We start from the raw sequence: 55,571 nt of genomic DNA on the forward strand, positions 1-55,571 counted from the left end.
GGGGGGCGGAGCCTCGGACCGGCGGGTGGTGCGTTGGGGCGTCTTCTCGTGCGCCCGGGGGGCAACCGGGCCCGGGGGGGGCCCCCGGGGGGGGGGGGGGCGGCCGCCCCCCCCGCCGCACCGCCCCACCGCCGCACCGCCCCACAGCTGCACTGCCGCACCGCCCCACCGCCGCACCGCCGCACCGCCCCACAGCTGCACTGCCGCACCGCCCCACCGCCGCGAACGGCTGCCCGGCATCCATGCCCCATGCCCACCCGTGCCCTCTCGGGCCCCGTCCTCCGAGAGGGCACGTCCGTGCGTCCGGGCCCGGGCCCGGGACCGGGACGGGACGGGACCGGGGCCGGGACGGGACGGGACCGAGGCCGGGACGGGGACGACCGGGACCGGGACGGGGACGACCGGGCCCGGGACGGGGACGACCGGAACCGGGACGGGGACGACCGGGCCCGGGACGGCCGGGCAGCATGTCCGGAGTACCGCTGTCGCACGGTGTGAAACATTTCCCGGCAGCCACCGCATCTAAAGGGTGTAGGCGAGAGGGAGTGACGGTTGAGGCAGTCCAGGGAAGGTGCCTTCCGCGAGTTCGCGGAAGCCCGTATGGGCCATCTGTTCCGTTCGGCGTGCCTGCTGACCGGCGGGGACACGCATCTCGCCGAGGATCTCGTACAGGAGACGCTCGGCCGGATGTACGTGGTCTGGGGCCGTACGTCGCGGCTCGGGAACCCTGCGGCGTACGCGCAGACCGTGCTGGTGCGCTGCTATCTCGGACACCGGCGGCGCAGGTCGGCGGGGGAACGGCCGAGCGGCGAACTTCCGGACCGGCCGGGCGAGTCGGCGGGCGACGCGTCGTTGCGGATGACGCTTCTCGACGCACTGCGCGAGCTGCCGCCCAAGGACCGGGCGGTGATCGTGCTGCGTTACTGGGAGGACCGGTCGGTATCGGAGACCGCGGACGCGCTGCACGTCAGCTCGGCTGCGGTACGCACCCGGAGCACCCGGGCGCTCGCCCGCCTCCGAGCACAACTCGGCGACAGCATCGGCGAGCTGGCCGTGCACTGAGGTCTCTTTTTCTTCTTTCTTGTTCCTCTTTTCCACAGGTGTGGGGACGGTGGTGATCGGCATGCTCGAAAACAGCGCGCGGAAGGACCAGGGCTCCTTCGAGGACGGGCTCGGCGCGGCGATGAAGCAAGCGGGCGAGGAGTTCTCCGTCGCGGGACGGCCGCTCCTGGACGGCGGGGTCGCACGCGGCCGGCGCCGGACGGTACTGCGCCGTGGCGCCGCGGTGACCGGGAGCGTGGCGGCGCTCGCGGTGATCGGGCTCGGCGGATCGCTCGTCACGGGGAACACGGGCTCCTCGCGGAACGCCGGCGAGGTCGGGGCGCCGGCCGCGGGGCTCTCCCCGGTGGCCGGAGTGCTCGCGGCTCTGCTGCCGGAAGGAAGGCTCAGGGAGCAGCCGGGCAGCGCGGCCGGTGGCACGAAGGACAAGAAGCGCCCCCACCCGTCGGCCGCCTCCGTCGTGTACGACGACGGCCACGGCAAGGCCGCGCTGTCGGTGTCCCTGAGCCGGGAGAACCCCGACCGGCTGAACGAGGACGAGTTCTCCTGCCCGGACAGCAACGTGAACACGTTCGAGGACTGCACCGCCACCACACTCGAGAACGGCTCGCGCCTCGTGCTGTTCAAGGGCTGGGAGTACCCGGACCGGCGCGAGGAGACCAAGTGGTGGTACGCCAACCTGCTGACGCCCGAGGGCTACCGGATCGTGGTGTCCGAATGGAACGCGCCCGCGGAGAAGGGCGCCCCGGTCAGCCGTTCCACCCCGCCGCTGTCCCTGGACCGGATGAAGGAACTGGTCCACGCCGAGGAGTGGCGTCCTCTCGTCGCGTCCCTCCCCGAGCCTGAGAAGCAGGCGCCCGCGCAACCGGCCCCCAAGGGTCTGAGCGGTGCCGTGATCCTGGACCGGCTGACCGCGCAACTGCCCGACGGCCTGACGGTGAAGGCCTCCGGGAAGCAGGAGGCGGAGTACGCGTACGTGGTGGTGGACGACGGCCGGGGCAGGAGCTTCGTGCAGATCAACGTGCAGCCGGACATGTCCGACGTCGAGGGCGACCTCTTCGGCGCCGGCACGGAGGTCCTGCCGGACGGCACGAAGGTCGTCACCCGTGAGGGACCCGGCGAGAAGGGTGGTGCCGGCGTCAAGATGCGGCAGGCCGACACGATGCGGCCCGACGGATTCCGTGTGGTGATCTCCGCGTTCAACACGGGGAACCAGAACGAGGCCGCGACCCGTGAGGAGCCCGCTCTGACCCTCGCCCAGCTGCGGAAGATCGCCACGAGCACGGTGTGGCGCAAGTAGGTCCGCTCTCCGACGTACGGCCCACCGGCACAAGGCCGGTGGGCCGTACGGACATTCGGCGGCGAGCCGTGCGGGTCAGTGCATGAACCGGTCGCAGCTGTCGACCCACTTGTGGGAGCGGATGTTGTTGTTCATGTTGATGCCGTTGCTGAAGGTGTTCCTGGACAGGTTGTCGACGAAGAACTCGCTCGCGTCCAGGCAGTTGTAGCCGCTGCTGTAGTTCGCGAGGTAGTAGAACTTCACGATGTCGTAGCTTCCGGTGATGCCCGCGTTGAGGACGGACGACGCCTTGTCGCCGTCGTTCTCGAAGCCGCCCCCGGCGGCGTCCCAGTTGGAGTCGTTGCCCGCGGTGCTGCCCAGGTACCCGTTGCAGTACGTGGAGTCGTAGGCGTACACCTTGCCGGTGCGGCCCGGCCAGATGTCGTTGCAGTGGTTGGAGGCGGCGGCCGATGTGGCCGCCTGGGCGGCGGTGGCGGGAACGGCCAGCCCGGCGGCGGCCAGACCGAGTGCGGCGATGGACATACCCAGCTTGCGCATGGTTTCTCCTGTGTGTCGGCCTCGTCGGAGGCAGGGTGAACTGCGTGGTGAATCCACGGCATCGCGCCGCGGACGTGTGTGGGGCGGGCGGAATCGGACCCCAGGGGCCGGTGAACAGGCCGCCCGGGGGGCGGTGATCAGACCCCCGGGCCGGTGACCGGACCCCCGGACCCGTGATCAGACCCCCGGGCCGGTGATCAAGCCCGCGGGCCGGTGATCCGGGCCGCGCGCGTGTACGCGTCGCGTTCCAGTCGCCGGCGGGTGTCGATCAGCTCGCCGTACCGGTCGGGCAGGGTGCCCCGGTAGTACGTCTCGCGCTCCCGGGCGACGGCGGCCAGCGCGCTCGCGCGGGCACAGCGGGCCTCGGCCACCGCGACGCGCTTCTCGGCCTCGAAGGCCGCGGAGGTCGCGGAGGTCGGGGAGGTCGCGGAGGCCGCGGAAGCATCGGCCGCCTCGGACGCCTCGGACGCCTCAGACGCATCCGGCGGTGCCTCGTCCGCGCCGAGGCCGGCGGTCCGCCGCGCCACCGCGTCCTGCGCTGCGGGCGGATCGGCGTACCGGTAGCCGGCCGCGGCCATGCAGCGGGCCCAGTCCGCGAGGGCGTCGGTGAACTTCTTGTCCCGGGTGATCCGGGGCACGTACAGCGGCTGGAGGTTGGTGACGGCCTTCTCGGCACGGAACCAGGCCTTCGGGTCCCCGTACAGCTCCTTCTCGGCCTGCGCCGAGCAGCCGCCGAGCCGTTTGCTGATGCGCCCGGTGCCGGCCGGGGTCGGGATCTCGGCGGTGAGGACGGTGGCGTCGCGGCCGCCGTCGAGGGCCTTGTCGTAGGCCTGACGGCGCTGCGGGGTGAGGCCCGCGCGGTACGTCCCGTTCGGGTTCGCCTGCCGGGCCCGGCCCGCCTTCTCCTGGATGCGGCTGCCGTAACCGTGCTCGGCGGCCCAGTCGACGTCGTCGTTGACGTAGCCGGGTGACCGGCTCTCCTCCAGGCTCAGCCGGGTACCGGTCCAGTACGCGAAGCCCGCACGGTTCATGCACCGCTCGGTCAGCACCTCCGCGGCATCGGAGATCCGCAGCTCTTCCGCCCGGGTCAGGTCCCGTACCTGCCCGGTACGGGCGGGGACGGGCGCGGTCGTCGGCCCGGCCCCTGCCCCGGTGGTGTTCGGTACGCACCCGGTCGCGGCGGCCGACACGGCCGCCGCGATCGCGCACGCGGCGATGAACCTGCGTTTCATGCCCCTGCCCCCCGTTGCCGCGCCACCCCCCGGTGGCGCGTCACCACCATCCCGCCGGAGCCGGGCGGGCGGTACCTCGTACGTCAGAGGGAGCAGGTCCTGGCCCAGGTGTGGGACTGCACGAGCGACGGCAGGGCGAGGTCGTGGCGCTGTCCCCGCCCGACGCAGCCGAGCCGTCTCTCCAGTCCGGTCGCCGCGAAGTACGCGACGTCGACGAAGCCCTTGGGATCGGCCATGCCGTTGTTGTAGATCGAGCCCGGGCGGCCGGTGTCCGCCCAGCCGCAGTCGTTCTCGCCGTCGGACCAGTCAGGGTCGTCGCCCTCCCAGGCGCACATCTCACCCTGGCCGCCCGCCTTGGAGAAGAAGCAGACGGAACCCGGTGTGCAGCGGTCGTAGCCCGTGGCCGTACGCGTCGGCCCGGGGCTCACGCCGGTACCCGCAGCCGCGGCGGCCGTGGCGTTCTTCCGGGCCTCCGGCTTCCCGGACGGGCTCTCGTCGTCCAGGAGCGCCCGCGCCCCGAGGCCGGCCAGCGCCAGCGCCAGCACCCCGGCCGCCGCAGCGAGCAGGGGGCGGCGGCGCACCCGTCCGCGGCGCGGCGGCCGGCCCGCTGCCGCGTCCGAGACCCGTGGCAGCAGCGACGCGGCGTCGTGCGGGGCCCGTTCCTCGTGCGTGCGCGCGAGGCAGTCACGCACGATCTCCCGCCAGGAGGAAGGGAGTTCGGTGGACAGCCGTAGTTCCTCCTCCCCGCGGGCGTAGCGCACCACCGCGTCGCGCCGGGCCGTCGGGGTACCGCCGGGCAGCGGGAACGAGCCGGTCAGGACCAGGTGCGCCAGCACGCCGAACGCCCAGATGTCCGCGGTCTGGCGGATCCGCGTGCCCCGCTCGCCGATCTCGGACCACAGCAGTTCGGGCGGCGTGTAGTCGGCCGTCGCGAACGCGGGCGAGTAGGCGTGCGTTCCCTCCAGTTCGGCCGCCATGTTGAAGTCGCCGAGCCGTGCCGTGCCGTCCTCCATCAGCAGCACGTTGCCCGGCTTGAGGTCGCCGTGCACCCAGCCCGCGTCGTGCAGCTGGTGCAGGCCCTCGCAGATCTGCGTGAGCAGCCCCGGGCCTTCCCGCGGCGAACGGCCCCCGGACAGGGCCGCTTCGAGGGAGCTCCGCGCCTCCTCCAGGACCAGGACGGTGGAGCCGTCGAGCTCCGGATGTTCCGGGGCGTCCACCGTCAGCGCGTCGTACATCCGGATCAGCCGGGGCGAGCGGAGGCGGCTCAGTAAGGCCACTTCGCGCTCGGCCAGTTCCCGCAGATGGCGCAGCTGGCGCGGCGTACGCGTGCCGGTCGGCAGGAACTTCAGGGCGGCGCGGGCCGGCTCCGCCCCGCCGTCCTCGTGGCGGGCCGCGTACACGTTGCCGAAGGCGCCCGCGCCGAGCGGCTCCTCGACGATCCACGTTCCGACGCGGTAGCCGGGCGGCACGGAAGCGACGGCGTACGACTGCTGCCCCGTCACCGGCCCGACCCGCTCGCCGAGAAGGCCTGTGACGCGAGGTCGTCCTCCCGGACGAGGTCGAACCGGAGCGCGAGGGCGACGAGCATCTCCTTCTTGCCGTTGAGGCGGGGGCCGGGCTCGCAGGACTCGGGGCCGGGCTTGAGCCGCAGCTTCACCGCCAGATAGTCGATGTTCCACTGCACGGAGGCCCTGTTGACCGCCGGCCACCACGGGCGCAGCCTTTCGACGACCTGTTCCACGGTCGGCAGCGGTGCGTACGGCTCGCCGCGCAGCCGCGGCTCGCACAGGGCCGCCAGGACGGTGAAGTACCGCTTGGACCGGTCGAGCGGAAAGGCGAGCGCGGTCCGCTCCCCGCCGCGGGTCCCGGCAGTCGCGTTCCGGTCCGGACCGTCCGCGGGGTCGGCGTAGTCGTGCCGCGGGGCCCATACGTCGAAGCTGAGCAGTTCGCTGCCCGCGGGCAGGACCACCCGGGAGAACTCGAACGCCACGGGGGCGCCCAGTCGCCTCGGCGCCACCTTGATGTGTTCCCCGGCGCCCTCCGGGTTCTCGACGGCGTAGGTCGCCGTACGGCTGAAGTTGCTGAGCGACCAGTAGGTGTCCGTCGCGGTGATCTCGCCGGCTGAGCGCGAGACACCGTCGTGCGCGATGGTCAGCAGGGGTGGCGTGCCGGCTTCGCGGCCGAAGCGGAGGGTCTCTCCCGGTGCCAGCCGGAGCTGCTCGCAGGGGGCCATACCGGGCCCTGGAACCACGACAATGGTGTACATGGACTGATCCCTTCCCCCAAGGTGTGCCGCGAGGGTAGGGAGCGCCGATAAACGTCCGCATGACGTGCAGGCCAGCCCGGCATCCGGTGTGATCACGAGGCGCGATGCGCCCAACTGACCACTTTCGAAAGGTAGTTCGCTTTCCCGCCCCGCTACGCGGACCGAACTCCGGCACCGACGGGACCGGCCTCAGCGGACGGGGAAGATCAGCGGACGGGGAAGCCGAAGGCGTACCCCTGCTCCCTCAGCCAGGGCAGGACCTGGCGCAGAGCGGCCAGCGTCTGGGAGCGGTCTCCTCCCGCGTCGTGGAAGAGGACGGTCGGGCCGTCGGAGATCTCGCGCTTGACGGTGGCGACCATGGTGTCCACGCCGGGCCGCTCGAAGTCCTTGGTGTCCACGTTCCAGCCCAGCGGCCGCATCCCCCGGGACGCGGCGAGCTTCCGGCTGTACGGGGTGAACGCGCCGCCCGGGGCGCGGTAGTACTGCGGCCGGACGCCTCCGGACGCCTTGGTGATCATGCGTTCGGCGTCCAGGATCTGCTGGGACTGGTAGGCCTCGGACTTCTTGTCCATCGCGGTGTCGTGCGAGACGGTGTGGTTGCACAGCCGGTGCCCGTCCGCCACGACCTCCTTGACCAGGTCCGGATACGCCTGGGCCTGCGTGCCGACCATGCAGAAGGTGGCCTTCACGCCGCTGTCCTTGAGCAGTTGCAGCACCTGCGGCGTCCAGTTCGGGTCCGGTCCGTCGTCGATGGTGATGTTGACGCCCCGGGCGCCGCGGTCCGAGGCGTGCGCGATGTCCACCGCCACCGCGCTCACCCGCTCCTGCGGCTTGGCCTCCGGCGAGGAGACGCTCGCCCGGTGACCGGCGGCGGCGGTGCCGGCCTGCGCGGTCCACACGGAGGCGCCGGCGGCCATCGCGGTCACCCCGAGCGCCGCCGCGAGAAGCCGGACATGCCATGCCCTGCCCTTGTGCTTCGCCATGTCCGCCCGCCCCTTTGTCCGCTCCGCCGATGCCGTGCACCCATCTAGACACAGGAACGTCCCCGCAGGCTGCCTCGGTTACCGTTCGCGGACATATCTGCAGGCGGGCGGCGACAAAGGCAGGGATTCCGCGACAGGTACGGTTCGGGGCGGACACGTCCGAGGCCCGGCACCGGGAGGGGTGCCGGGCCTCGGACTGCCTGCGGGGGGGTGCGCAGTTCGGGCGTACGTCAGACGTGGGCGCCGGCCCTGCGGCGGCGTACGGCGAACATCGCGCCCGCACCGACCGCCACGGCCGCACCGCTCGCGAGGGCGAGCCGAGACGTCGCGGAGGACGCGCCGGTGGCGGCGAGGGTGCCGCTCACGGGACTGACCGACGTACCGGTCTGCGTGTTGATGTCCGAGGTGTTCGGACGGGTCTTGCCCGGCTTGGCGTCGTCGGTCCTGCCCGGCTTGCTGCCCGCCGCTGCGATCATGAACTCGTAACCCTCCAGGTCCGGGTTCCCGCCGCAGGTGCCGTCGTCGTTGACGTAGTCACCGGCGACGAAGGTGACGCCGTTGCCCGCGGGGGCCGAGGCGTCGACCGTAAGGCGCATCTTGACGTCGGCGTGCGCACCGGCCTTCAGCGGGCTGATGGCGTCCATGTAGTGCTTGTTGTCAACGGTCTTCCACGTCGAGGACGAGCCGGACGAGCCGGAAGACCACTGCACACTGACCAGGTCGTCGATGCTGTCGAGACCGCTCCCGTCGGTCGCGTGGACGTAGGCGAACGGCAGCACCTCGTCCATCGTCCGGTCGGTGCCGTTCGTCACCCGGAGGTTGAAGTCGACCTTCGTACCGGCGACGACGGTGGTCGGCAGACCCGTGATGACCGTGGTGAGCCGGGCCTCGGGGACGGATTCGCACTCCTCGTCCTCCTTGTCCTCCTCGGCCTCCTTCTTCGCCCTGGCCAGCGCCTCGTCGGCCGCGGTCAGGTCCGCGAGCGCCTGCCTGGTGACCTCCTGGGCCTCGCCGATCAACCGGGCCGCGGCGATGCGGGCGTCGCTCCACGCGTCCCCGGCCTCCGCGTACGTGACGTCGGCGGCGGACTTGGCCTCGCCGGCCGTGACGGCGGCGCCCTCCGCCTCGGTGAGCGCCGTCTCGGCGGCGGTCCGCTCCGCCTCGGTGGCCGTCTCCGGGAGGCCGTCGAGCAGCGCATGGGCGTCGACGACCGCCTGGTCGGCAGCGGCCTTCGCGGTGGCGGCGTCGGCCGCCGCGGCCTTGGCGGCCTTGTGGGCGACGACGAGGGGGTGGGTGTCCGCGCCGAGTGCCTTCAGCGCATCGAGGGCGGCGTCCTCGGCCGCCACGGCGTCGTCGTACGCCACCTTCGCCGCTGCGGCGGCCAGCTCCAGCTCAGCGATGGACGGCTTCTGCTGCGTCTGCGCAGGAGGCTTCGCGTCGGCGAACGCGGGGGCGGCCGACAGCAGAAGGACAGGCGTCGTCACCGCTGCGGCAACAGCGGTGGCAAGAGTCCGGCGAATCGTCACAAGGGCCCTTCGGGGTACGGAAGACGGAAGAAGGGTCGCGGCGGAATGGGGCACGCACAGGCGACTTGAGGCGATCGTATGACCAGGTCAGCGGCCAGTCATCACCCTTTCTTCACGCGCGTCGACCGGGCCGGACACACGAGACGAATGGTGCAGTTGCCTTCACCGGCCCGGCTTTCCTCGTGAGGAAGGCCACATGATCGCGCAACGGGGCACGTGCCCGCGGCGCGCTACGGGGCGGGCGGGTTCCGGTCCGCGGTGGGCGGCCTGCGGAACAGTTGACCCGCAGCCGGCTCAGCGCCTGCCGGTCACCGGACACGGAGAAGGCGCCCGTCCCGATGGCGTCGGCGAGGCCGGACCAGCCCTCCGCCCTTGCGGCGAAGGCCACTTCGTCCGCCTCGACCACCGCGTCCGGCTGCCGGGCCGGCCCGTGCAGCGCTTCGCTGATGCCGTCGTCGACGCGTACGTGGCGCACCTCGCGGTGGCGGAGGCGACGCCCCGGCGGCTCCGACGGCTCCGGCGAGGACGGTCGTGCCGGCGCCGTGGCCGTCGGCGCCGTGGCCGTCGGGGCCGTCGGGGCGGACGCCCGGCTCGTTCACCCCCGCGCGTCCAGCCACGGCCTGCGTCCGGGGCCGGTCGGGTGGGTTCCCGTCACGCCCATGACCACGGAGTAGAGGCTGGTCTCGGCGGCGATGAAGAGCCGGTTGCGTTTGGCCCCGCCCCAGGAGATGTTGGCCACCGCCTCCGGGACGGCGAGCCGGCCGATCAGCGTGCCGTCCGGGTCGTAGCAGTGCACCCCGTCGTCCATGGCGGCGGCCCACAGCCGCCCGCCGTCATCGAAGCGCAGGTTGTCGAACCGGGCCGCCGCGCGAGCCGCGGCGGCCGCGAAGACCTCGCCGTCCGACAGGGTGCCGTCGTCCCGTACGTCGAAGACACGGATGAAGCCGGCCCGGGTGTCGGAGACGAACAGCTGCCGTTCGTCCGCGGAGAACACCAGCCCGTTCGGCGCGCCGAAACAGTCGGCGACCAGCCGGACTTCGCCCGTGGCCGGGTCGATGCGGTAGACGTTGTTGGCGCCGATCTCGCTGTCCGCGCGGTAGCCCTCGTAATCGCTGGTGATACCGAAGTCCGGGTCGGAGAACCAGATCGAGCCGTCGGACTTCACCGTCGCGTCGTTGGGGCTGTTCAGCCGCTTGCCCCGCCAGTGGGCGGCCAGCACCGTCACCGTGCCGTCGTGCTCGGTCCGTGTCACCCGCCGGTTGCCCTGCTCACAACTGATGAGCCGGCCCTCGCGGTCGAGCGTGTTGCCGTTCGGGTGCCCGGCGGAACGCCGGAAGACGCTCACCGCCCCGGTCTCCTCGTCCCAGCGGAGCAGCCGGTCGTTGGGGATGTCGCTCCACACCAACTGCCGCCAGGCCGGCACGTAGACGGGCCCTTCGGCCCAACGGCAGCCGGTGTACAGGACTTCGAGACCGTCATCGCCGTTCATGCACCGCCCGGCCCGGAACCGGTCGTCGAAGCTCTCGTACAGCTCGGGGCGCTCGATGGTCATGGACGTCCATCCTTCCGACGAGAGGCCGAACAGATTTCGGCATCACTCGAAGATTGTCGGATGAGATATGGTCGCCACAAGCAGATGCCGAATGGAGAGTCGTGGATCACATAGACCGGGCCCTGCTGGAACAGCTCCAGCAGGACGCGACGCAGTCCTACGCCGCGCTGGGCCGGACAGTGGGCCTCTCCACCGGCGCGGCCCACGAACGGGTCCGCAAGCTCCGGGAGCACGGCGCGATCAGGCGGACCACGGCCGACGTCGACCCGTCGGCGCTGGGGTACGGCGTGCTGGCGTACGTGACCGTCGACTCCACGCGCTGGATGGGCGATACGGCCCAGGAGTTCGCGGCGCTCCCCGAGATCGTCGAGGCCCACATCATCGCCGGGAACGCCTCCGTGCTGGTGAAGGTCAGGACCCGGAGCACCGAGCAGCTCCAGGACGTCCTGCGCCGCATCCACGCGATCGACGGAGTCAACGGAACCCGGGCCACGGTCGTCCTGGAGTCACTCTTCGAACGCCCCGCCTCGCCGCACGGGGCCGGGGCGGCATAGCTCCATGGCCCTGCCCCGGCCCCGCATCCGGCGGATCACCCCGCCCCGGCAGGGAGTCCGTCCTCACCCGCCCGGTCCTCGAAGCTCGTGAAGAAGTGGCGGTCGAAGTGCCTCGCCGTGGAGCCGGGCTGTCGCGGGTCCGTGAGGAGTCGGTGGATGAACTCCGCGGTCGAGCCGTCGAAGCGGTGCCAGTGCGCGTAGTCCTCGCCCGTGACCAGGACCGGCCACCGGTCGGGGTCGTCGGCCTCCGTGAGCCAGTGGAACGAGGTCCGCTGCTCCGTACTCGCCCACTGCAACAGGCCGCCCGGTGCCGGGTGGAGGCCGTACGGCTCCCACCACCGGCCGCCGTCCTCCGCGGCGGTACGGGCCCAGAACGCGTGGAACGAGACGAGGTCGAGGCTGCCGGGCGGGCCGTCGGGGAGCAGGAGGCCGAGGTGGTCGTCGAACTCGCCGTACCCGAAGCGATCGGCGAGTTCCTTGTAGTCGCCGGGCAGCGCCGTACCGAGCCGGGCCTCGACCGCCGCCCGGTCGACCGCGGCGGCGCTCCGGTCGTCCGGCCAGTGGGTGACGGCGACGACCCGGTCCACCCAGGACGGCTCCGCCGCCGGACCGGGCCGCGGTGCGGCCCGGCTTGATGCGCCCGACTCCCGTTCTTCCATGGGCGGGAGTCAAGCACGGGGATACGACATCGCCGGCTGCGGCGTGACTACGAGCGGCGGCGGTTCCGCCACAGCCAGCCGGTGCCCGCCAGCGTCAGGAGGAACACCACGGTGATGAGCGTCCAGCGCGCCACGGGTTCCGCCGAACTGCCGTGGTGGGGAACCGGGGAGAAGTACCAGATGATGTGTGCGAGGACCGGGACGATGACGGTCAGGGTCAGTCCGGTCCACTTCTGGGCCACCGTCCAGTAGCGGGCCCGGCACACGATCACGACCGCGGCGATCCTGGCGGCGAGGCCGATCAGGGCGAGGGCGGCGCCTCCGAGGTAGGGCAGCACATCGCCCGCCACCAGAAGGGCCAGCGGCAGCCATACCGGGGAGCGGCGGCGGCCCGGGTCCGTGGCCGGTGCGGCCGGGGTGGCGCCGAGTTCCTGGAAGGCGGTCGCGGCTATCGCGCGCGGGTCGCCCATCTCGCTCAGGATCTCGTGCACGCTGCCGGGGCGTTCGGCGAGCGCGACCGCGATGTGTTCGGAGAGGTCGGCGATGAGCTCCTGACGGTCGGCGGGCGGCAGCATCGACGTCTCGCGTTCGACTGCCGCCAGGTACTCGCGCGTCAGCGTTTCATCGGTCTTGGTCTTCAAGGTGGCGCCCTTCCTTATGCACACCGGGCCCCTTGCCCGGTATGACGAGGCCGTCGACGGCGTTCCTGAACCCCGGCCAGACGGCGGCGAACCGGGCGAGGGCGGCATGACCCGCCTCGGACAGTTCGTAGTAGCGCCGCGGCGGCCCGGACGCCGACTCGCGCCAGGTGGTGACGACGAGCTCCTCCCGCCGCAGCCGTGACAGCAGCGGATAGACCGTGCCCTGGCCCGTCGCCAGCGCGCCCGTCTCCTCCAGTTCGTGCAGCAGCTGGACCCCGTACTTCGCCTCGTCCCGCATGAGCGCGAGCACGCAGTACTCCAGCACGCCCTTGAGCAACTGGCTCTCGATCCTGCCCGGGGTCCGGTCACTCGGCTTTTTACTTGCCTTGCCGGGTTCCATGCAATGCAAGATACCAGGATCCGGGTCGCTTCCACAGACGTCCGCGGCTGTGAGATCCCGGCAACTCCCGCGCAATGAAATGCGGCGGAAACATCCGGGTCGCTCCGACGAAACGCACACCGGTCACGCTCGCAGTCGCCCGCACCGCACGCGCCCCGAGGAGGACTCCCCCGTGACCCCCGTGACCGTGACCGCGGCCGGCATCGACACAGGTGACACCGCCTGGCTGCTCGCCGCCACCGCACTGGTTCTGCTGATGACGCCCGGGCTCGCGCTCTTCTACGGCGGCATGGTCCGTACGAAGAACGTACTCAACATGCTGATGATGAGCTTCGTGTCGATCGCTCTCGTCACCGTCGTCTGGCTGCTCGCCGGATACTCCCTGGCCTTCGGCGACGACGCGTTCGGCGGGCTCGTCGGCGATCTGCGGCACGCCGGCATGGCCGGCATCGGACCCGACAGCGTGACCGGCAGCGTGCCGACGCTGCTGTTCACCACGTTCCAGCTGACCTTCGCGATCATCACCGCCGCACTCATCAGCGGCGCGATCGCGGACCGTACGAGGTTCGCCGCCTGGCTGGTCCTCGTGCCGGTGTGGACGCTGCTCGTCTACGCCCCCGTCGCCCACTGGGTGTGGGGCCCCGGCGGCTGGATCAAGGACGCGCTGGGCGCGCTCGACTTCGCCGGCGGGCTGGTCGTGGAGATCGCCTCCGGGGCGTCCGGGCTGGCGCTCGCGCTCGTCGTGGGGCCGCGCATCGGGTTCAGGAAGGACGCGATGCGTCCGCACAACCTGCCCATGGTGATGCTCGGCGCCGGGCTGCTCTGGTTCGGCTGGCTCGGCTTCAACGGAGGTTCCGCCCTCGGCGCCAACGGACTGGCTGCCGCCTCGGTGCTCAACACCCTGGTCGCCGGATGCACCGGGCTGCTCGGCTGGCTCTTCGTCGAGCAGAAGCGCGACGGCCACCCCACCACCTTCGGCGCCGCCTCCGGCGCGGTCGCCGGGCTGGTCGCGATCACCCCCGCCTGCGGCACCGTGGGCATCCTCGGCGGCGCCGCGGTCGGACTGACGGCGGGCGTCGTCTGCTCGTACGCGGTCGCCTGGAAGTTCCGCTTCGGCTACGACGACTCGCTGGACGTGGTCGGCGTGCACTTCGTCGGCGGCATCGTCGGCACCCTGCTCATCGGCCTGTTCGCGACGGCCGCGATGACCGGCGGCCCGGAAGGCCTGTTGTACGGAGGCGGGTTCGGCCAGCTCGCCCGGCAGGCCGTCGCCGTCCTGGCCGTGGCCGCGTACACCTTCCTCATGACGTACGGGATCGGCAGGGCCGTCGACCGGTTCATGGGTCTGCGGGCCTCCGCGGACGAGGAACTCACCGGCCTGGACCAGACGCTGCACGCGGAGAGCGCCTACGATCACGGCGCCCTGGGTCACGGCGCTCCGCAGGCCGTGCCCGCCCGGCCCACTCCGCTCCCCAAGGACAGGAACTCCGCCTCATGAAGCTCATCACCGCCGTCGTCAGACCGCACCGCCTCGACGAGGTGAAGACCGCGCTGCGGGAACTGGGCGTGCAGGGCCTCACGGTCACGGAGGCCAGCGGCTATGGGCGTCAGCACGGCCACACCGAGGTGTACCGGGGCGCCGAGTACCGGGTCGACCTGGTGCCCAAGATACGCATCGAGGTCGTCGTCGCCGACGAGGAGGCCGAACCGGTCGTCGACGCGATCGTGCGCGCCGCCCGCACCGACCGGATCGGCGACGGCAAGGTGTGGACGCAGCCGGTCGAGACGGTGGTGCGGGTCCGGACGGGCGAGCGGGGACCGGACGCGCTGTAGGCGGCGCCCTCCGGCCACCCGCTCCGCCGGCTCCGTCAGCGCAGGAGCTTCAGCGGGACCGCCTTCGCCATCGCTTCCGCGCCCGCGTCGTTCGGGTGGAGGTGGTCGCCGCTGTCGTAGCGGGCCAGGAGGCGCTGCGGGTCGGCCGGGTCGCGCAGGGCCCGGTCGAAGTCGATGACCCCGTCGTACGCACCGCTCGTCCTCAGCCAGTGGTTGAAGGCCGCGCGGGCGGCCTCGTTGGCCGGGGAGTAGAAGCCGAGCGTGTCGCCCTTGAACGGCAGGATCGTGCCGCCGTACGCCTTCAGCCCGCGTTCATGGGCCCGGGCGATCAGCCGGCGGTGGGCGTCGATCAGATCGGCTGCCGAGACCCGCTCGGACTCCGGGGCCACCGTGCCGGGATGACCGAGGTCGTTCACACCGAGGAGCACGATGAGGTGGCCCGCTCCCGGCTGGGCGGCGACGTCGCGGTCGAAGCGGCGCAGCGCGGCCTGGCCGAAGTACGCCGCGAAGTTCTCCGCGTCCGATCCGGCGGGCGGATTCGGGTCGTGCAGCAGGCGGTTGCCGCTGATTCCCTCGTTGAGCACGCCCCGTGCGTACGGCCCGTAGGCGGTGCGCAGGCGCTGGGCCAGGAAGTCCGGCCAGCGGTGGTCGGCGCCCGGCTCGGTGTTCGCGCCGTCCGTGATGGAGTCGCCGAGGGTCACGACCGCCGACGGCTCCTGCGCCCGGCCCGTGCTCACGCTGACACCGGTCAGGAAGTACCAGCGGTCGTTCGTGGACGCCGCGTCGAGGTCGGTGCTCCGGGTGACGTTGCCGGACGCGACGTAGTTCTGCCGGAGGGCGAACGCGTGGAGCGTCGCGCCCGCCGTGCGTTCGGGCAGATGGATGCTCACCACGAGGTCGGATCCCGCGGGCACCCGCAGGGCGACCGGGTCGCTGAGGAGAGGTGCGCCCGCCGGGATCGTCACCGAGGCACGGCCGCCGAAGGTGAGCGGGCGGTCGGTGCGCGGGTCGATGCGCGAGGCCGGTCCGCCGGCGGCGGCGCGGGCGATCCGGGCCTCGCCGATGACCAGCGGCTCCTGGCCGAACTCGTTCGACAGCCGGATGCGTACCCGGTCGCCGCCGATGCTGACCCGCACGGTCTGGCGCAGGGTCTCGTTCTCGAACGCGGTGGTGTCCGAGGCCGGGGTCCCGGTGGGCGCCGTCGCCCAGGTTCCCGTCCAGGACGGGACGGTGGGCGAGGGCCGGTGGCCGGCGGCTTCGGGCGCCGGGCGGCTGGCGGCGGCGGTCGGCTGGACCGTGGCCAGCAGCAGGGCTCCGGCCAGCAGGGCCACGAACCGGCCGCCGGCCCGGGGCATCCGCAGCCGTACGAGGTGCTTTCTCATGCGGGTCTCCTGAGGAGGGAAGGCGGGAGGGGACTTATGCGCGCCGGGCCGGGCGCTCGAAGCGCCAGCCCTGCGACCTGAGGTCCGGCACGATGCGGTCGACGGCCGCCACTGTCTGGCCGCGGTCGCCTCCGCCGTCGTGCAGCAGGACCACCGCGCCGGGTGTGATTCCCTGCGTGATGCGGCGGACCAGTTCGTCGGTGCCCGGCGGCTCCCAGTCACCGACCGCCAGCCGCCAGCCCAGCGGCTGCATCCCCAGGCCGTGCGCCACGTCCGGACTCTTGCCCCAACTTCCGTACGGCGCGCGGAAGTAAGGAATCCGTACGCCGGGCACGGCCCGGCGGATCTCGGCGTTGGTCCGCTCCAGGTCGGCCCGGATCCGCTCCGGAGTCCAGGAGGCCAGGTCCTCGTGGCGCATGGTGTGGTTGCACAGCGTGTGGCCGCCCGCCACGATCGCGCGCACCAGCTCCGGGTGCTCCTTGACGTGGTCGCCCCAGAGGCAGAACACCGCCTTGATGTGCTGCTTGCGCAGCACCTTCAGCAGCTGCGGGGTGTCGGTGGGGTTCGGCCCGTCGTCGAAGGTCAGGGCGAGCGTCCTGCCTCCGTGCCGGGTGGAGTCGACGATGCCGGTGCCGGTCCGGCCGGCCTGATCGGCCCGGGCGACGCCCGTTGCCGTCAGCACGCTCAGGCACAGCCCGCCGGACAGCAGCAGGGGCGCCGTACGGCGGGCCGGGCTCCGACGCCGACGGACGCGCCGCCCGTCGGCAGCCGTGGTGGTGCTGTCGCTGGTAGTCAATGCCGGCCCCAATTCCGTGTCCCGACGGCCCGGTCGGCCCGGGCCCGCGGGCCCGGGCGCTCCGTCCGTCGTGGCGAATGTTTCGGATGCGTGCACGATCGAGCGGGGAGAACGTAGAGAGCGGTCCGGGCCCCCGTCAAGAGGGCCACCACACTCATCCGTCATCGCGTCCTTGCAGCTCAGACACCCGTTCCGCGCGCTCTCCGACCGCGACAGCGGCCGAAAAGACGACGGAAAACGCCACCGTGTCGGGTGCAGGCCCCACTTCTCCCGACGTACGTCTGATGACCTGCGGCAACACACTGTGAGAGCGTCGCCTCACCACCCCCACGGGACTCGTCCGGGACCGGAGGAGAGACATGCGTTCGCCGCACACTTTCGATCCCGAACTGGCCGCCGCGCTCGTGATGATGCCCGAGGTCGACATCAGCGATCTGGCGTCCGCCCGGGCCGCCCAGGCCCGCCAACTGGCTTCCGCAACCGGCGCGTCGGACACCGCCGGGGTCGAGGTGGGTGAGCTCCGCGTCCCCGGTCCGCCCGGCGCCCCGCACGTGCGGCTGCGCGTCTACCGGCCGCGGCGCCGGACCCGGGCGGCGGCGGATCCGCTGCCGGTCGTCTACGGCATCCACGGCGGCGGCTTCGTCCTGGGATCACCGGACGTCGACCACGACTGGAACCTGCTGCTCTGCCGGGAGTTGGAGGTGCTCGTCGCCTCCGTCGACTACCGCCTCGCACCCGAGCACCCCTTCCCCGCCGCCCTGGAGGACTGCTACGCGGGGCTGTGCGCGCTGGCGGACGGGGCCGGCGCCCTGGGCATCAGGGCCGACCGCATCGCCCTGTGGGGAGACAGCGCCGGAGCGGGTCTCGCCGCCGGGCTGACCCTGCTCTGCCGGGACCGCGGCGGCCCCGAGGCCTGCTTCCAGCACCTGTGCAGCCCGGCACTCGACGACCGGCTGGAGACCCCGAGCGCCCGGCTGTTCACCGACACACCCGTGTGGAACCGGCGCAACGCACGCCTCAGCTGGGAGGCCTATCTGGGGAAGGACGTACGGGCCACGGCCGCCGTCCCCGCATACGCCGCACCCGCACGCGCCACGGCCCGCGCCCTGACCGGGCTGCCGCCCGCGTACATCTCGGTGATGGAGTTCGATCCGCTGCGGGACGAGGGCATGGCCTACGCCCATGCCCTGACGGGCGCCCGGGTACCCACCAGGATCCGCATGCTCCCGGGGACCTTCCACGGAGCGTGGGCCGTGGAGCACGCCGCCGTCATCCGGGACGCCACCCGCGAGGCGGTCGACGTGCTGGGTACGGCACTCGGGCGCCGGTGACGTGATGAGGACGGGCCGCCGCCGTCAGTCCCCGGCATCCTCCGCCTCACCCGCGTCATCGGCCAGCCGCAATGCGTACAGCGCGAGTTGGGCACGGAACCGGTCCTGCGGATCGCGCAGGCTCCAGCCGAACTCCTTCTCCACGCGTGCCAGCCGCGCCGCCACCGAGCTGTGGTGCAGGTGGAGTTCGGCCGCCGCCTGCCGCAGCGTGCCCGTGCGGCAGAACGCGGCCAGCGCCGCCAGGAGACCGCCGCCCTGCCCCGCCGCCCCTTCGCCCCGCTCACCGCGGGCCAGCCGGCCCAGCCGCCGCACGTCCTCCTGGGCCCGCAGCCGCCCCGCCGGGATGTCCGCCAGGAGGGCGACGGGACCGAGCTCGCCGTGGTCGGCCACCGCGTCCTGCGGGGTGTCCGCCACCGCGAAGCGCAGGGCCGCCCGCGCCTGCGCCCAGGAGGTCCGGGCATCCAGCGGATCCGTGGCACCGCCGACGCCCACCCGGACCCCGGACCCGGGCCGCCTCGCCGCACCCCGCTCCCGGTCACGCGCCCTCAGCGCCTCCCGCAACTCCGCCGCCACCCCGGCCTCCGCCTCCGCCCCGCCCGCGCGCTGCACCAGCACCGCGCCCAGCGCACCGACCCGGGCCACCCGGGCCGTGCCCCGCAACGCCCCGCGCCCCAGCAGCGCCACCGCCTCCATCCCGGCGTCCGCGCCAGGCCGCCCGGCCACCGCGGCCACCCGCAGCTCCGCCTCCGGTTCCAGTCCCAGCAGCCGCAGCGCGCGGACCCGGTCCGGGGCGTCCTCCCGGCCGGACAGCACCAGTTCGACCAGGGCGGGATCGGCCGCGCGGAGCACCTGGGGCTGCCGGGGCCGGCCGGTCAGCACCCTCGCGGTGATGGCCATCCACTCCAGGACGAGCTCGTCGAACGGGCCCTGGGCGCCCGCCCGTTCGAGCCACACGCTTCCCGCCGGCTCCAGAGCCGTCCGCCCCGAGACATGGACCGGCGCTCCCGTCAGGGCGGCTCCGTCGGGGCCGGACCGTGCCGTGCGGCCGTCGGGAAGTTCGAGCCCCGCCGGGCACCCGGCCAGACCCGCCGTCGAACGCGTCAGGGCCACCGGGTCCGGGGCGCCGCCGAGCAGCGCCTCGAAGTGGGCGATCACGCGTACGGCGGTGGCGGCGTCCGCGTCCAGCGCCGACAGCCGCAGCAGCAGTCCCTTCACAGCAGGCAGTCTAGAAAGGGCAGGGACATGACCAATAGATCCATGACCGGAAGATCCGGCACCGCGCGGTCCGCGCACGCGCCGGTGTCCGGGAGGCGATCGGTGAGAGCACTGCTCACCGCGCTCCTCGCGGGCATCCTTCCCCTCTTGTCCGCGCTTCTCCTCGCCGTCGCGCCTCCCGCGTCCGCGGCCACGCTGACGGAGGTGACGGGCTTCGGCAGCAACCCCAGCAACCTGCGCATGCACCTGTACGTACCGGACGGTGTCCGGGAGCGGCCGGCCGTTCTCGTGGCGGTCCACTACTGCACGGGGTCGGGTCCGGCCTTCTACTCCGGTACGGAGTTCGCCTCGCTCGCCGACCGGTACGGATTCATCGTGGTCTACCCGTCGGCGACCCGGAGCGGCAACTGCTTCGACGTCTCCTCGCCGCAGGCGCTCAGGCGTGACGGCGGCAGCGACCCGGTCGGCATCAGGTCCATGGTGGGCTACGTCCAGCAGCGCTACGGCTCCGATCCCGGCCGGGTCTTCGTCACCGGCGCCTCCTCGGGCGCCATGATGACCAACGTCCTGCTGGGCGACTACCCGGACGTGTTCAAGGCGGGCGCCGCCTTCATGGGCGTACCGCACTCGTGCTTCGCCACGACCGACGGATCGGAGTGGAACAGCGCCTGTGCCAACGGGACCGTCGACCGGACCCCGCAGCAGTGGGGCGACCTGGTCCGGGCCGCTTACCCCGGTTACAGCGGTGCCCGGCCCCGGATGCAGGTCTGGCACGGCACGGAGGACAGCACGCTGCGGTACCCGAACCTCAACGAAGAGATCGACCAGTGGACCGATGTCCTGGGCGTGAGCCGGACACCCGCGTCGACCGACAGCCCGCAGTCCGGCTGGACCCGCACGCGCTACGGCAGCACCGGAGACCAGGCCCCGGTGGAGGCGATCAGCGTCCAGGGCGTCGGCCACAGCCTGCCGACCGCCGGCATGGCGGCCCGGGCGGTCACCTTCTTCGGCCTCGACGCCACCACGCCGACGGACCCGGACCCCGGCACCGACCCCACACCGGGCAGCTGCCGCGTGGGATACACCGTCAGCGCCTGGAACACCGGACTGACGGCGACGATCACCCTCACCAACACCGGCACCACGGCCCTCACCGGCTGGTCGCTCGCCTTCACCCTTCCGGCGGGCCAGACCATCACGTCCGGCTGGGGCGCGAACTACAGCCCGTCCGCCGGTGCGGTGACCGCCACGGGTCTCACGTACAACGCGACGCTCGCTCCCGGGGCCTCCGCGCAGACCGGCTTCCAGGCGAGCCACTCGGGCGACACCGGGAAGCCGTCCGCGTTCACCGTCGGCGGGGCGGCCTGCGGCACGGGCTGACCGGGCGCACCCGTACCGGGGGGCCGTCCGCTGCGGCGCGGGCCCCCGGTACGGATCCTCAGCTCCTGGCGAGGGCCCGGCCGAGCAGAGGCAGCAGGCGGTCCCAGTGATGCCGCAGGGCGCCCGCGTCGAAGGCATCGGTGTCGGACATGGTGAAACCGTGGACGGAGCCGGGGTAGATCTCCGAGGTGGAGACCACGCCCGCCTCGTCCAGCGCCCGGTTGAGCCCGACGAGTTCGTCGGGCGTCACGTCGCTCGCGGCGTGGCCGAAATGGACCTCGGCGGTCAGCTTCGCCATGCTGTCCGTCCCGTCGGCACTCACGGGCGCGTGGAATGCGGCGAGCGCGGCCACCCGGCCGGGGTGGGCCACGGCGGTGCGCGTCGCCACGAGACCCCCGATGCAGTAACCGGTCACCGCGACCGGCCCCGCGTCGGCCTCGGGCCGGCCGGCGAGAAAGCCGAGGTAGGCGTCGGCGTCGCTCAGGGTGCGTTCCGCGGTGTGCGCCTCGATCAGGGGCATCAGCTGGGCGAAGACCGCGGGCCGCTCCTCCGCTCCGATGTGCTCGGGCAGTTCGATCACCGGTGTCGGGCCGTTCCGGTAGAAGATGTTGGGGACGAGGACGTAGTAGCCGTGTCCGGCCAGTTCGCAGGCCATGTCCCGCAGTACCGGCCGGATGCCGAAGCCGTCTGGGTACATCAGCACCCCCGGGTGCCGTTCCCCGTCGTCGGGGAACGCCGCGAAGGCGTCGGCCAGGCCGTCGGCGGTGGGAATGTGGAGCGTCTCGGTGCGCATGGTCTTCTCCTGTGGTGGTTGACGAGTCGATGCCGGTCAGCACGACAGGAGGCGGAGCACGCGCGGCGGCACGGGGCCCGCGGCCGGACGACGGGCCGCGACCGGCCCGCACGGGCCTCAGGGGCCGGCCGGGTCGCCGATCCGTGTGTGGCGCGAGGCCGTCCCGGTAGTCATCGCCGCACAACGTAACGGTTGTCGCCCTCCCCGGTCCACCGTGCTGTCCGGCGCTGTTCCGTCGCGCGGGCAGGGCGCGGACCGCACGTACCCCGCATCCGCCTCGCAGCGGTCAACGCCCCTGCAGCAGACCCTCCTTCATCGCCACGACCACCGCCCGCGTGCGGTCGTTGACGTCGAGCTTGGCGAAGATCCGCAGCAGATGGGTCTTCACCGTGGCCTCGCCGATGAACAGCCTGCGGCCGATCTCCACGTTCGACAGCCCGTCCGCGACCGCCCGGAGCACCTCGGACTCGCGGGCGGTCAGGGTCACGGGTACGGGCCGGCGCATCCTGGCCACCAGGCGCTGCGCCACCCGCGGGGCCAGGACCGTCTCGCCCCGGGACGCCGAGTGGATCGCTTCGACCAGCTGCTCACGGGTGGCGTCCTTGAGCAGGTAGCCGGTGGCACCCGCCTCGACGCCCCGCTCGATGTCCGCGTCGGTGTCGTACGTGGTCAGGATCAGTACCCGGGTCGGGGCCTCGCCCGCGACGATCTCCAGGGTGGCGCCCACTCCGTCCAGGACCGGCATCCGCAGATCCAGCAGCGCCACATCCGGGCGGAGCCGCTCGACGATGCGGACCGCCTCGCGGCCGTCGCCCGCCTCGCCGACGATCTCGACGGTGGGTTCCGAGGAGAGCAGCGCGACGAGTCCGGCGCGCATCACCGTGTGGTCGTCGGCCAGGATGATCCGCAGCGGGGGCGGGGAGTCCGTGTCGGCTTTCATGTCACTCCTGACCGTCGGGGGCGAGCGGGATGCTGGCGAGGATGCGGGTGCCGTCGCCGAGCGAGCTGGTGACGTTGAGGCCGCCGCCGAACTCGGCGAGCCGTCTGCGCATGCCGTCCAGGCCGAAGCCGTGGGAGTCCTCGACGACGAACCCGCGGCCGTCGTCGGTGATCTCCAGCTCGACGGCGTCGCCTCCGCGGGACAGGACCACGCCGACCGTGGTCGCCGCGGCGTGCTTGCGGACGTTGGCCAGGGACTCCTGGGTGCAGCGCAGCAGGGCGATCCGGGTCGGCTGGTCGCAGTCGATGTCGGCGAGGTCCGCCGTCACGTCGAGTCCGGTGTCCTCGGTGAAGCGGTCCAGCGTGCGGCGGAGCGTGGCGGCGACCGACCCGGGGGCCACGCCGCTGCTGGGGGCGGCGCCGACCAGGACCCGGGCCTCGGCGAGGTTCTCCCGGGCCGTCTGCTCGATGGACTGGAGCTGCTGGGCGCTGCGGTCCACGTCCACGGCCAGCTGCGACCTGGCCGCCTCCGCGAGCACGATGATGGAGGCGAAGCCCTGGGCGAGGGTGTCGTGGATCTCCCGGGCGAGCCGTTCACGTTCCTCCGCCGCGCCCTGGCGCTGGTAGACCTCCGCCAGCTCCAGCTGTGTGCTCTTCAACTCGGCGCGCAGTGCGGCGCGTTCGTCGCGTTGTGCCAGCGCCCGGGGCGTCAGCAGTGTCATCACGACGGCCGCCGCCCAGACGCCGAGGGAGGAGATGGTGTTGCCGAGGAACGCGTCCGGCTGCCCGCCCTCGCGGAGGCTGCCGCCGAGGGTGATCGCGAGTGCGCCGAGGCCGCTGAACAGGATCGCGCCCCGGGGGCTGTCGGCGAAGACGATGAACTGTGTGAGCGTCACGGCGTAGAAGACCCCGAAGCCGTCTCCGAGGTACGAGAGCAGCCCCAGCACGACGACGAGGACACAGAGGTAGCCGTATCCGGCCGCCGGCCGCCCGGCCGGGCGGATACGCACCAGGCCGTAGCAGAGGGCGAGCACGGCCGTCAGCGCGAGGATCCCGAGTTTGCGGTCCGCCGGGGTGCCGCCCAGCATCGTGATCAGGGTGACCAGGGCGATCAGCCCCCAGGAGAGGACCTCCCACCCGTGAAGCACCCAGATCCAGACGGGATCGCCGCGCCGAGGCCGTTGAAGCATGCGCGTCAGCCTACGTGGGGGGCGACGGGCCGGTCGGCGGAGACCGGCGGAACGCAGGCGGGCTTGCGGCGTGACGGGCGAAGTGGGCGCCAGGCGCGCTCGCCGAGGAGCAGCAGGGCGGACGGCAGGATCATCATCCGGATGACCACGGCGTCCAGCAGGACCGCGACCGCCAGGCAGAAGCCCATCTGCTTCATCTCGGTGAGGTGCAGGAAGACGAAGGCCGCGAAGATCGTGACCATGACCAGCGCCGCGCTCGTCACCACCTTGGCCGAGCGGCCGATGCCGTCGAGCACCGCCTCGCGGGCCGTCATCCCGTGGTCCATGGCCTCCTTGATCCGGCTGACGACGAAGACCTGGTAGTCCATCGACAGGCCGAACAGGAGCACGAAGAGGAAGAGCGGGACCCTGGACGCGATCGCGCCGAGCGAGTCGAAGTCGAGCAGGCCCTCGGCCCAGGTGCCCTGGAAGACCAGGACGAGCGCGCCGAGCGCGGCGGCCGCGGAGAGCAGGTTCAGTACGACTCCGAGCAGGCCGACGATCACTGAGCGGAACACCACCGCGGTCGTGGCGAAGGTGAGCAGCAGAAGGAATCCGATCACGAGCGGCAGCTTGCTCCGCTCGTGGTGCACATAGTCCTGACCGCGGGCCACGTCACCGCTGACCGCCGTGTCCGCCTCCGCCAACTCGCCCACGGTCGACGGGATGTAGCGGTCGCGCAGGTGGCCGAGCGAGGCGATCGCCTCGTCGGAGGGCGCCGGGTGCGGCACCGCCAGTTCCAGCACGCTGGTCCGGCCGTCGGCGGACGTGCGCACCACGGGCTCGCCGGTGCGGGCGAAGAGCGGGTCCGCCTGGGCGGTCCGGCCGAGTTCGGTCAGGGCCTTCCTGACCTCGGGGGCCCGGTCCGGGGTGCTGCGGGTCACCACCTCGTGCTTGACCAGGAGTTCGGGGAACGCGGTGGTCAGCCGGTCGTAGACCTGCATGGCCGGGATGTCGCGGGAGAAGGTGTCCCGGCCGGGATCCACGAGCTTGAGGCCCAGCGCCGGCGCCGCCACGGCGAGCATGACCAGGACCGAGGCGCACAGGGTGATCGCGGGGTGGCGCCGCGCGGGGCGCATGAGGGCGCCGAAGATCCGGCCGTTCTCGGGCTTCGCCGTCTTCGTCACGACCGGCGCACCCCGCTTCGCCCGCCGGGCGGCCTTCTTCGCGGCGCGGCGCTCGGCGCGGTGGCCGAGCTTCACGAGCAGGGCGGGCAGCACGGTGAGCGAGCTGAGGACGGCCACGGCGACGACGAGGATGGTGCCGGTGGCCAGCGAGGAGAAGATGACGTCGGTGGCCAGGTAGAGGGTGGCGGTGCAGACGATCACGGCGAGGCCGGAGACAACGACGGCGCGGCCCGCGGTCGCCGCGGCGAGTTCCACGAGCGCCTCGGGGCTGAGCCGGCCGGCTGCACGGGACCGTTCCTCGCGTTCGCGCTTGAGGTAGAAGAGCGTGTAGTCGACGCCGACCGCGAGGCCCATGAGCAGGATCATGTTGGTCCCGACGCCGGGGTCGGGCATCAGGTGCGAGGCCAGCATGGCCAGGCCCATCGTCGCGGCGATCGAGGAGAGCGCCAGGAGCAGCGGCACACCGGCCATGACGACCGAGCCGAACACGATCAGCAGGATGACGAGCGTCACCGGCAGGGAGAGGCGCTCGGACAGTGCGAGGTCCTCGCCGCGCTGGTCGTTGACACCCTTGCTGATGGCGGGCGATCCGGTCTCCTCCACGATCAGGTCCGGGTGGGCGTCGGCCACCTGCGCGGTCCGGTCGAGGAGCGGGACGACGTTCTTCCTGCCGTCGAGTTCGGCACCCTTCATGACCACGGTCACGCGCAGGGCCGTGCCGTCCTTCGAGCGGACGGGCGGTGCCACGTCGGCCACCTCGGGCAGCGCGTCCATCCGGACGGTGAGGTCGCGGGCCGCGGCGGTGGCCCGTTCCGTGTCCAGGGGGCCGGACCGGGCGCGGATCAGGATGTGTTCGGTGGGCCGGCGCTGGAGGCCGCCGTCGGTGGCCATCGACTCGGCGTGGCCGGCCTCGCCGACCCAGAAGTCCTTCGTGGTGGCGGGGTTGTTGCCGGCTGCGATGCCCGCGCCGAGGCACAGCAGCACGAAGACGAACCAGCCGACGATCGCGCGCCACGGGTGCCGGGCGCTCCAACGGGCCATATGTACGGGTCGCGTTCTCATGCGTCCATGCTGGTTCGCGGGGCCCTTCGCCCGGCAGCCCCGGCCGGTGGAACCCGGGGTCCACCGACCGGTGGACACGGACCCGGGGGCCCGCCCCCGGGCGGCGTCGGAGGCAGGTCGCGCAGGAGGCCGAAGTGCGGTCAGAGACGGGCCGCCAGACGGGCCTTCGCCTCGGGCCACTCGTCGGCGAGCAGGGAGAAGTAGACGGTGTCGCGCCAGGTGCCGTCCGGGCGGCGGCGGTGGCGCCGCAGCACCCCTTCGCGACGGGCGCCGAGCCGGGCGATCGCCTCCTGGGAGCGGAGGTTGAGGTGGTCGGTCTTCAACTGGACACGTCCCATGCCCAGTTCGTCGAAGGCATGGCCGATCAGGAGCAGCTTCGTCTCGGTGTTGACCGCCGAGCGCCAGTGGGCGCGGCCGTACCACGTCGAGCCGATCTCCAGGCGTTCGTGGGCCGTGTCGATGTCCATGTACGCGGTCCAGCCGATCGCCCGGCCGCTCGCGCGGTGGATGACGGCGAACGGGACGTACGCCGCGTTCGCGAGCAGCGCCGTGAGCTTCTCGCCGAGCTCCTGAGAGGTGTGCGGGGTCGGTCCGCCCTGCCAGCGCCAGACCTCGTCCTCACCGCCGCCGGCGGCGAAGAGGTCGTCGAGGTGGTCCGGGGCGAGCGGTTCGACGCGGACGTGGCGGCCGGTCAGGGTCACGGGAAGCGGGGTCGTGGCAGGCATGACGGCATGCTAGCCCATTTCGAACTAGGCATAAACGAATTATGCACTAGTACGAATCGCCACGGTGGCTTCCCCCTCTCCGTGTGTCCGTCCCCCGGACGGCTCTCAGTGAGCGGCCTCCGCGTCCGCCGTGCCCGTCCGGGCCTGGCGCAGCGCCGCCGCCGCGGCCCGGATCGCGGGCAGTTTCGCGTACAGCGCCTCGCCGGGACAGTTGGTCTGGTAGGCGTCGCGGTGGCCCGAGATGACGTGCAGCACGGCCGCCTCGCCCTTCGCGTACCTGCTCGCGTCGTTCGTGGAGACCAGCCGCACCATGCCCTGCGGATCGGCTCCGGGCCGCAGCTTCCACGCGGCCACCTCGGCGAGCGCCCTGATGATGGCCTTCGGGACCTCGGCCCCGCGCCCGTAGTTGCCCAGCACCGCTATGCCCACGCTGTCGGCGTTGAAGCCCGTGGTGTGCGCCCCGCGGACCTGGCGGGTGATGCCGCCGGCCCGGCCCTCGTAGATCGTGCCGCACCGGTCGACGAGGAAGTTGTAGCCGATGTCGTCCCAGCCGTTGCCCTTGATGTGGGACTCCTCGACCGCCCGCAGCATGCGCGGCACATCGGCGCAGTCGTAGGTGTTGGACTCCCCCGTGTGATGGATGAAGACCGCCCGCACGGCGCCCGTGTAGACCGCGTGCTCCCGCACCATGCCCTCGTCCGCGTGCCAGCCCGCCCGGGTGACGATCGGCGGCTGCGGCACACCGGGCGCCCGCTCGTGCGCCTGGGCCTGCGGTGGGGGCGGCGCGAAGCGCACCGGGGCGTCCCGCAGCACCAGAAGGGTGAGCGGGAGGACCGCGGCGGCCGGCCAGAGTCGCTGACGGAGCCACATGGGACCACCCTGCGGCCTCTGTGCCCGGCGCGCAGATGCGGTGGCCGATCGGGTGAAACCGCAGGTCCGGACGGCGCGCCGCACAGACCGTCCGGCACCGTCGGACGCCACGCCCCCCAAGGGCCGCCCCCGCACGCCCGCCCGCCGCCTCCGTCACCGCCCGACGCCGCGCCCCGTGAGCCGCCTCAGCAGCCCCCGTCGCGCGGCAGCCGGTACGCCGAGTCCAGGCGGTACGTCCCGGCCTCCGGCACGGTCAGCCTCGTCCACTCGCCGTCCTGCCGCAGGCACCCCCCGTGGGCGCCGTCCACGCCGCGCACCCGCAGCCACGGCGAATGGGCGAGGCGGACGGTCACCGAGCCCGCCTCGGGCATCCGCACCACCAGCTCGGCGTCGTCGCCGCGCACGACCCGGGCCGGGGCCTCCACCAGCGGGCGCGCGCCCCGCACCCGGTAGATCGTCCACCCGTCGTCCCGCCACACCCGCTTCAGCCAGGGCTGCCCGGCCCTGACCAGTGCCGCCTCGGCCTCGGCGGGCCCGTCGGGCTGCCCGTGGTGCAGCACCACGTAGCCCACGGCCCACCGGTCCAGCCAGGCCCGGTAGGCGTCGGGGGACAGCGCCCCGTCGTAGAAGAGCCGCCCGCGTTCGACGTCGAGCTGGCGGTTCCAGCCGCGCGCCATGTTCACGTGCGGGGCGAGCACCGTCGCCTCCCGGTGGTTGCGGGCCGGAACGACCTCGACCCGGCCGAGGCCGGCGCCCAGGCGGTCCAGTTCGCGGGTCACCCCTTCGGTCCGCGACGCCCAGGACGGCACCTCGGTGGACACCCGGAGGTCGTCCACGGTCTTGTCGGCCAGCCAGTTGGCGGACAGCACGAGGGCCACCGCCACCATGGCGGTCCGCGCCCACGCCTTCTCCCCGACGAGGGCGAGGAGCGCCATGAACAGCACGGGCACGGCGACGAGACCGAGCAGCCGCTCCACGTTCGTACCGATCGGCGAGGCGATGAGGTAGGTGAGGAGGACACCGGCGGCGTACACCACGGCCCCGTACCGCAGCAGCCGCCACTCCCGCCGCACCGGCGCCGCGACCGCGAGGACGGCGCAGACGACGACCGGCATCCACAACCGGTTGGCGTGCATGGGCTGTTCGCCCTCGAACGGGAACAGCACCGTGGTCGCGCCCAGGACGACGAAGAACGGCACCATCAGCACCGCGCCCTTGCGCCACTGCCGGTCCAGCAGGTACGCCGCGCCCGCCACCACGAGGAACAGCCCCGCCACCGGACTGGCCATCGTCGCCAGCGCTCCGGCCACCGCGGCGGTCACCGAACGGTGCGCGTACAGGCAGGCGACGAGCCCGACGGCGACCCCGAGCGCGAAGGTCGTACGCCCCGAAGCGACGTTGCACCACAGGGCGAGCGCCGCCAGGACCGCCGGAAGGACGGCGTGCGGCACGCCCCTGCGCGCGAAGAGGAGGGCCATGAACCACGTACCCGCGAGCCCGGCGGCCACGGACACCGTGCGCACGCCGAAGAAGGCCATCACATACGAGGAGAAGACGCTGTAGTTGGCCGTGTGCATCCCCCCGTACCAGGAGAGGTTGTACGCCGCGCCCGGGTGGCGGGCGGTGAACCCCGACCAGGCGAACTGCGCGGCGAGGTCACCGCCGCCGGTGGCCAGGAAGGCCGCCCACACGCCGTAGAGCGGAAGGACGACGGCGACGGCGACGACCGGCACCCGGTGCCGGTGCCACCACGACCTACGGCCCGCCGGCTCCCGGACCCCCCGTGCCCCGTCCCGCTGCCGGGGAATGCGGCCCCGGTCGACGTCCCCTGCCGCTGCTGTCCGCAACTCCCCGTTGACATACACCCGGGCAACCCTAAGGGCTGTGCTCCCCGCGGCACACGGGCGATATCCTGAGGAGAGCGGGGACCGGTGACGGTCGCCGCGCGGCGGTGGGGCCCGCCGTACCCGAACCGCGGCAGGTGCCGCCAACGGTCCCTACTTGCGTACGTGCGAGCCCGTGTCCGGCGCGGGCGCCCCGGCAGGTAGGAGACGTGTGCCCAGGAACACGACCACGAAGAAGAAGCCCCATCCGCAGGCCGCCGTCGTCGCGGTCGTCGCGCTCGGCGGGGCGGCGGGCGCGTCCGCCCGCTACGGGGCCGGGCTCCTGTGGCCCACGGCGACGGACGGGTTCCCGTGGACGACGCTCGTGGTGAACGTCCTGGGCTGCGCGGTGATCGGTGTGTTCATGGTCGTGATCAGCGAGGCGTGGACGCCCCACCGCCTGGTCCGGCCGTTCTTCGGCACCGGGGTACTGGGCGGCTTCACCACCTTCTCCACCTACGCCGTGGACATCGAGCGCCTCGTCGACGGCGGCCGGGCCCGTACCGGTTTCGTCTATCTGGCGCTGACCCTGCTCGCGGCCCTCGCGGCCGTGTGCGCAGCGGTGTGGCTGACGCGCCGCGCTCTCACGTGGAGGCAGGCATGACCACCCCGGACACCACCCCGGGCCTGCGGCTGACCGTCCTGGTCGGCGAGTCGGACACCTGGCACCACCGCCCGGTCTGTACGGAGATCGTGCACCGGGCACACGCGGCGGGGCTCGCGGGCGCCAGCGTGTTCCGGGGCATCGAGGGCTTCGGCGCCTCGTCGATGATCCACACCCAGCGGCTGCTGTCGCTCAGCGAGGACCTGCCGGTGGCGGTGGTGATCGTGGACACGGAGGAGAGGATCCGCGCGTTCCTGCCGCTCATCACCGAACTGACCGCAGGCCCGGTCACGCTGGACGCCTGCGAGATCGTCCGCTCCGCGCCGGACCCCGGGGAACGCCCGTGAGCTGGCTGCTGGTGATCATCGGTGCGGCCGTCGGCGCCCCGCTGCGGTATCTGACCGACCGGGCGGTGCAGGCCAGGCACGACACCGTCTTCCCGTGGGGCACCTTCACAGTGAACGTGAGCGGCTGCCTGGTGCTGGGCCTGCTGACCGGCGCGGCGGCGGCCGGCGCCGCCTCCTCGCACCTCCAGCTGCTGCTCGGGACGGGGCTCTGCGGAGCGCTGACCACGTACTCGACGTTCAGTTACGAGACCCTGCGGCTGGCCGAGGGCGGGGCGCGGCTCTACGCGGCGGCGAACGCGGTGGCGAGCGTGGTCGTGGGTCTCGGCGCGGCGTTCGCCGGCGTCGCGCTCGCCGAGGCGCTCTGGAGCTGACACCGCACACGCCGAGGCCCGGCCTCCCTCTCGGGGAGACCGGGCCTCGGCGTGTGACGGTGCGGGCTCAGGCGTCCTGGCCGGGCGTGCCCAGCGCGGCGGATGCCGCTTCCAGCGGGCTGAGCGCCACGGGCTCGGCGGGGGCCGGGACGGGCCGGCAGGTGAAACCGAGGCGCGAGAGCGCCCGGGTCACCTCACCGGCCGAGAAGTCGCGGCGGTCCTGCCGGGTGATGATCTCGCCCACCTGCTTGACGGGATACACACGACGACTGATGATCACCGATTCCCCGGTGACGGGTTCGGGCTTGATGCCCTTCATCGATTCCTCGACCTCGTTCTTGAACAGGTCGAACGGGAAGCGGGCGATGACGCAGCGCATAGTGCCTCAACGGGATCGGGGGACGGAACCGGGCGGGAACGCGGGTGCCGGTCAGGCGGCACGGTCGCCGGAGGAGCGGCGCGGTGCGCCACCGCCCCGCGGCTGGGAGGAGGACGACGAGGACGAGGAGCGGCGGGCCTGGGCCGGACGGCTGCGCCGGCCACGGGAGGACGAGCCGCCCCGCGGACGCTCGGACGGCGGCGAGGTAATGGTGACGGGGATGCCCGAGGGCGCCTGCGCACCGGTGATCCGGCTCAGCTCGGCCTCGCCGGAGCGGACCTCGGCGATCTGCGGGGTGATCCCCGCGTCGGCCATCAGACGCGTCATCTCGCGGCGCTGGTTGGGCAGCACCAGCGTGACGACGCTGCCGGACTCACCGGCCCGGGCGGTACGGCCGCCGCGGTGCAGGTAGTCCTTGTGGTCGCTCGGCGGGTCGACGTTGACGACCAGGTCGAGGTTGTCGACGTGGATGCCGCGGGCCGCGACGTTCGTGGCGACCAGCACCGTGACATGGCCGGTCTTGAACCGCGTCAGGGTCCGGGTGCGCTGCGGCTGGGACTTCCCGCCGTGCAGCGCGGCCGCCCGCACCCCGCTGCTGAGCAGGTGGTCGGTGAGCTTGTCCACGGCGTGCTTGGTGTCGAGGAACATGATCACCCGGCCGTCGCGGGCGGCGATCTCCGTCGTGGTGGCGTATTTGTCGGCGCCGCGGACGTAGAGCACGTGGTGCTCCATTGTCGTGACCGCACCGGCGGCCGGGTCGACCGAGTGGACGACCGGGTCGTGCAGGTAGCGGCGGACCAGCAGGTCGACGTTGCGGTCCAGGGTCGCCGAGAACAGCATCCGCTGGCCCTCCGGCTGCACCTGGTCGAGCAGCTCGGTGACCTGCGGCATGAAGCCCATGTCGGCCATCTGGTCGGCCTCGTCGAGCACGGTGATGGAGACCCGGTCCAGGGTGCAGTCGCCGCGCTCGATCAGGTCCTTGAGCCGGCCCGGCGTGGCGACGACGACCTCCGAGCCGCCGCGCAGCGCCGCGGACTGCCGGCCGATCGACATGCCGCCGACGACGGTGGCCATCCGCAGCTTCAGCGAGCGGGCGTACGGGGTGAGCGCGTCGGTGACCTGCTGGGCGAGCTCGCGGGTGGGCACGAGGACCAGGGCCAGCGGGCGGCGGGACTCGGCGCGCCGTCCCTCGATACGGGCCAGCAGCGCCAGACCGAAGGCGAGGGTCTTGCCGGAGCCGGTGCGGCCGCGGCCGAGCACGTCACGGCCGGCCAGCGAGTTGGGCAGCGTGGCCGCCTGGATCGGGAACGGCACGGTGACGCCCTCGTTGGCGAGCGCGGACAGCAGGGGCGCGGGCATGTCCAGGTCGGCGAAGGCCTCGACGGCGGGCAGTGCCGGGGTGATCGTCTTCGGCAGGGCGAACTCACCCTGCTTGGCGGCGGGGCGGCGGCCGTAACCACCACCGGAGCGCTGGGACGGAGCGCCGAAGCGGCCCTGCCCGCCGCCCTGCGAACGGAAACCGCCGCCACCCGAACGGGAGCCGCCGGAACCGGAGGCTCCACCGCCGCGGGTGGTACGGGAGAAACGGTCATTGGAGCGGGTTGTGCGATCGCGGTTCATTCAGAACCTTTCCTCGATATGGCGCGTATCGAGGAATTCATTGCGGCGACGAGCGGCACAAGAATCGCAAGAACGGGCCGTTGGCATACGTGAACGAAGCCCGGCAGCACGTCTTGAGCCGATACGGGCCCGGCAGAACCGGGTCCGGCGCTTCGCAATGACGGACGAACCGGCCCGGGGAAACGGGCCCGAAGGTCTCGTCACGGGGCTCCGGCGGACCGGTGGTCCGGGAGCCATGGCGGATCGTCCGCCGCAGGGTGAGGAGCGCGGGTCCTGTGCGCTTCCCCGGCGGCTCGTGGCGGTGGTACCGGCACGGCGTGCACGGGGGCGGACCCGGGAAAAGCAACGAGCTGGGGCCCGCACCCAAGGTGCGGGCCCCAGCTGTGGATGCTCACTCAGCGCGTCAGCGCCGGTGTCATCGGATTCACGCGGGGGTGATGTTCTCCGCCTGCGGGCCCTTCTGGCCCTGCGTGACGTCGAAGTTCACCTTCTGGCCCTCCTGCAGCTCACGGAAGCCGCTGGCGGCGATGTTCGAGTAGTGGGCGAAGACGTCAGCGCCGCCACCATCCTGCTCGATGAAGCCGAAGCCCTTTTCCGCGTTGAACCACTTGACGGTGCCAGTAGCCATGTTTATCTCCTTCTGGGGCAGAGCCCGGGGGCTGGCACTGTGCCAGTCCCGCGTCGCCGCGATGATTACCCCATCCGGATAATGAGCCGGAAAATACAAAAGCGCACCCACCGGCCCATTTAGCCGAGGAGAGCACTTGGAGTCTTTGGGAACCACAACTGCAACTGAGATCCACAGTAGCACAATGAATGCGGGCGGGCGCGGCAAGTAATTACACTCCGCCCGGCGCGCCATAAACCTTCACCGGGCATTGCGTAAAATTCTGTGCTTGCGGCTATAGATATTCGCCGCCGCGTGCTACGCGCCCCGGTCCGGCGCTCCACAGGGCAGGGCGGGCGGCGGTCGACGGGGCCGGACGGACAGGGCCGGCAGTCCGCTCAGGCCGTGTCGCGGCCCGGGGCGGGGCGGCGCAGCTCCTCGTTCAGCCGGAGCGCCTCTTCGAGCTGGTCCTCCAGGATCACGATGCGGCACGCGGCGTCGATCGGCGTTCCGCCGTCGACGAGCTCACGGGCCCGGGCGGCGATGCGCAGCTGGTAGCGGGAGTAACGCCGGTGGCCGCCCTCCGACCGCAGCGGCGTGATCAGCCGCGCCTCACCGATCGCGCGGAGGAATCCGGGCGTGGCGCCGATCATCTCGGCGGCGCGCCCCATGGTGTAGGCGGGGTAGTCGTCGTCATCGAGCCGGTCAGCGGCATGCGGTGGGGGTTCGGGGGGCATGTGCACCTGCCGCGTATCGCCGACTTCGTTGACCGAACGAGAAACTCTCATTGTGCGAGCCATCGTGTCTAGCATAGCCGCGACAGATTTCCCGGGCCGGACGGGGGAAATAACCTGATCCGGAACGGCCCCGGCTCCGGCCGGCCCGGCACCGGGCCCGCCGGTCCGGGCGCGGTCCGGGCGCGCCCCCGCACCAGCGCGGCGCGCCTCCCCGGGGAGGACGGACGGGATTCACCAAGAAGACTGACCGACCGGTCAGTTGATGACTGCCTGACCAGCGGCCATAATGCAGACGTAGCCCTTCACGCATCCCCCGTCGTGAAGGGCTACACCCATGTGCGCGCCGGGCCCTGCGGCAAGCGGCCGGGTTCACGCAGGAGTCTTCACGGGCAAGGGACTCCCCTCGTGGTCCCCTGCCCATGTTTTTTCGAGTTAACAGTGACGCAAAGTGTTTGCGCAAGCCCGTTCCGGGCGCCGGAGCGAGATGCTCCACTTCATCCCTTTCCGGTGTGCCACCAGGGATCCCGGGCCGTGGACACCGCGTCGAGGTTCGTTACAGTACGAGCCCGTTGACCGAATCGAGCACCGCGCGGAGCCGGACAGACGCCCGTGCGGCGGACGTGAACGTGGGGACCGGATGGACAACGGCGAAGAGCGCGCGCCGGAGCTGCGCACGCTGCGGCAGAAGGTCGAGTACATGGTCGAGAAGACCTTCCCCGGCCGCAAGATCTCGGGACGGGTCTTCGCCGACCTGGTCAAGGAGCGCGGCGGATCCCTCTCCCACAGCTACTTCTCCAACATCCTGGCCGGCAAGGTCACCCAGCCGTCCGAGGACATCCTCAAGGCGCTCGGGCTCGGCTTCGGCGTGGACTGGCGCTTCTTCAAGGAGGAGTCCGAGGTCGTCGACGATGTCGTCGCCGGGCTGCAGTTCCTGGCGAAGCGGCGTACCGGTGAGATCAGCGGGCTGGCCGGGCGCGGGCTGGACGAGGACGGACTGCCCCCGGAACTCCTGCAGTTCGCGCTCTCCCTGCTGAAGGACGCACAGGACCGCCAGCCACCGGCCGGCGGCGGACCACGGGGTCAGTGAGATGTCCATGCGCGCGCTGCGGAAGGAGTGCGAGGCCGGGCTGACCGGACTCCCGCTGCCCTCGCCCTTCACCGTCGAGGGGCTGGTGGCCAACATGGAGGCGGCCCGCGGCCGGACCATCGTGCTGCACGAGATGCCCGACCGGCTCGCCCGCGTCAACGCGGCCTGCGGGCTGCGGCTGAAGGCCGGCGGGACCAGCGTCGTGCTCTACCGCCGGCGCCCCACCGCGTACCAGACCCAGCACGTCATCCTGCACGAGTTGTGCCACGAGTGGTTCGACCACGGCACCTCGCTGGACGCGGAGCAACTGCGGCGGCTGCTGCCCGTCTTCGACACCTCCCTGATCGCCCGGGTCGTCGGTCCGGACGCGCTGAGCAGCCCGGACGCCGTGCAGGCCCGCGCCCAGTACGACACCCATGACGAACGCATGGCCGAATTGGGTGCCTCTCTCATCCCCCGCATGGCGAGGGACGTGACGAGCGATGACATGGTGGGACGGCTCGCCAACTCGCTCTCCCGCCCGGTCGCCCACCGCCGCCGGGGCCTGTTCCGCCGTACGTAGCACCGCGTTTCCCCGACCCCCGTCCCCCCACCACAAGGAATTCCGCCGTGACCCCGCTCGACGTCGCCGGCTATCTGATAGCCGGCCTGATGACAGCCGTCGCCGTGTGGCGCATGCCGGCCGCCCTGTGGGGCGACGAGGAGGACCGGCGCCGCCGGGCGCTGTGGGGCTGCTACGCCGGATTCGCCGCCGCCCTGTGGACCAAGACCCGGGCCGTGCGCATCGGGCTCAACGACAGCCCGGTCACCGACCTCTCGGTGCTGATCAAGCACTACACGGCGACGGTCGCGATCCTGGCCATCCTCAGCTACATCGTCGCGATCTACGGCCAGTACGCCGACGCCGGGGCCGTCCCGCGCCACGTGCGGTTCGCGCGGCTGATCCAGCAGGTCGCGGCGAAGGCCTCCGTCGCCACGCTCGTCCTGCTCACGGTGCTGTTCTTCACCGTCGTCGACCGGTCCACGCCGTCGGACCGCTTCGTCGCCGACCACGCGGGGCAGTGGGGGGCGACGCTCTACATGAGCGTGTTCTACCTCTACCTCGGTGCCGCCTCCGCCGTCTGCGCCTACCAGTGGGCGCTCGCCACGGCGAGCGCCCAGCGGCGCCATCTGCGGGTGGGCCTGGGGATGATGACGTTCGCCATGTTCATCGGCGTCGGCTACACCGTCAGCCGGACACTGTTCCTCTGGGTCAGCGTCGCCGACCGGCCCGGCGAGGCCTTCGCGCTGCGCTTCGACGAGGTCACCGAGGCCTCGCAGGTGGTGCTGTTCGCCTTCTTCGCGATCGGTGCCTCCATTCCCGCGTTCGCCAACGTCCGCCGCCGGGCGACGCTCTGGCGCGCCCAGGTGAAGCTGCACGCCCTCTGGTACGAGCTGATGACGGCCTTCCCCGACCAGCCCTTCGACCCCCCGGCCCCGCTGCTGCGCGAGCTGACCCGCTTCGGCACCCCGGCCGACCTGCGGATCGACCGGTGGGCCGCGGACATCGCCGACGCGGTCGAGAAGCTGCGCCACTACGTGCCCGACACGCTGCTGCCCGCCGCCGAGGCCGCCGCCGCGGACGGCGGTGCCGGCCGGGAGCGGACCGGGCCGCTCGCCGACGCCTACTGGATCAAGGCAGCGCTCGCGGCCCGGAGCGCCGGTGCGCCGGCGGGCGCCGCGGCCGCCGTCGGCACCCAGCACGCCACCGACCAGGACGGCGAGGTCGCCTGGCTGGTCCGGGTGGCGGCGGCGTACCGCACGGTCACGCCGGAGCGGGCCCGGCAGGTCCTCGTAGCGTCCGCAGCGGTCCAGGAGCAGGAGCAGCAGGCATGAGCACGAGCACCACCCACGGGAGCGGCACGTCCACCGCGCGCACCGTGACCGACGTCTTCCAGCCCCGCAACGTCCTGCTGGCCGGCATGCTCGCCATCGGGCTGGCGGCGGCGGGCCACTGGACGGGGCTGCTGTGGGGGTTCCTCGGAGCCCTGTGCGCCGGGCTCGTCCCGGCCGGCTACATCGAGTGGGAGCGCGGGCGCGGCACCTGGGGCGACCGCCATGTCGTCGACCGGACCAAGCGGGCCCCGATCTTCCTCGTCATCCTCGGCTCCATCGGCACCGGTTCGGCGGTCATGGTGCTGGGCGGCGCCCCCTCCGGCATCCTGACCGCGATGCTCGGTCTCTGGGTGATGACCGTCGTCCTGCTCGCCGTCAACACGGTGTGGAAGATCTCGGTGGACGCCTCGGTCGCCTCGGCCGCGGTCGCGCTGCTCGCCTCGGTGCACTCGCCGTGGTGGCTGTTCGGGTACCTCATGACGGCGGCCGTGTGCTGGTCACGGGTGGCGCTCGGCTACCACACGGTGGGCCAGGTGACGGCCGGGACGGCGCTGGGCGCGGCGACGGCGGGCGCGTTCCTGTTCGTCTGAGCCGGGCCCGGCGTCGTTGAACGTGCCGCGCGCGGGGTCCATGGTGGTGCCGTGCCGACATTCGAGATCACCACAGCAAGCGCGGACGACATCAGGATGATGGCGGACTGGGCCCATGCCGAGGGCTGGAACCCCGGGCTGACCGACGGTCAGGCGTTCTTCGCCGCCGACCCGTGCGGCTTCCTGATCGGCCGCCTCGACGGGGTGCCCGCATCCTGTGTCTCCGTGGTCCGCTACGGCTCCGGCTTCGGCTTCCTGGGCTTCTATCTGACCCGCCCGGACCTGCGGGGCCAGGGGTACGGGAGCCGGATCTGGGCCGCCGGGACGGACCGGCTGGCCGGGCGCAACACCGGCCTCGACGGAGTGGTCGAGCAGCAGCCCAACTACCGCAAGTCCGGCTTCAGTCCCGTCTGGACGAACCTGCGGTACGAAGGACTCGCGCCGCTCGGCGTCGAGCCGCCGCCCGGCGTCACGCTGGTGGACGCCCGCACGCTGCCCTTCGGCCAGGTCACCGCGTACGACCGCCGGTTCTTCCCGGCCGAGCGGGACGGCTTCCTCGCGGCCTGGACGACCACGCCCGGACGCACCGCGCTGGTCGCGCTGGAGGACGGCGAGGTACGGGGACTCGCCGTGCTGCGCGCCTGCCGTACGTCCTCGCGCATCGGCCCGCTGTACGCGGCGACGCCGGAGATCGCCCGGGCCCTGGTGAGCGCGCTCGCGGCCACCGATCCGTCCGCGCCCGTCGCCGTGGACGTACCCGATGTGAACCCGGCGGCGGTACGGCTGGCCGAGGAGCTGGGGCTCACCCCGTCGTTCGAGACGGCCCGCATGTACACCGGCCCGGCGCCGGATGTGGATCACGGCGGGCTGTTCGGCATCACCAGCCTCGAACTGGGATGAGCGCCGACGGGCCTCAGTCCGTCGCGCACGCGCCGCCCGGGACCTCCCGCGACCGTGAGGCCATCACCGCGATGTCGTCCTCGGCGCCCGGGCCGAACCGCTCCAGCACCGCGTCCAGCAGTTCCTCCAGATCGCCGCTCTCCGGCAGGCCCAGTCCGCTGAGCCTGCCGACGGACACGTCGATGTCCTCGCCGCGCCGCTCCACCAGTCCGTCGGTGTACATGAACAGCACGGTTCCCGGTCCGCACTCCAGCCTCGTCGTCCGGTAACCGCCGAACCCGGTGCCCAGCGGCGGGCCGGCGGGCACGTCGGCGAGCCAGGTCCCGGCCGGGCCGGGATCGATGAGGACGGGCGGCAGATGGCCGGCGCTCGACACCTCGCAGAGCCCGCCGGACCGGTCGACCACGGCGAGCAGACAGGTCGCCGCCCGGTCGAGCCCGGACCGTTCGACCATCCGGTCGAGCTGCTCCAGGATGCGGTGCGGCGGCAGTTCCTCGTCGGCCAGCAGCCGCAGCAGCGAGCGGTAGTGGCTCATCGCGACGGCCGCCTCGACGCCGTGCCCCATCACATCGCCCATCGCCTTGAGATGACGGCCGTCGGGCAGCGGGATGACGTCGAACCAGTCGCCGCCGACCAGCACGCTCCGGTCGGCCGGCAGATAGCGGGTGGCGACCTCGATGTGCGGGTGCGGCGGGCGCGGCTCGGAGAGCAGGGAGCGCTGGAGCTCCAGGGCGATGGTGTGCTCGTGGGTGAAGCGGCGCGCGTGGTCGAGGTCGACGGCGACCCGGCCGGCGAGCTCCCGGGCGACCACCACGTCCTCGTCCGTGAAGACCGGTGAGTCGCCGGCCCTGACCAGGCCGAGGACGCCGATCGGCTCGCTGCGCACGGCCACCGGCACGATGACCGCGGAGTGCATTGCGAGGGCCCGGTAGGCGGCGACCCGTTCGGGTGAGGGCGCGGAGAGGCCCAGCTGCTCGTCGCTGGTGAGGTTCTCCACGACGGGCTGGTTGGCGGCCAGGCAGCGCGGCACGGCCGCGGTCTCCTGGTAGTCGACGTAGTCACCGGGCCCGCCGAACCGGGCCAGCCGGTCGCGCAGCCACGGCACCGCCGCGACCGCGGCCCGCCGCAGCCGGACCACGCCCGGCGGCGCGGGGCGCACCGGCGGGGCGACGTCCCGGGGGAAGACCTCGACGGTCGCGAAGTCGGCGAGCGCCGGGACGACGAGGTCGACGAGTTCCGCGCAGGTGGTGTCCATGTCGAGCGTGGTGCCGATCCTGGTGCTCGCGGCGTCCAGGAGGTTCAGGTGGCGCTGTGCCTGGGCCAGCCGGCGCTGGTCCTCGTCGGAGGCCTTGACCTCCAGCACGATCCCGGCGACGCCCACGACCTGGCCGGCCACCTCCAGCCGGTGGTAGGCCCCGTGCCAGTAGCGCGTGGCGCTGCCGGCCGCGGCGGGGGTCCGGCCGCTGGAGGTGATCTCGCGCGCCCGGCCGTCGGCGAGGACCGCGCGCATCAGGTCCTCGCGCGCGTCGACCTCGGGGAGCACCTCGGAGACCGTACGGCCCAGATGCGCGGCGGCCGGGACGCCGTTGAGCCGTTCGAGGGCCGGGTTCACGTAGAGGTAGCGCAGCCGCGTGTCGAGGACGCCCACCCCGGCCGTGGTGCCGTCGATGAGGGCCGCGAGCGCCACGATGTCGAGCGGCGACGGGATGTCGGCGTGCGCATCGGCCAGCAAGGCAACCTCCTGGGGCAGGGCGCGGGCCGTCCGGCTGCCCGGCCCTTCATCGTCGGACGGCCGCACCGCCACCGCATCCGCAGGCCGCCCGCCGCACCGTCAGTGCAACGGCATCGCACCCCCGGTCTCCGGCTTCCCCCGGGGCACCAGCGCCGCGGAGACGACCGCGCAGCCGCCCGCCGCCACCGCGCACACGAGGAACGCGTCCGCGAAGCCGGTCACCGTGCCCGCCGCGCCGCCGATTCCGGCGGCGGCCACCGCGGACACGACCGCCACCCCGACCGAGCCGCCCACCTCGTGGAAGGTGTTGACCACGCCGGACGCGAGCCCCGCCTCCTCGTGCGCGACCAGGCCGAGCGCCGTCGTGGTGGCGGTGACGAACACCGCCCCGAGCCCGGACGCGGCCACCGCCAGGCCCGGCAGCAGCACCCCGTACACACTGCTGTCCGCGTCGATCCGGGTGAGCGGGACGCAGGCGGCTGCGGCCGTCAGCATCCCGCCGACCGCGGTGACCCGGCTTCCCGCCGACGTGACGAGCCGCGAGCCCAGGTGCGCGCCCGCGCCGACGGCGACCGCCACCGGCAGGAAGACGAGTCCGGTCCGCATGGCCCCGAAGCCGCGGCCGTGCTGGAGGTAGACCGAACCGAGGAAGAAGAACGCGATCAGCAGTCCGGTGGCGATCAGCATCAGGAACGCCCCGGCGAGCACCGGGCGCCGGGTGAACATCCGCAGGTCCATGAGCGGTTCCCGGGCCGTCCGTTCGACCGCCGCGAACCCGGCGTACAGCACCGCGGCCGCGGCGAGCGACAGCAGGGTGGCGGGGGCGCCCCAGCCGCCGTCCCCGGCCCCGACGAGGCCGTGGATCAGCGCACCGGTACCGGCCGTGACGAGCAACGCCCCGGGCACGTCGAGCCGGGCCGGGGGCCGGGGCGCGCCCGGCGGTACGACGACGGGGAGCGCCGCCAGCAGGGCCAGTCCGACGGGCACGTTGACGTAGAAGACCCAGCTCCATCCGGGTCCGGCGGCCAGCGCACCGCCCACCAGCACCCCGACGGCCGATCCGGTGCCGCCGATCGCGGCCCACACCCCGAGCGCCCTGTTGCGTGCGGCGCCGTGGAAGGACGTGGTGACGAGCGAGAGCGCCGCCGGTGACAGCAGGGCGGCGCCCACGCCCTGTGCGATCCGGCCGCCGATCAGCACGGACGCGCTTCCGGCGAGCCCGGAGACCAGCGAGGCGGCGGTGAAGACGGTGAGGCCGGCGAGGAGGGTGCGGCGGGCGCCGAGGGTGTCGGCGAGGCGTCCGCCGAGCAGCATCAGCCCGCCGAAGCAGAGGGTGTACGCGGTGACCACCCAGGTCAGCGCGGTGCGGTCGAGGTGCAGGTCGGCGGCCATGCCGGGCAGCGCGACATTCACCACGGTGACGTCGAGCACCAGCATGAACTGGGCCGCGCAGATCAGCGCGAGCATCGTCCCGGGCCTGCGGACGCCGGGCGGACGGTGGTGGCCGGCGGGTGGAGGGCCGGCGTCGTGGGCGGAGGTCTTCGGGGTCGTGTCATGGCTCATGAACTGAACTGTACGGACCAGTTCATATGAACTCAACCGTTCAGTTCAGGTCACTGTTAGCATCGCCCGATGGACTCCAGGCCCCGCCCCACCGGACCCCGCGCCGACGCCAAACGGCAGGCCATCGTGCAGGCGGCCCGGGAGGCGTTCCTCCGCGACGGGTTCGGCGTCGGCATGGACACCATCGCCGCCGGGGCGGGCGTCTCGAAGGTGACCGTCTACAACCACTTCGGCAGCAAGGAAGCGCTGTTCACCGCGGTCGTCGCGGGTGCGCTCGACGAACCGCTCGACGGCGCGTCCACGACGGCGCTCGCCGCCCTCGCCGACGCCCCCGACCTGCGGGCCGCGTTCATCGACGCCGCCCGGACCTGGGTGGCGGCCGTGCGCGGCAACGCCGACGTCATCGCCCTGCGCAATCTGGTGGCCGCCGAACTGCACCGCTTCCCGGAGATCGCGCAGGCCTGGCAGGGCCACGGCCCCGAGGGCCACCACCCCGCCGTCGCCGACGCCCTGCGCGAACTGGCGGGCCGCGGCCGGCTGCTCGTCCCCGACCTGGAGACGGCGATCATCCAGCTGTACGCGCTGCTGGTCTTCCCGCACCTCGTCTTCGGCTCGTACGGCACGACGATCGACGACGACGCCACCGACCGGCTGATCACCCACGGCGTGGACATGTTCCTGGGCTACTACACCCCGCCCGTGCCGCCCGAGGCGTAGGACCCGGGCGGCAGCACCCGGTCCAGCTCCACCGTTCCCTCCTCGGCCGCGGCCCCCGGCGGCAGCCGCAGCGCCTCGGCGACGGGACCGGGCAGGGGCGCACGGTCCAGCAGTCCGGCGACCAGAGCGGCCGTCAGGCGGTGCCAGGCTCCGGCGCGCCGGAGCATCGCGTGGTCGCCGTCGGGCACGGTGACCAGACAGGTCCGCGCCCCCGCCTTCCTGGCCCGTTCGGTGAGTGCGCGGGAGTCCGCCGGGTTCGTGACCCGGTCGCGGGTTCCGTGCACCAGGACGACGTCCCGTCCGGCGAGCTGGGTGATCCGGTCGCCCGGCGGGCACCACGGGGCGAGGCCGACCACACCCCGTACCAGCGGATGTCCGGCGGCGGCCAGGGCGGCCCGGCCGCCCATCGAGTGCCCGAGCAGCACGACCGGGATCCCGCCCGCCGTACGCCGCAGGACGTCCAGGGCACGTACGGCATCGTGCAGCGGATCCTCCCGGTCCCCGTTCCACCCCCGGTGCCCGTACCGGACCGCCCGCACCAGCACCTCCCCGGGCAGCGCGCGCCGCAGGACGCGTGCGAACGGCCGCATCCGCACCGCGGGCAGGTTGAGCGGGCCGGGCGGCGGCACCCCGAGACCGGTCTCCCGGCCGCCGTGCAGCAGGAGTACCGCGGCCTCCGGCGGGCCTGATTGCGTCATGTGTACCTCCGGGTGCGGTGATCGGATCCGTAACGAGCATGCTGTACGGGCACGGTCAGCACCCGCACGCAGCGCCGCTCCCCCAATTGCCGGACCCGCAAAGGACTTCACATGGCAACCTCACCCGTCGTCGGCCAGCAGATCCAGGACTTCACGCTCCCGGGAGGCGTCCTGGACGGGGAGAGCTTCGCCCGCCGCGACTACACGCTCTCCGCCGCCCGGGGCCGCGCCCTCGTCCTCGCCTTCTACCCCGGCGACAACACGGCCGTGTGCACCAAGCAGCTCTGCTCGTACTCCTCGGGCATGGAGACCTTCGAGGGGCTCGACGCGGAGGTCTGGGGCATCAGCCCGCAGGACGTGGACAGCCACGAGTCGTTCGCCCGCACCCACGGGCTGCGGATGCCGCTGCTGGCGGACGCCGGCCGGGCGACGGCCCGGGCGTTCGGGGTGGCGGCGCCCGGGATCGGGGTGCGGCGCGCGGTCTTCCTGATCGACGGCGAGGGCGTGCTCCGCTGGAAGCACGTGGCGCTGCTGGGAGCCACCTTCCAGTCGCTGGACACGCTGGCGGAGCGTTTGTCCGGCATGGGTAACAGGTAGAACTCTGCCGGGATACGGCAGTGTCGGCGGTCGGGGATGTATGGGACCATCCAGCCAGTTCGACGGAAAACTACGGGGGATTCCGGCAGCCGGGAGGAGTGACCGCGTGACCCTGTTTCTCGGTCTCGGAATTGCGGGAATCGCGCTGCTCGCCCTGTCGCTGATCTTCGACGGGATCCTCGAAGGGCTCTTCGGGGGCCTGTTGGAAGGTCTCTTCAGCGGACTGGTCTCCCTTCCGGTGATCGCCGGCTTCCTCTCGATGCTCGGCTTCGGCGGCGCCATCGTGCTCGGCACGACCGGCGCCGGCACGGTCGCCGCCACCGCGGCGGGCGCGCTCGCCGGCCTGGTCGCGGCCTGGCTGACCTGGAAGTTCAGCCGGGCCCTGATGCGGGATCAGACCGACGCCACCCCACGGGACGAGGACCTCGTCGGCACGTCCGGCTCCGTGGTCACGGCCATTCCGGCCGACGGCTACGGGGAGGTGCTGGTGCACCTGGGGGGCCAGCGCGTGAAACTCGCGGCGAAGAGCCCGGTACCGGTCGCACGGGGAGCCGAGATCTGGGTCGAGGCCACGCTCTCGACCACCTCGGTCTCGGTCCGTCCCGTCGAACGCTGAGCCGGTCCACCGGCCCGCACGCCACCGCTCGCCACAGAACTGCCGTCCCCGGTCGGGAGGCAGAGGGGGACAGCCCTATGAGTCCAGTCCTGATCGCCATCGTCGGAGTCGTCGTACTCCTCTTCCTGCTCGCCCTCGCCGTCATCACCCGCTACAAGGTCGCCGGACCCAGCCAGGCGTTCATCATCACCGGACGCCGCGGCAAGAAGTCCGTGGACCCGGTGACCGGGCGGTCCAGCATCGACAACAGCGGCCAGAAGGTCGTCGTCGGCGGCGGCGTCTTCGTGGTGCCGTTCGTCCAGCAGAAGTTCACCCTGGACCTCTCCAGCCGGCACATCCCCGTCGCCGTGCGCGGGGCCGTCACCCTGCGCGGGGTGAAGTCCAACCTCGAAGGCGTCGCGATCGTCAAGGTCGGCGGCAGCGAGGACGCCATCCGGGCCGCGGCCCAGCGCTTCCTCCAGCAGCAGGACGGCATCGTCGGCTTCACCCAGGAAGTGCTCTCGGGTGCGCTGCGCGCCATCGTCGGCCGCATGTCGGTCGAGGACATCATCCGCGACCGGGCCGCGTTCGCCGGCCAGGTCGCGGAGGAGGCCGAGGCCAGCCTGTCCGGCCAGGGCCTGATCCTGGACGCCTTCCAGATCCAGGACATCACCACCGAGGGCTCCTACCTGGAGGACCTCGGCCGCCCGGAGGCCGCCCGCGCCAAGCAGGAGGCCGACATCGCCGAGGCCATCGCCCGGCGCGCCTCGGAGCAGGCCCGGCTGAAGGCCGCCGAGGAGATCGCCATCGCCGAACGGACCTTCTACCTCAAGCAGGCCGAGATCAAGGCCGAGACGGAGGCCGCCGCCGCGAGGGCGAACGCCGCGGGTCCGCTCGCCGAGGCCGCGCGTCAGCAGGAGGTCCTCACCGAGCAGGAGAAGGTCGCCGAGCGCCAGGCCGCCCTGACCGACCGCGAGCTCGACACCAAGGTCCGCAAGCCCGCGGACGCCGCGCGCTACCAGGCCGAGCAGGAGGCGGAGGCCCGCCGCATCGCCCAGGTCAAGGAGGCCGAGGCGGACGCCGAGCGCTCCCGGCTGACCGGCCAGGGCGAGAAGCTGCACCGTTCCGCGCTCGCCGACGCCGTGCGCATCGAGGGCGAGGCCGAGGCCGCGGCCATCGCCGCCCGCGGTTCGGCCGAGGCCGAGGCCATGCAGAAGAAGGCGGACGCCTTCGCCCAGTACGGCGACGCGGCCGTCCTCCAGATGCTCGTCGAGGTGCTCCCGCAGGTCGTCGCCAAGGCGGCCGAGCCGCTGAGCGCCATCGACAAGATGACCGTCATCTCGACGGACGGCGCGAGCCGGCTGTCGCGCACGGTCACGGACAACGTCGCGCAGGGCATGGAGCTCCTCAGCTCCACCACGGGAGTCGACCTCGCCGCCCTGCTGCGGAACCTCAAGGGCGCGGACCCCAAGCCCGAGGTCCCGGCCCAGCAGGACACCGCGGCCGAACCGAACGGCAAGATCGAGATCAGCGGCTGACGCCCGGCCCGACCCCGCGTGCCCGGCCGGTTGCGCACCGGCCGGGCACGCGTGCGTACAGGGGCCGGAAGACCGGCCACGAAGGCGGCGGGACCCTCCGGATATGGTCATGCGGAGCTAAAGAGATCGCCAAGGACATCAGAGACGCACACCGCGCTCCTCGGGAGGAAGCCATGGGAACCCACCGCACCACACTGCCCGGAGTCGGTGTGCAGTACGACTACACCACCGAGTCGGGCCAGCACATCTCCGTCGTCGTCCACCACGACGGGCGCCGGTTCATCGGCTTCTACGACCAGGACGACCCCGATTCCTGTCAACTCTCCGTACCCCTGACCCCACAGGAGGCGACCGGTCTCGCCCACCTCATCGACGCGGCGCCGATCGACGCCGTGCGGACCGAGGGCATCGACCTGGTCACCGAGCACATCCCGCTCGGGACGCGCTCCCCGTACGGCGGCCGGCTGCTCGGGGACACCCGGGCACGGACCCGGACCGGGGCCTCCATCGTGGCGGTGCTGCGGACCCACAGCGCGCATCCGTCACCCGGGCCGGACTTCCGGCTCGCCATCGGGGACACGCTCGTCGCCGTCGGTACGAGGGAGGGCGTCGACACGCTCTCCGAGATCATTGCGGAGGGCTGACCGTGCACGACACGACCGCACTGCTGGTGGAGCTCGGCTCCGTCATCCTGGGACTGGGCATCATCGGCCGGTTCGCCGGCCGCGTAGGACTCTCGCCCATCCCGCTGTACCTGCTGGCCGGGCTCGCCTTCGGCGAGGGCGGGCTGCTGCCGCTCGGGGCGAGCGAGGAGTTCACCGCCGTGGGCGCCGAGATCGGCGTCATCCTGCTGCTGCTCCTGCTCGGCCTCGAATACAGCGCCTCCGAACTCGTCACCAGTCTCAAGACCCAGTACCCGTCCGGCGCCGTGGACTTCGTCCTCAACGCGACCCCCGGCGCCGTCGCGGCCCTGCTGCTCGGCTGGGGACCGGTGGGGGCCGTGGCCCTGGCCGGGGTCACGTGGATCTCCTCGTCCGGGGTGATCGCCAAGGTCCTCGCGGACTTGGGCCGGCTCGGCAACCGGGAGACTCCCGTCATCCTCGGCGTGCTGGTCATCGAGGACCTGTCGATGGCCGTCTACCTGCCGCTCCTCACCGCGATGCTCGCCGGTGTCGGCTTCGCCGGTGGCAGCATCGCGCTGCTCGTCGCGCTCGGCACCGTCGGCTTCGTGCTCTACCTGGCGCTGCGGCACGGGCGGCTGATCAGCCGGGCCGTGTCCTCCGACAACCCGGAGATGCTGCTGCTCGTCGTGCTCGGGCTGACCGTGCTGGTCGCCGGCGTGGCCCAGCAGTTGCAGGTGTCGGCGGCCGTCGGGGCGTTCCTCGTCGGCATCGCGCTCTCCGGTGAGGTCGCGGAGGGCGCGCGCAAGCTGCTGACCCCGCTGCGGGATCTCTTCGCCGCCGTCTTCTTCGTGTTCTTCGGGCTCTCCACCAATCCCGCGGAGATTCCGCCGGTGCTGCTGCCGGCCGCGCTGCTGGCCGTCGTCACCGTCTTCACGAAGATCGCCACCGGCTGGTACGCGGCCCGGCGGGCCGGCATCGGATCGCGCGGGCGCTGGCGGGCGGGCGGCACGCTCGTGGCCCGCGGCGAGTTCTCCATCGTCATCGCCGGACTGGCCGTGGCCACCGAGCCCCGGATCGGGCCCATCGCCACCGCGTACGTCCTCATCCTCGTCATCGTGGGCCCGCTCACCGCGCGCTGGACCCAGCCGGCGGTCGAGCAGATCCGGAAGTGGCGCGGCAAGGGCGACGGCCCGGCCGGCCCGGCCGACACGGGCCCCGTCGCACAGGCGCGCACCCCGCAGGAGCAGCCGGAGCTGGCCGCGACCGCGGACACGCCCTAAGCGATCTCGCCGGGGGCGGGGAGGTCGGGCGCCCAGCCCAGGGGGTAGGCGTCCGCGCCGCCCCCGGGCACGGCCGGTTCGCCGCCCGCCGCGGTGAACGCCGTCAGCGCCTCGATCAGCGCGGTGCACTGCTCCGGCGCGAGGCGTTCGACGATGGCGGCGATCTCCCCGCGGCGGGCCGAGGTGACGTCCTCCACCAGCCGGAAGCCCTCGGGCGTCACCCGCAGCGAGGTCTCCCGGCGGTTGGCCGGGTTGACCTGCCTCTCCGCCAGACCGGCGGCGATCAGCCGGTCCACCATGCGCATCGCGGTCGAGGGGTTCACGCCCAGCCGTTCGGCGAGCGAGACCAGCTTGGCGTCCCCGTGCGTGGCGAGCACCACGAGCAGCCGGAACTGGGGCAGCGTCACCCGGTCCTCGACCGTCGCCAGCGAACGGGCGGACACCGCCACCAGCAGCCGCGACGCCGTGAGCACCGCGCGCGTCACCGCGTCGACGTCGTCCCGGCCCGGGGCGGACGGTCGTTCCTCAGATGACTGTTCGTGCGCGGCCATGCCTCTTTGTACCGTGCGGAACGGCTGTACCCATATTCCGACCGTACGGGGCGGCCGTAACGTTATTCCTGCCGCCCGGGACGGCCGTACCCGAATCGGGGGCCGTCTGCGGCCGACGGGCCCGTCAGGCCTTGCGGGCCAGCAGGTACACCTCCTTGAACTGCCGCCGGTCGGCCGGCTGCGGCTCGCGCACCATCCGGGCCGTCTCGGCCAGCCCGGCCGTGCGCAGCAGCGCGGCGAGGTGATCGGGCCACCACCGGTGGGCCGGCGCCACCGCGTGGTCGAAGACCTGCGTCGGGTGCGCGGGGCCCTCACTGGCGGAGAAGCCGATCAGCAGGTGACCGCCGGGGGCCAGGACCCGGCAGAACTCCGCCAGGATGCCGGGAAGCTCCGGGGGCGGTGTGTGGATGACGGACCAGCGGGAGAGAACGCCGCCCAGCACGCCGTCGGCGATGTCGAGCGCGGCCATGGAGCCGATGTCGAACCGCAGGTCCGGATGGGCGTGCCGCGCCGCTTCGATCATCGCGGAGGACGCGTCCACACCGAACACGGAAAGACCCAGGGTGTCCAGATGGGCAGTGATGTGTCCGGGTCCGCATCCGAGATCCGCAACCTGCCCGTCCCCGTTCGCGCGTACGTGCTCGGCGAAGGCGCCCAGCATCGCGCGGTCCAGCGGACGGTTGCGCAGTTCGTCGCAGAACAGCTCGGCATAGGTGCGGGCGGCGGCGTCGTAGGCCTCGCGGGTCGCCGTGAGGACATCGTGTTCGACCATGGCCGAGACCCTAGGCCGTGTCCGCTCGCTCCGGGGGCGTACCGAAGCCGAAACGGTGTCGAACCGTCACCGAATCCATGGCATAGGACCATGACACCTACCTTTGGACTGTGCAACGTTTGCACAGTGATGTCTGAACCCTCGCCTCAGCCCGGCCCGCAGCGTCCGCCCCTGCCGACGGGACTGCGGCGCGCCGCGGTCCGGCTGCCCGTCCACATGTTCCGCGCGGGGCTCGGACCGTTGTTCCGGGGCCGTCTGCTGCTGCTCGTGCACACCGGGCGCACCTCGGGCCTGCCCCGGCGGACAGTGGTCGAGGTCGTCGAATCCATGACGGCGGACGGCCGGCGGAGCTGGACGGTGGCCTCGGGCTTCGGACCGGGCTCCGACTGGTACCGCAATCTGCTCCGTACGCCGCACGCCACCGTTCAGGCCGGACGCGGCTTCCACGCCGTGACGGCGTACTTCCTGCCGGCCGAGGAGGGCGGCGAGGTGATGACACGGTACGCGCCCCGCCACCCCAGGACCGCCCGCCGGCTCTCCGCGTTCATGGGGTTCACGGTCGACGGCGGTACGGAGGACTACCGGCGGGTCGGCGAGTCCATCCCGTTCGTCCGGCTGGTGGAGAGCCCCGGGCCCGGGCGCTGAGCCCGGGCGGCGGCCGTCTCAGGCCGGAGCCGCCCCGGTCTCCTCGACCAGGTGGGGGCGGGGTGCCCCCCGGCGGTAGAGGATCGCCGTGACCAGCAGGCCGATGGCGAAGAAGCCCGCCGACCACCAGTACGCGGTCGAATAGCTCTCCAGCTGGGCCTGGGCGAGGGCGTCCGGCGTCGGTTTGCGGCCCACCAGGTAGTCGGTGGCGGCGCTGGTGGCCAGGGTGTTGAGCAGCGCCGTACCGATGGAGCCGCCCACCTGCTGGCTGGTGTTGACCATCGCCGAGGCCACTCCGGCGTCCCGCGCCCCCACTCCGGCGGTGGCCAGGTTCATCGCCGTGGCGAAGACCATGCCCAGCCCGAGACCCATGCAGAGCAACGGCGGCAGCACATGGGCGAGATAGCCGCTGCTCAGGTTCAGGGTGGTCAGCCACATCATGGCGGCCGCCGCCAGGCCCATGCCGAGCGGCACGATCGGTTTGGCGCCGAACCGCGGCACCAGCGAGTTGGTCGTCGTCACGGACGCCACGATCATGACGGCGACCATCGGCAGGAAGGCGGCGCCCGTGGAGACCGGCGAGTACAGCAGGCTCTTCTGGAGGTAGTACGTCAGGAACAGGAACACGCCGAACATGCCGGCGCCGGAGATGAACATGCCGAGGAACGAGGCCGCACGGTCCCGGTCCAGCACCACGCGCAACGGCAGCAGCGGGTGCTCCGCCCGGGTCTGCCACCACGCGAACGCGACGAGCAGCACCGCACCGGCCAGCAGGAACCCCCAGGTCTGCACCGAACTCCAGGCATGCGTCTCGGCGTTGGAGAACCCGAACACGATGCAGAAGAGCCCGGCGGAGACCAGCAGGGTCCCCGGGATGTCGAGCTTCGGCCGGTCCGCCGGCGCACCGGCGGTGAGCAGGCGCGCGCCGCCGACGAAGGCGACGAGCGCGAACAGCAGGTTCACGTACAGGCACCAGCGCCAGTCCAGGTACTCGGTGAGCACCCCGCCGAGCAGCAGCCCCACCGCACCTCCCGCACCCGCGATGGCGCCGTAGATCCCGAACGCCTTCGCCCGCTCCTTGGGCACGGTGAACGTCGTCGTGAGGAGCGAGAGCGCGGCCGGGGCGAGGAGCGCCCCGAACATGCCCTGGAGGGCCCGGGCCAGCACGAGGACCTCGAAGCTCGGAGCGGCGCCGCCGATGGCCGAGGCGACCGCGAAGCCGACCAGACCGGTCAGGAACACCACCCGGCGGCCGACCAGGTCGGCGATGCGTCCGCCGAGCAGCAGCAGAGAGCCGAAGGCGAGGGCGTAGGCCGTGACGATCCACTGCCGGTTCCCGTCGCTGAAACCGAGGTCCTGCTGGGCGGAGGGCAGCGCGATGTTCACGATCGTCGCGTCGAGGACGACCATCAGCTGGGCCAGCCCGATCACGCCCAGCACCCACCACCGGTGGGCGGGCCCGCGCTCCTGTCCGGGCGCGGCCCGGGACGCCGCTTCGGTGGCCACCCGCCCCCGTCCGCCGTTCTCGGAGGGGTCCCCTGCCTGACGTGAATGACGGGCCATGGTGCGGATCTCCCTCACTGCACACGACACCGGAATCCCCCGGGTGATCACGCTAGGCGGAGCTCGGCCTCCTCGCATGCGGGGAGGGTCGCCGCCGGGAAACGCTGCCGGAACCCGGCAGGGGCGAGGACGGCGGAACACCGCTCGCGGGCCGTACGGGGACGACGGGACGCCCGCCCGCGTGCCGTACGGGAGACGGCGGAACACCGCCCGCGGCCCGTACGGGAGACGGCGGGACACCGCCCGCGGGCCGCTGCACAGCAGCGGCAGGGCTCAGATCTCCTTGGCCGGCCAGTCGAGCAGCCGGGCCCCGATCACCGCGGTCTGAAGGGTGTAGCGGTGCATCGGGTCGGACGGGTCGGAGCCCGTGAGCTGGTGGATCCGCTCCAGCCGGTACGTCAGCGCCCGCACGCTCAGCGCGAGGCGCCGGGCCGTCTCGGCCGCGACACAGCCGGCGTCGAAGTACACGGAGAGCGTCTTCAGCAGCGGCTCCGCGCCGCCCCGCGCCTGCTGGAGCGGGCCGAGCTCGCTGCGCACCAGGTCGGCCATCGCCTGCCGGTCCCGGGTCAGCACGGGATAGACCAGCAGATCCGCGGCGAACAGCACGGGGTCGTCCAGATCCATCCGGTCCGCCAGATCGAGCGCGTCCAGCGCCTCGTCGTACGACTGGACCACACCGCCGGGCCCCCGGTGGGCCCGGCCGATCGCCACCCGGCCGCCGTCCGTCGCCGCGTGCGCCTGCTTGGCGAAGTACCGCAGGACATCGGGCTGGCTGCCGGGGGCGATGCAGATCAGCCGGCCGCCCTTCGTCGTGAGCAGGATCTTGCGTCCGCTGAACCGGGCCAGCAGCGCCGACTCCACCTGCCGTGTCACGGCGTCGGTCTCGGTGTACGCCTCCGGGCCCGACGCCACCGCGACGGCGTGGGCGCGGGAGAGCCGCAGCCCGAACCGGGTGGCGCGCTCGGCGAGCCGGCCCAGGTCGCTCCGTCCGTACAGGAGGTCGTCGATGAACTCCCGGCGGGCCGCCTCCTCCCGCCGGACGGTGAGGCGCTGGGCCCGCTCGAAACCCTCGGCGAACGCGTCGACCGTCTGCTCCACGGCGGCCAGCACGCTCTCGGTGGACGCGGCGGTGGCGGCCGGCGTCGCCCCGGGACCGGCGGACGGCCAGGAGGCGCGGGCCTCGGCCAGATGCATCCGGACCAGGGCGCGCAACTGGTGCCCGGCCTCGGCCGCCTGCCTGCCGAGGGTGCGGCGGGTGTCGAGCTCCTCCCGGGTGAGCCGGCGGCCCGAGACGGCGACCTCGCCCAGGATATGGGCGTAGCCCTCCAGAAAACCGTCGGGAATCACCGGTTCCGCCACGCCCCGCCTCCACTCCTGATGCGTCCTTGATATTTACACAACGCATACGCGCGCATGCCGGTGCCCGGCATCGAGCACGGAGAAAGATTGCCGGAGTCCGGCAATGCGGCCAACCGTGTGCGGATGACACGATCCTGTCAGCACCAACCGGGGGACCACGGGGGAAACACGGGGGTGCAGGGGGCGGGGGAAGACCCGGCTGCCGCGGTGTCGTTGGGACGGCGCCGCGGCTCCGGGGTCACCGCCGGCCCCGCGACACGCACCGGCTCAGCCGCCGGTACAGCGGGCAGGGGGTGGACCGATGCAGGAGTTTCTGACCGCGACGCAGTCCTTCCCGGCCGTGCTCTTCTCCGCGGCGCTGGTCGTCGTCATCGCCTTCTGGCTGCTCGTCCTGGCCGGTGCGGCCGATCACCACTCCTTCGACGCGGACCTCGACACCGATTTCGCCGGCATCGGCGGCGTGCCCGTCACCGTCTCGGTCTCCGTGATGGTGGCCGTGGGCTGGTTCTCGGCGCTCACCGGTTCGGTCCTGCTCCACCGCAGCGGCGCCACCGGAACGGTCCGGGCCGCGCTCGCCTTCGGCGTCCTCGCCGGCGCGCTGCTGGCCGCCTGGGCCGTGGTGCGGCTGCTGGTGCACCACTTCCGCCGTTTCTTCGCGGACCAGCCTCCTCCATCGCGCCAGGACTTCCTGGGGCGGGTCTGCACGATCCGTACCGGCTCGGTCGGCACGGACTTCGGTCAGGCGGAGGTCGCCGCGGCCGACGGATCCACCGCGATCGTGCAGGTACGCCAACTGGCGCCGGCCGACGACGCGCTGTCGGCGGGAAGTCCGGGACTGCTGTACGCGTACGACGACGCGGGCGAGTTCTTCTGGGTCTCCCCGTACGACCGTGCGCTCGACCCGGGACCGCCGCCGGCCCTGCCGCGTACGCACCGCCGTACGCCGCCCCGCCCCACCGCCTGATCCGGGCGCCCGCGTCCCCACCACGCCCCGGGCCGCTCCGTGCTGCCCGGATCCGGCCGGGGCCGCACACCTCTCCTTCTTCTCCTGTCCGCACCACCAGCCGCCAAGGACTGTCATGGAAGCCATCTCCTTGGGCCTCGGCCTGATCGTCGCCGTGGTCCTGCTCATCGCGATCGCCCTGCTCCTGGTCGTCACCCGGCTCTTCCGCAAGGTCGAGCAGGGCAAGGCCCTGATCATCTCCAAGACCAAGAAGGTCGACGTGACCTTCACCGGCGCGGTCGTCCTGCCCGTGCTCCACAAGGCCGAGTCCATGGACATCTCGGTGAAGACCATCGAGATCCGCCGCACCGGGCGCGAGGGCCTGATCTGCCAGGACAACATCCGCGCCGACATCCACATCACGTTCTTCGTCCGGGTCAACAAGACGGTCGAGGACGTCATCAAGGTCGCCCAGGCCATCGGCACGGAACGGGCCAGCGACAAGGTGGCGATCCAGGAGTTCTTCGCCGCGAAGTTCTCCGAGGCGCTCAAGACCGTCGGCAAGCAGCTGGACTTCGTCGACCTCTACACCAAGCGCGAGGAGTTCCGGGACCGGATCATCCGGGTCATCGGCACCGACCTCAACGGCTACCACCTCGACGACGCGGCGATCGACTTCCTCGAACAGACCCCGATGGTCCAGCTGGACGGCGCCAACATCCTCGACGCACAGGGCATCCGGAAGATCACCGAGCTGACGGCGATCGAGCACGTACGGACCAACGAGTTCCAGCGCACCGAGCAGAAGGAGATCACCCGGCAGGACGTCGACGCCCGGGAGACCATCCTGGAACTGGAGCGCCGGCAGGCCGAGGCCGAGATCAAGCAGCGCCGCGAGGTGGAGACGCTGCGCGCCCGCGAGGAGGCGGTCACCGCCCGGGTCCAGGAGGAGGAACGCCTGGGCGCGCAGGCCGCGTTCATCCGGACCGAGGAGCAGCTCGGCATCCAGCGGGAGAACCAGGCCCGGGAGATCGCCGTCGCGCAGAAGAACCGCGAGCGGGTCATCGCCGTGGAGAACGAGCGCATCGAGAAGGACCGCATGATCGAGGTCATCGGGCGCGAGCGGCAGACCGAGCTCAACCGCATCGCCGCGACGAAGGAGGTCGAGGCGGAGCGCCGCGAGGTCGCCGACGTCATCCGCGAACGCATCGCGGTGGACCGTACGGTCGCCGAGCAGGAGGAGTCCATCAAGACCCTGCGCACCGTCGAGGAGTCCGAGCGCACGCGCAAGTCCGTGATCATCGCCGCGGAGGCGGAGGCGCAGGAGCAGCTGGTCAAGGACATCAAGGCGGCGGAGGCGGCCGAGGCGGCAGCCGCGCACCGGGCCGCCGAGCAGCTGACGCTCGCGGAGGCCCGGCTGAAGACCGCGGACCTGGACGCCCGGGCCAAGCTGCGGCTGGCCGAGGGGGTCCAGGCGGAGGCCGCGGCGCCCGGGCTCGCGGACGTACAGGTGCGGGACGCGGCGGCCGAGGTCATCGAGAAGACCGGCCTGGCCGAGGCCGGGGCGACGTCCGCCCGGCTCAGGGCCGAGGCGGAGGGTTCCCGGCTCAGGGCGCTAGCGGCGGCCGAGGGCACCCGGGCCCAGGCGACGGCCGACGCGGCGATGATCGGCGAGAAGCTGAAGGCGGAGGCGGCGGGGCTCACGGACAAGGCGGCCGCGATGGCGGCACTGGACGACGCTTCGCGCGGGCACGAGGAGTACCGGCTGCGGCTGGCCGCGGAGAAGGAGATCCGGCTCGCGGGCCTCGATGTCCAGCGTCAGGTCGCCGAGGCGCAGGCGACGGTGCTGGCCACGGGCCTGGAGAACGCCGACATCGACATCGTCGGCGGGGAGTCGGTCTTCTTCGACCGGCTGGTCTCGGCCGTCTCCATGGGCAAGAGCATCGACGGATTCGTCGAGAACTCCGACACGGCGAAGGCGCTGGGCGGCGCTTGGCTGAACGG

Annotated in this window: 55 protein-coding genes (1 of these 55 running past the window's edge); 24 read left to right on the top strand and 31 right to left on the bottom strand. The window is 72.5% G+C overall.

All coding sequences use genetic code 11. The annotated features are described in order from the left end of the window. Positions 1 to 552: 552 nt before the first annotated feature. A complete protein-coding gene (locus ACIQMX_RS18940; protein WP_363068692.1) occupies positions 553 to 1,062 on the top strand; it encodes a SigE family RNA polymerase sigma factor in 510 nt (169 codons plus the stop codon). 61 nt (positions 1,063 to 1,123) lie between these two features. Beyond that, a complete protein-coding gene (locus tag ACIQMX_RS18945) occupies positions 1,124 to 2,359 on the top strand; it encodes a hypothetical protein (RefSeq protein ID WP_402479485.1) in 1,236 nt (411 codons plus the stop codon). 75 nt (positions 2,360 to 2,434) lie between these two features. Here the strand turns inward: ACIQMX_RS18945 and ACIQMX_RS18950 are convergent, their stop codons facing one another. From ACIQMX_RS18950 to ACIQMX_RS18980, 7 genes are all read right to left on the bottom strand, one after another. Beyond that, complete coding sequence (locus ACIQMX_RS18950) at positions 2,435 to 2,896, bottom strand: hypothetical protein (protein WP_402479488.1); 462 nt, start codon at positions 2,894 to 2,896, stop codon at positions 2,435 to 2,437. A 197-nt stretch (positions 2,897 to 3,093) separates the two neighbouring features. Continuing rightward, positions 3,094 to 4,128 (bottom strand): hypothetical protein, encoded by a 1,035-nt coding sequence (locus ACIQMX_RS18955; protein ID WP_402479491.1) that lies wholly within the window; start codon positions 4,126 to 4,128, stop codon positions 3,094 to 3,096. An 83-nt stretch (positions 4,129 to 4,211) separates the two neighbouring features. Then, a complete protein-coding gene (locus ACIQMX_RS18960) occupies positions 4,212 to 5,630 on the bottom strand; it encodes a serine/threonine-protein kinase (RefSeq protein ID WP_402479494.1) in 1,419 nt (472 codons plus the stop codon). Continuing rightward, positions 5,627 to 6,394, bottom strand: coding sequence for an FHA domain-containing protein (locus tag ACIQMX_RS18965; protein WP_402479497.1), 768 nt, complete (start codon positions 6,392 to 6,394; stop codon positions 5,627 to 5,629). The genes ACIQMX_RS18960 and ACIQMX_RS18965 overlap by 4 nt, the downstream gene beginning before the upstream one ends. Positions 6,395 to 6,600: 206 nt before the next feature. Continuing rightward, positions 6,601 to 7,377, bottom strand: a complete 777-nt coding sequence (locus tag ACIQMX_RS18970; protein ID WP_402479500.1) for a polysaccharide deacetylase family protein — start codon at positions 7,375 to 7,377, stop codon at positions 6,601 to 6,603. 230 nt (positions 7,378 to 7,607) lie between these two features. Next, entirely contained in the window at positions 7,608 to 8,903 is a 1,296-nt protein-coding gene (locus ACIQMX_RS18975; protein ID WP_402479503.1) for a peptidase, read from the bottom strand. A gap of 595 nt (positions 8,904 to 9,498) precedes the next feature. Next, positions 9,499 to 10,455 (bottom strand): SMP-30/gluconolactonase/LRE family protein, encoded by a 957-nt coding sequence (locus ACIQMX_RS18980; protein ID WP_363068673.1) that lies wholly within the window; start codon positions 10,453 to 10,455, stop codon positions 9,499 to 9,501. A gap of 101 nt (positions 10,456 to 10,556) precedes the next feature. Here ACIQMX_RS18980 and ACIQMX_RS18985 point away from each other — a divergent pair, with 101 nt between their 5' ends. Continuing rightward, complete coding sequence (locus ACIQMX_RS18985; RefSeq protein ID WP_402479506.1) at positions 10,557 to 11,009, top strand: Lrp/AsnC family transcriptional regulator; 453 nt, start codon at positions 10,557 to 10,559, stop codon at positions 11,007 to 11,009. Positions 11,010 to 11,044: 35 nt separating this feature from the next. On the opposite strand, the gene ACIQMX_RS18990 is transcribed toward ACIQMX_RS18985, so the two are convergent. From ACIQMX_RS18990 to ACIQMX_RS19000, 3 genes are read right to left on the bottom strand one after another with little or no spacing between them, the layout of a single operon-like run. Next, on the bottom strand, positions 11,045 to 11,668 hold the full coding sequence (locus tag ACIQMX_RS18990) for an SMI1/KNR4 family protein (protein WP_402479509.1): 624 nt from the start codon (positions 11,666 to 11,668) through the stop codon (positions 11,045 to 11,047). Positions 11,669 to 11,715: 47 nt separating this feature from the next. Continuing rightward, a complete protein-coding gene (locus tag ACIQMX_RS18995; protein WP_402479512.1) occupies positions 11,716 to 12,309 on the bottom strand; it encodes a DUF1700 domain-containing protein in 594 nt (197 codons plus the stop codon). Beyond that, entirely contained in the window at positions 12,290 to 12,709 is a 420-nt protein-coding gene (locus ACIQMX_RS19000; protein ID WP_402479515.1) for a PadR family transcriptional regulator, read from the bottom strand. The genes ACIQMX_RS18995 and ACIQMX_RS19000 overlap by 20 nt, the downstream gene beginning before the upstream one ends. Before the next feature lie 172 nt (positions 12,710 to 12,881). Between ACIQMX_RS19000 and ACIQMX_RS19005 the strand changes: the two genes are divergently transcribed. Next, positions 12,882 to 14,207, top strand: coding sequence for an ammonium transporter (locus ACIQMX_RS19005; RefSeq protein WP_363068663.1), 1,326 nt, complete (start codon positions 12,882 to 12,884; stop codon positions 14,205 to 14,207). Further along, positions 14,204 to 14,542, top strand: coding sequence for a P-II family nitrogen regulator (locus tag ACIQMX_RS19010; RefSeq protein ID WP_363068661.1), 339 nt, complete (start codon positions 14,204 to 14,206; stop codon positions 14,540 to 14,542). Before ACIQMX_RS19005 ends, ACIQMX_RS19010 begins: the two co-directional genes overlap by 4 nt. Before the next feature lie 35 nt (positions 14,543 to 14,577). Here the strand turns inward: ACIQMX_RS19010 and ACIQMX_RS19015 are convergent, their stop codons facing one another. Together ACIQMX_RS19015 and ACIQMX_RS19020 are read right to left on the bottom strand one after the other, a co-directional pair. Then, on the bottom strand, positions 14,578 to 15,924 hold the full coding sequence (locus tag ACIQMX_RS19015) for an SGNH/GDSL hydrolase family protein (RefSeq protein ID WP_402479519.1): 1,347 nt from the start codon (positions 15,922 to 15,924) through the stop codon (positions 14,578 to 14,580). A gap of 34 nt (positions 15,925 to 15,958) precedes the next feature. Further along, positions 15,959 to 16,720, bottom strand: a complete 762-nt coding sequence (locus ACIQMX_RS19020) for a polysaccharide deacetylase family protein (RefSeq protein ID WP_402479522.1) — start codon at positions 16,718 to 16,720, stop codon at positions 15,959 to 15,961. A gap of 359 nt (positions 16,721 to 17,079) precedes the next feature. Between ACIQMX_RS19020 and ACIQMX_RS19025 the strand changes: the two genes are divergently transcribed. Beyond that, positions 17,080 to 18,051, top strand: a complete 972-nt coding sequence (locus ACIQMX_RS19025) for an alpha/beta hydrolase (protein WP_402479525.1) — start codon at positions 17,080 to 17,082, stop codon at positions 18,049 to 18,051. A 24-nt stretch (positions 18,052 to 18,075) separates the two neighbouring features. Here ACIQMX_RS19025 and ACIQMX_RS19030 read toward each other — a convergent pair whose 3' ends face one another. Further along, positions 18,076 to 19,266 carry a helix-turn-helix domain-containing protein gene (locus ACIQMX_RS19030; protein WP_402479527.1) on the bottom strand — a complete coding sequence of 397 codons (1,191 nt, stop codon included), beginning with the start codon at positions 19,264 to 19,266 and terminating at the stop codon, positions 18,076 to 18,078. Between the two features lie 111 nt (positions 19,267 to 19,377). On the opposite strand from ACIQMX_RS19030, the gene ACIQMX_RS19035 reads away from it, so the two are divergent. Then, complete coding sequence (locus ACIQMX_RS19035) at positions 19,378 to 20,646, top strand: PHB depolymerase family esterase (protein ID WP_402480135.1); 1,269 nt, start codon at positions 19,378 to 19,380, stop codon at positions 20,644 to 20,646. A gap of 58 nt (positions 20,647 to 20,704) precedes the next feature. On the opposite strand, the gene ACIQMX_RS19040 is transcribed toward ACIQMX_RS19035, so the two are convergent. The 7 genes from ACIQMX_RS19040 to ACIQMX_RS19070 form a co-directional block, all read right to left on the bottom strand. Continuing rightward, on the bottom strand, positions 20,705 to 21,439 hold the full coding sequence (locus ACIQMX_RS19040; protein WP_402479530.1) for a dienelactone hydrolase family protein: 735 nt from the start codon (positions 21,437 to 21,439) through the stop codon (positions 20,705 to 20,707). Between the two features lie 286 nt (positions 21,440 to 21,725). After that, positions 21,726 to 22,379, bottom strand: a complete 654-nt coding sequence (locus ACIQMX_RS19045; protein WP_402479533.1) for a response regulator — start codon at positions 22,377 to 22,379, stop codon at positions 21,726 to 21,728. 1 nt (position 22,380) lies between these two features. After that, positions 22,381 to 23,568 carry a sensor histidine kinase gene (locus tag ACIQMX_RS19050; RefSeq protein WP_402479536.1) on the bottom strand — a complete coding sequence of 396 codons (1,188 nt, stop codon included), beginning with the start codon at positions 23,566 to 23,568 and terminating at the stop codon, positions 22,381 to 22,383. A gap of 5 nt (positions 23,569 to 23,573) precedes the next feature. Further along, a complete protein-coding gene (locus ACIQMX_RS19055) occupies positions 23,574 to 25,796 on the bottom strand; it encodes an MMPL family transporter (RefSeq protein WP_402479539.1) in 2,223 nt (740 codons plus the stop codon). A gap of 140 nt (positions 25,797 to 25,936) precedes the next feature. Further along, entirely contained in the window at positions 25,937 to 26,521 is a 585-nt protein-coding gene (locus ACIQMX_RS19060; protein WP_363068641.1) for a GNAT family protein, read from the bottom strand. A 105-nt stretch (positions 26,522 to 26,626) separates the two neighbouring features. Then, positions 26,627 to 27,391 carry a peptidoglycan recognition protein gene (locus tag ACIQMX_RS19065; RefSeq protein ID WP_402479543.1) on the bottom strand — a complete coding sequence of 255 codons (765 nt, stop codon included), beginning with the start codon at positions 27,389 to 27,391 and terminating at the stop codon, positions 26,627 to 26,629. Between the two features lie 185 nt (positions 27,392 to 27,576). Then, complete coding sequence (locus tag ACIQMX_RS19070; RefSeq protein WP_402479546.1) at positions 27,577 to 29,124, bottom strand: hypothetical protein; 1,548 nt, start codon at positions 29,122 to 29,124, stop codon at positions 27,577 to 27,579. A gap of 322 nt (positions 29,125 to 29,446) precedes the next feature. On the opposite strand from ACIQMX_RS19070, the gene crcB (ACIQMX_RS19075) reads away from it, so the two are divergent. Genes crcB (ACIQMX_RS19075) through crcB (ACIQMX_RS19085) form a run of 3 tightly spaced genes read left to right on the top strand, consistent with a single transcriptional unit; the run spans position 29,447 to position 30,596 of the window. Further along, on the top strand, positions 29,447 to 29,878 hold the full coding sequence (crcB, locus tag ACIQMX_RS19075) for a fluoride efflux transporter CrcB (protein WP_402479548.1): 432 nt from the start codon (positions 29,447 to 29,449) through the stop codon (positions 29,876 to 29,878). Next, positions 29,875 to 30,225: a DUF190 domain-containing protein gene (locus tag ACIQMX_RS19080; RefSeq protein ID WP_402479551.1), complete on the top strand. Its 351-nt coding sequence runs from the start codon at positions 29,875 to 29,877 to the stop codon at positions 30,223 to 30,225. The genes crcB (ACIQMX_RS19075) and ACIQMX_RS19080 overlap by 4 nt, the downstream gene beginning before the upstream one ends. Then, on the top strand, positions 30,222 to 30,596 hold the full coding sequence (gene crcB, locus ACIQMX_RS19085; RefSeq protein ID WP_402479553.1) for a fluoride efflux transporter CrcB: 375 nt from the start codon (positions 30,222 to 30,224) through the stop codon (positions 30,594 to 30,596). The genes ACIQMX_RS19080 and crcB (ACIQMX_RS19085) overlap by 4 nt, the downstream gene beginning before the upstream one ends. Before the next feature lie 67 nt (positions 30,597 to 30,663). Here crcB (ACIQMX_RS19085) and ACIQMX_RS19090 read toward each other — a convergent pair whose 3' ends face one another. The 4 genes from ACIQMX_RS19090 to ACIQMX_RS19105 all read right to left on the bottom strand — a co-directional run bounded on the left by ACIQMX_RS19090 (position 30,664) and on the right by ACIQMX_RS19105 (position 33,939). Then, a complete protein-coding gene (locus ACIQMX_RS19090) occupies positions 30,664 to 30,975 on the bottom strand; it encodes an SCO5918 family protein (RefSeq protein ID WP_363068631.1) in 312 nt (103 codons plus the stop codon). Positions 30,976 to 31,026: 51 nt separating this feature from the next. After that, a complete protein-coding gene (locus tag ACIQMX_RS19095) occupies positions 31,027 to 32,595 on the bottom strand; it encodes a DEAD/DEAH box helicase (RefSeq protein ID WP_402479556.1) in 1,569 nt (522 codons plus the stop codon). A 424-nt stretch (positions 32,596 to 33,019) separates the two neighbouring features. Continuing rightward, positions 33,020 to 33,223 (bottom strand): cold-shock protein, encoded by a 204-nt coding sequence (locus ACIQMX_RS19100; protein ID WP_015609674.1) that lies wholly within the window; start codon positions 33,221 to 33,223, stop codon positions 33,020 to 33,022. A gap of 377 nt (positions 33,224 to 33,600) precedes the next feature. After that, positions 33,601 to 33,939 (bottom strand): MerR family transcriptional regulator, encoded by a 339-nt coding sequence (locus ACIQMX_RS19105; RefSeq protein WP_363068627.1) that lies wholly within the window; start codon positions 33,937 to 33,939, stop codon positions 33,601 to 33,603. A 637-nt stretch (positions 33,940 to 34,576) separates the two neighbouring features. On the opposite strand from ACIQMX_RS19105, the gene ACIQMX_RS19110 reads away from it, so the two are divergent. The 5 genes from ACIQMX_RS19110 to ACIQMX_RS19130 are packed head-to-tail and all read left to right on the top strand — an operon-like array spanning position 34,577 to position 38,391. Continuing rightward, positions 34,577 to 35,026: a hypothetical protein gene (locus ACIQMX_RS19110; RefSeq protein WP_363068625.1), complete on the top strand. Its 450-nt coding sequence runs from the start codon at positions 34,577 to 34,579 to the stop codon at positions 35,024 to 35,026. Position 35,027: 1 nt separating this feature from the next. Beyond that, positions 35,028 to 35,588 carry a toxin gene (locus tag ACIQMX_RS19115; RefSeq protein WP_363068623.1) on the top strand — a complete coding sequence of 187 codons (561 nt, stop codon included), beginning with the start codon at positions 35,028 to 35,030 and terminating at the stop codon, positions 35,586 to 35,588. Positions 35,589 to 35,635: 47 nt separating this feature from the next. Continuing rightward, the gene (locus tag ACIQMX_RS19120; RefSeq protein WP_402479562.1) at positions 35,636 to 36,901 is read left to right on the top strand and encodes an MAB_1171c family putative transporter; all 1,266 of its coding nucleotides are present in this window, start codon (positions 35,636 to 35,638) and stop codon (positions 36,899 to 36,901) included. Then, positions 36,898 to 37,491 carry a hypothetical protein gene (locus ACIQMX_RS19125; RefSeq protein WP_363068619.1) on the top strand — a complete coding sequence of 198 codons (594 nt, stop codon included), beginning with the start codon at positions 36,898 to 36,900 and terminating at the stop codon, positions 37,489 to 37,491. The genes ACIQMX_RS19120 and ACIQMX_RS19125 overlap by 4 nt, the downstream gene beginning before the upstream one ends. A gap of 51 nt (positions 37,492 to 37,542) precedes the next feature. Further along, positions 37,543 to 38,391 (top strand): GNAT family N-acetyltransferase, encoded by an 849-nt coding sequence (locus tag ACIQMX_RS19130; RefSeq protein WP_402479565.1) that lies wholly within the window; start codon positions 37,543 to 37,545, stop codon positions 38,389 to 38,391. Between the two features lie 13 nt (positions 38,392 to 38,404). On the opposite strand, the gene ACIQMX_RS19135 is transcribed toward ACIQMX_RS19130, so the two are convergent. Next, on the bottom strand, positions 38,405 to 40,123 hold the full coding sequence (locus tag ACIQMX_RS19135) for a SpoIIE family protein phosphatase (RefSeq protein ID WP_363068615.1): 1,719 nt from the start codon (positions 40,121 to 40,123) through the stop codon (positions 38,405 to 38,407). A 99-nt stretch (positions 40,124 to 40,222) separates the two neighbouring features. After that, positions 40,223 to 41,686, bottom strand: a complete 1,464-nt coding sequence (locus ACIQMX_RS19140) for an MFS transporter (protein WP_363068613.1) — start codon at positions 41,684 to 41,686, stop codon at positions 40,223 to 40,225. A 69-nt stretch (positions 41,687 to 41,755) separates the two neighbouring features. Here ACIQMX_RS19140 and ACIQMX_RS19145 point away from each other — a divergent pair, with 69 nt between their 5' ends. Then, positions 41,756 to 42,403 (top strand): TetR/AcrR family transcriptional regulator, encoded by a 648-nt coding sequence (locus ACIQMX_RS19145; RefSeq protein WP_363068611.1) that lies wholly within the window; start codon positions 41,756 to 41,758, stop codon positions 42,401 to 42,403. On the opposite strand, the gene ACIQMX_RS19150 is transcribed toward ACIQMX_RS19145, so the two are convergent. Further along, on the bottom strand, positions 42,373 to 43,101 hold the full coding sequence (locus ACIQMX_RS19150; RefSeq protein WP_363068609.1) for an alpha/beta fold hydrolase: 729 nt from the start codon (positions 43,099 to 43,101) through the stop codon (positions 42,373 to 42,375). The two genes, ACIQMX_RS19145 and ACIQMX_RS19150, sit on opposite strands and share 31 nt — an antisense overlap. Positions 43,102 to 43,212: 111 nt before the next feature. On the opposite strand from ACIQMX_RS19150, the gene ACIQMX_RS19155 reads away from it, so the two are divergent. From ACIQMX_RS19155 to ACIQMX_RS19175, 5 genes are all read left to right on the top strand, one after another. Further along, complete coding sequence (locus ACIQMX_RS19155; RefSeq protein WP_363068607.1) at positions 43,213 to 43,698, top strand: peroxiredoxin; 486 nt, start codon at positions 43,213 to 43,215, stop codon at positions 43,696 to 43,698. A gap of 106 nt (positions 43,699 to 43,804) precedes the next feature. Then, on the top strand, positions 43,805 to 44,314 hold the full coding sequence (locus tag ACIQMX_RS19160; protein ID WP_402479570.1) for a hypothetical protein: 510 nt from the start codon (positions 43,805 to 43,807) through the stop codon (positions 44,312 to 44,314). 77 nt (positions 44,315 to 44,391) lie between these two features. Continuing rightward, the gene (locus tag ACIQMX_RS19165; protein ID WP_363068603.1) at positions 44,392 to 45,831 is read left to right on the top strand and encodes an SPFH domain-containing protein; all 1,440 of its coding nucleotides are present in this window, start codon (positions 44,392 to 44,394) and stop codon (positions 45,829 to 45,831) included. A 173-nt stretch (positions 45,832 to 46,004) separates the two neighbouring features. After that, positions 46,005 to 46,475 (top strand): cation:proton antiporter regulatory subunit, encoded by a 471-nt coding sequence (locus ACIQMX_RS19170; protein WP_148019850.1) that lies wholly within the window; start codon positions 46,005 to 46,007, stop codon positions 46,473 to 46,475. A 2-nt stretch (positions 46,476 to 46,477) separates the two neighbouring features. Next, complete coding sequence (locus ACIQMX_RS19175) at positions 46,478 to 47,734, top strand: cation:proton antiporter (protein ID WP_363068601.1); 1,257 nt, start codon at positions 46,478 to 46,480, stop codon at positions 47,732 to 47,734. On the opposite strand, the gene ACIQMX_RS19180 is transcribed toward ACIQMX_RS19175, so the two are convergent. Next, positions 47,731 to 48,285 carry a MarR family transcriptional regulator gene (locus ACIQMX_RS19180; protein ID WP_363068599.1) on the bottom strand — a complete coding sequence of 185 codons (555 nt, stop codon included), beginning with the start codon at positions 48,283 to 48,285 and terminating at the stop codon, positions 47,731 to 47,733. The two genes, ACIQMX_RS19175 and ACIQMX_RS19180, sit on opposite strands and share 4 nt — an antisense overlap. 124 nt (positions 48,286 to 48,409) lie before the next feature. Further along, complete coding sequence (locus tag ACIQMX_RS19185) at positions 48,410 to 49,057, bottom strand: class I SAM-dependent methyltransferase (protein WP_402479574.1); 648 nt, start codon at positions 49,055 to 49,057, stop codon at positions 48,410 to 48,412. A gap of 129 nt (positions 49,058 to 49,186) precedes the next feature. On the opposite strand from ACIQMX_RS19185, the gene ACIQMX_RS19190 reads away from it, so the two are divergent. Then, on the top strand, positions 49,187 to 49,702 hold the full coding sequence (locus ACIQMX_RS19190) for a nitroreductase family deazaflavin-dependent oxidoreductase (RefSeq protein ID WP_363068595.1): 516 nt from the start codon (positions 49,187 to 49,189) through the stop codon (positions 49,700 to 49,702). Between the two features lie 18 nt (positions 49,703 to 49,720). Here the strand turns inward: ACIQMX_RS19190 and ACIQMX_RS19195 are convergent, their stop codons facing one another. Then, positions 49,721 to 51,265 carry an MFS transporter gene (locus ACIQMX_RS19195; protein ID WP_402479577.1) on the bottom strand — a complete coding sequence of 515 codons (1,545 nt, stop codon included), beginning with the start codon at positions 51,263 to 51,265 and terminating at the stop codon, positions 49,721 to 49,723. A gap of 273 nt (positions 51,266 to 51,538) precedes the next feature. Further along, complete coding sequence (locus ACIQMX_RS19200) at positions 51,539 to 52,624, bottom strand: PucR family transcriptional regulator (RefSeq protein ID WP_402479579.1); 1,086 nt, start codon at positions 52,622 to 52,624, stop codon at positions 51,539 to 51,541. Between the two features lie 301 nt (positions 52,625 to 52,925). Between ACIQMX_RS19200 and ACIQMX_RS19205 the strand changes: the two genes are divergently transcribed. Together ACIQMX_RS19205 and ACIQMX_RS19210 are read left to right on the top strand one after the other, a co-directional pair. Continuing rightward, complete coding sequence (locus ACIQMX_RS19205; RefSeq protein ID WP_363068589.1) at positions 52,926 to 53,588, top strand: hypothetical protein; 663 nt, start codon at positions 52,926 to 52,928, stop codon at positions 53,586 to 53,588. Positions 53,589 to 53,703: 115 nt separating this feature from the next. Beyond that, a protein-coding gene (locus ACIQMX_RS19210) for a flotillin family protein (protein ID WP_402479584.1) crosses the window boundary here: on the top strand, positions 53,704 to 55,571 show its 5' portion. Its footprint extends 262 nt past the window's final position; the window shows 1,868 of its 2,130 coding nt (coding positions 1–1,868); the start codon lies at positions 53,704 to 53,706; its stop codon lies beyond the right edge, outside the window.

It is taken from the genome of Streptomyces sp. NPDC091416, assembly GCF_044756845.1.
Lineage (GTDB): Bacteria > Actinomycetota > Actinomycetes > Streptomycetales > Streptomycetaceae > Streptomyces.

Coding starts and splice junctions, on each gene's coding strand:
- ACIQMX_RS19170 (WP_148019850.1), top strand. CDS start 46,005: ATGGGAACCCACCGCACCACACTGCCCGGAGTCGGTGTGCAGTACGAC.
- ACIQMX_RS19205 (WP_363068589.1), top strand. CDS start 52,926: ATGCAGGAGTTTCTGACCGCGACGCAGTCCTTCCCGGCCGTGCTCTTC.
- ACIQMX_RS19190 (WP_363068595.1), top strand. CDS start 49,187: ATGTCTGAACCCTCGCCTCAGCCCGGCCCGCAGCGTCCGCCCCTGCCG.
- ACIQMX_RS19110 (WP_363068625.1), top strand. CDS start 34,577: ATGGACAACGGCGAAGAGCGCGCGCCGGAGCTGCGCACGCTGCGGCAG.
- ACIQMX_RS19000 (WP_402479515.1), bottom strand. CDS start 12,709: ATGGAACCCGGCAAGGCAAGTAAAAAGCCGAGTGACCGGACCCCGGGC.
- ACIQMX_RS19055 (WP_402479539.1), bottom strand. CDS start 25,796: ATGAGAACGCGACCCGTACATATGGCCCGTTGGAGCGCCCGGCACCCG.
- ACIQMX_RS19150 (WP_363068609.1), bottom strand. CDS start 43,101: ATGACGCAATCAGGCCCGCCGGAGGCCGCGGTACTCCTGCTGCACGGC.
- ACIQMX_RS19015 (WP_402479519.1), bottom strand. CDS start 15,924: ATGAGAAAGCACCTCGTACGGCTGCGGATGCCCCGGGCCGGCGGCCGG.
- ACIQMX_RS18945 (WP_402479485.1), top strand. CDS start 1,124: ATGCTCGAAAACAGCGCGCGGAAGGACCAGGGCTCCTTCGAGGACGGG.
- ACIQMX_RS19195 (WP_402479577.1), bottom strand. CDS start 51,265: ATGGCCCGTCATTCACGTCAGGCAGGGGACCCCTCCGAGAACGGCGGA.
- ACIQMX_RS18990 (WP_402479509.1), bottom strand. CDS start 11,668: ATGGAAGAACGGGAGTCGGGCGCATCAAGCCGGGCCGCACCGCGGCCC.
- ACIQMX_RS19060 (WP_363068641.1), bottom strand. CDS start 26,521: ATGCCTGCCACGACCCCGCTTCCCGTGACCCTGACCGGCCGCCACGTC.
- ACIQMX_RS19025 (WP_402479525.1), top strand. CDS start 17,080: ATGCGTTCGCCGCACACTTTCGATCCCGAACTGGCCGCCGCGCTCGTG.
- ACIQMX_RS18950 (WP_402479488.1), bottom strand. CDS start 2,896: ATGCGCAAGCTGGGTATGTCCATCGCCGCACTCGGTCTGGCCGCCGCC.
- ACIQMX_RS19115 (WP_363068623.1), top strand. CDS start 35,028: ATGTCCATGCGCGCGCTGCGGAAGGAGTGCGAGGCCGGGCTGACCGGA.
- ACIQMX_RS19045 (WP_402479533.1), bottom strand. CDS start 22,379: ATGAAAGCCGACACGGACTCCCCGCCCCCGCTGCGGATCATCCTGGCC.
- ACIQMX_RS19065 (WP_402479543.1), bottom strand. CDS start 27,391: ATGTGGCTCCGTCAGCGACTCTGGCCGGCCGCCGCGGTCCTCCCGCTC.
- ACIQMX_RS19080 (WP_402479551.1), top strand. CDS start 29,875: ATGACCACCCCGGACACCACCCCGGGCCTGCGGCTGACCGTCCTGGTC.
- ACIQMX_RS18980 (WP_363068673.1), bottom strand. CDS start 10,455: ATGACCATCGAGCGCCCCGAGCTGTACGAGAGCTTCGACGACCGGTTC.
- ACIQMX_RS19140 (WP_363068613.1), bottom strand. CDS start 41,686: ATGAGCCATGACACGACCCCGAAGACCTCCGCCCACGACGCCGGCCCT.
- ACIQMX_RS19010 (WP_363068661.1), top strand. CDS start 14,204: ATGAAGCTCATCACCGCCGTCGTCAGACCGCACCGCCTCGACGAGGTG.
- ACIQMX_RS18955 (WP_402479491.1), bottom strand. CDS start 4,128: ATGAAACGCAGGTTCATCGCCGCGTGCGCGATCGCGGCGGCCGTGTCG.
- ACIQMX_RS19050 (WP_402479536.1), bottom strand. CDS start 23,568: ATGCTTCAACGGCCTCGGCGCGGCGATCCCGTCTGGATCTGGGTGCTT.
- ACIQMX_RS19125 (WP_363068619.1), top strand. CDS start 36,898: ATGAGCACGAGCACCACCCACGGGAGCGGCACGTCCACCGCGCGCACC.
- ACIQMX_RS18965 (WP_402479497.1), bottom strand. CDS start 6,394: ATGTACACCATTGTCGTGGTTCCAGGGCCCGGTATGGCCCCCTGCGAG.
- ACIQMX_RS19185 (WP_402479574.1), bottom strand. CDS start 49,057: ATGGTCGAACACGATGTCCTCACGGCGACCCGCGAGGCCTACGACGCC.
- ACIQMX_RS19180 (WP_363068599.1), bottom strand. CDS start 48,285: ATGGCCGCGCACGAACAGTCATCTGAGGAACGACCGTCCGCCCCGGGC.
- ACIQMX_RS19145 (WP_363068611.1), top strand. CDS start 41,756: ATGGACTCCAGGCCCCGCCCCACCGGACCCCGCGCCGACGCCAAACGG.
- ACIQMX_RS19095 (WP_402479556.1), bottom strand. CDS start 32,595: ATGAACCGCGATCGCACAACCCGCTCCAATGACCGTTTCTCCCGTACC.
- ACIQMX_RS19105 (WP_363068627.1), bottom strand. CDS start 33,939: ATGCCCCCCGAACCCCCACCGCATGCCGCTGACCGGCTCGATGACGAC.
- ACIQMX_RS19155 (WP_363068607.1), top strand. CDS start 43,213: ATGGCAACCTCACCCGTCGTCGGCCAGCAGATCCAGGACTTCACGCTC.
- ACIQMX_RS18970 (WP_402479500.1), bottom strand. CDS start 7,377: ATGGCGAAGCACAAGGGCAGGGCATGGCATGTCCGGCTTCTCGCGGCG.
- ACIQMX_RS19165 (WP_363068603.1), top strand. CDS start 44,392: ATGAGTCCAGTCCTGATCGCCATCGTCGGAGTCGTCGTACTCCTCTTC.
- ACIQMX_RS19090 (WP_363068631.1), bottom strand. CDS start 30,975: ATGCGCTGCGTCATCGCCCGCTTCCCGTTCGACCTGTTCAAGAACGAG.
- ACIQMX_RS19040 (WP_402479530.1), bottom strand. CDS start 21,439: ATGCGCACCGAGACGCTCCACATTCCCACCGCCGACGGCCTGGCCGAC.
- ACIQMX_RS19100 (WP_015609674.1), bottom strand. CDS start 33,223: ATGGCTACTGGCACCGTCAAGTGGTTCAACGCGGAAAAGGGCTTCGGC.